The organism is Paenibacillus sp. JT22N1 (assembly GCF_059692155.1).
In genome coordinates, this window is the sequence record NZ_JCAUAW010000031.1 from 1 (window position 1) to 57671 (window position 57671).

Genomic DNA, 57671 nt, shown 5'->3' on the forward strand with positions numbered 1-57671 from the left:
ATTTCCCAGTATGTAAGACCCCTTGTAGACGACGAGGTTGATAGGTTCGAGGTGGAAGTGCAGCAATGTATGCAGCTGACGAATACTAATCGGTCGAGGGCTTAACCAAAATTCCTAAGTAATTCAAACCTTTACGTAAGTTTCGTATCTAGTTTTCAAGGCGCAAACCACGCTTTGACTGTTTGGTGATGATGGCGGAGGGGACCCACGCGTTCCCATCTCGAACACGACCGTTAAGCCCTCCAGCGTCGATGGTACTTGAACCGCAGGGTTCTGGGAGAGTAGAACGTTGCCAAGCACTTAAAAAACCTTACAAGGAGAAATCCTCGTAAGGTTTTTTTGTTTACACTTGCTCGGATTGATCAGAAAGTTTGTCCGGATCAAGCCATATACTAGGAATAAGAGTCTCCAAAGACTTCTATTACCACAAAAAGAACTAGAAATTCAAAAATAGCAGTCCCTAGAAGCTCTTATTCTGCTCAAAGCAACCCCAAATCAAGCCTCAACTTCCAAATAAGAGTCTCTAAGGGCTCCAATTTCCACAGAAAGTAACATAAATTCAAAAATAGCAGCCTCAAGAGGCTCTAATATTGCTCAACGCTTACCCACACTATGCGCCCATTGGCTTTAAATAAATTCAAGCCATCTCCCAACAATTCAAAGAATCTTTGTCATTTTTACAAAGATGAGAAAAGAATCGAATGAATCCTTTCAACTTATATTAAAATAAAGCTTAGTTTAATTTGTAGTTAATGGTGATACAGAGACAGGAGTGATACATAGTGGGGAATGCCTATGTTCAGATAGGTATGGCGATGTTTCGGACGGGGATATTGGGATATGGTGGCGGGCCGTCGATTGTGCCGTTGATACGGTACGAGGCGGTTACGCGGTTTCAATGGATGAAGGATGAGGAATTCATGGAGGTTCTGGCGATAGCTAATACACTTCCCGGACCGATAGCAACGAAACTAGCAGGGTATCTTGGGTATCGGCTCAAAGGGGGATGGGGAGCAACGATTGGTGTTTTAGCTCACATCGTTCCTACCTGTGTAGCAATGGTGGGGTTGTATTCGTTCATTAATTTCTTTAGTACTTCTCTAGTGATTAAAGGCATGATAGCGGCAGTAGTGCCTATTGTCGCGGTGATGTTAGGCGTGATGGCGTATGAGTTCGGGGAGAAGGCGATTAAAGGCTTGGGTTGGGCGGCAGGTCTCACATTTTTTGTTGTTTCATTCTTGCTGCTGCAGACTTTCACTGTGCATCCGGCTATCGTTATTTTTATGTTTTTACTATATGGAGCTTTCCATCATAAGCTAAAGGACAAGTGGAGCAAGAACAAGAAGCAGCTTGGCAAAGGTGAAGGCGTATGAGTGAGTGGTGGCATTTACTTGTTAGCTTCTTTTTAGCTAATGTGTTCGGATACGGAGGGGGGCCTTCGTCGATCCCGCTCATGTATCAAGAGATTGTTCCGAATCATGCTTGGATGACTAGCAGTGGATTCTCGAACATGTTAGCGCTGGGGAATGCACTGCCCGGACCGATTGCTACGAAAATTGCCGCATATGTCGGCTTTCAAATCGGTGGTTGGGTCGGTGTTCTAATTGCAGTGGCTGCAACGGTTGTTCCTTCCATTATTGCACTCATCATTTTGCTGAATATCCTGCAGAAATATAAGCAATCTCAGGTAATCAAAGGAATGACGCTACTTGTCCAGCCTGTTATCGCGATCATGATGGTGTTGGTCACGTGGAGCAGTATGGTGGAATCTACGAAAACGATAGGATACTTGCAGTTTATTGGTATTGCCGCAGTTGCTTTCTATCTCATTCAAAAGAGAAAGATTCACCCTGCGTTTGTGATTGTGGCTGGTTTCATTTATGGCGGTATATTTCTTTCCTGATGTAAAGAATATGATAGTAAGAGGAGCATTCTTCATAGAGGGGTGCTCCTTTTTGTTGTCCGCGTAACTTAACATAACATTATCGGGAGGGGGGAGCCTTTACACTTTGGGATCAAGCACAAATGAATCGTCATTTTTTGTTAGATGCCCAAATATGATGTAATGTTAATTGACGTGTAATTCACCTGAACAGTATAGTGGGGGAAGATAGATATGTACTAGGTTCGCGTAAGGTATAGCCTAAACGATACCCAAGTTATGGTTTCCAGGAACAGCAGATCCCAAAATGGGAGATGCTGTTTTGAATATATAGGGATGTGAAAAGGACGAGAAGGAGGGGGCTCATTGCATAAAATAGAGGGTTATTCAGTTGAGATGAACCAGATCGTCAAGCAGTTTGGTTCTGTTGTGGCTAATGATCATGTTGATTTCCGGGCAAAAGCGGGAGAGATTCATGCGTTGTTAGGTGAAAACGGCGCCGGTAAAAGCACAATGATGTGCATGCTTTCAGGTGTATATCGCCCAACAAGCGGAGAGATTCTCATCCACGGCGAGAAGGTGCGAATTCGTTCGCCGAAGGATGCGATGAATCTAGGGGTTGGCATGGTCTTTCAGAATTTCCGACTTGTTCAAACGTTAACTGCCGCGGAGAATATTGTTCTTGGGGAGTCGTCTTCGTTCTGGCGCGGTCCACGATGGCTCGCTAGAAAGTCCGAGGAGATCGAGGCGATTTCGAAGCATTTTGGGCTACCGTTCCCGGTGGACCGGCCCATTTGGCAGCTGTCGGTTGGGGAACAGCAGCGTGTTGAAATTGTGAAGACGCTCTATCGGGGAGCGGATTTAATTATTTTGGATGAACCTACCTCGGTGTTGACGCCAGGTGAGGTGGATCAGTTGTTTGAGACACTGAATCGCATGAAAAAAGAAGGCAAGACGGTCATTATGACGACACATAAACTCAAGGAGGTTATGTTTGCTTCGGATCGCATATCCGTCATGCGTAAAGGCGAGATGATCGCAACGATGGCGAAGTCAGAAACGAATGAGAGGGATCTGGCGCAGCTAATGGTCGGCAAGGAGAGGCTAGAAAGCCGCACGGTTGTTAGAGAGAAACCGCAAGGAAAGCCGATGCTTGTGGTGGGTGGTTTGGATGTGTATGCGGATCATGGACGCAAGGTGCTGGATGGGCTTCATTTTCAAGTGTATGAAGGCGAGATTGTTGGTGTTGCCGGGGTGTCTGGAAACGGGCAGAAGGAGCTTGCGGAGGTGTTAACAGGGCTTCGCGTATGGAAACAAGGCGATGTTCAATTTGACGGTATGGCATTGCATAACGGTTCGGTGCGCGCAGCCATTGAGCTAGGCATTGCTCATGTGCCGGAAAACCGCATGAAGAGCGGTCTAGCGGGCAGCTTGGGCGCCGTAGATAACCTGCTCTTCAAGACGTATCGTTCTCCAGAACGATCTCGATTCGGTTTACTGCGTACAGGAAGCAATCGAAGCTGGTCGCAGAAGCTTGTTGAGCTGTTCGATGTGAGGACATCGGGGATTGATGCACCTGTTCAGTATATGTCGGGGGGCAATCAGCAGAAGCTGCTTTTTGCCAGGGAAATTGATCAAGGTCCGAAGCTGATGGTAGCCGTGCATCCAACGCAGGGGCTAGATGTAGGCGCCACTGAGGGTGTGCACCAATTGCTAGAGGAATTGCGCAGCAAGGGGAGTTCAGTTCTCCTAATATCAGAGGATTTGGATGAGGTGCTGCAGCTAGCTGACCGAATACTGGTCATGTACGACGGACGTATCGTGGGCAATATTCCCCGAGAGGAAGCGAGTCGTGAATATATCGGTATGTTGATGGCGGGGTCTGAGGAGGATGCAGGGTGAGCGAACAACAAACGGCGGGAACCATCCCGATAGAAAAAAAGATGCCTAAGCGAGAAGCTAGTTTTCGTATGCCTTACCGTTTTGAAATTGATCCTGTAGGGCCAGCCAGTCCGTGGTGGGTGACGGTCGTATCTATCGTCTTGGCGCTTGTGGCCTGCGGTATTTTTATAGCTTTGAATGGCATGAATCCGATTATGGTCTATGCCAAAATGCTGAAAGGTGCCTTTGGTTCCTCCTTTGGCATTACGGAGACCCTTGTGAAGGCGATTCCGCTGCTGCTTTGCGGTCTTGGCGTGTCGATCGCTTACCGGATTTCGGTATGGAATATCGGTGCTGAGGGGCAGTTTCTGGCTGGCGCTATGGCGGCAACAGCGGTTACGGTTTATTTTCCACAGCTGCCAATGTACATTTCGATTCCATCTATGGTGGTGGCGAGCATCATAGCCGGTGGGCTCTGGGGATTGCTGACGGCGATTCCTAGGACATATTTTCAAGTTAACGAACTAATTACATCCTTAATGTTGAATTATGTGGCTCTTCTTGCCTTGAATTATGCGGTATTCGGTCCATGGAAAGATCCGAAAGGCTTTAACTTCCCAGGAACCCCGATGTTCACCGCGGCGCAGTCAATGCCTACTTTTGGAGCTACCCGACTTCATTTAGGGATCGTTTTTGCTATTATTGCCGTACTGCTCTATGCCTTTATGATCCGATATACGCGTTGGGGTTATGAGCTGCGTCTCCTTGGTGCGAATGCGGAAGCGGCGCGGAACGCAGGAATTCGCATTTCCAGACATGTTCTCGTTGTTATGATCATTAGTGGCGGGGTAGCTGGATTAGCGGGAATGAGCGAAGTTTCCGGTGTGGCACACCGACTTATGTATGGTATTTCGCCAGGGTATGGGTACACAGCCATTATTGTGGCTTGGCTTGCGAAGTTGAATCCGGCAGGTCTAGTGATATCATCGGTGCTGTTCGGAGGACTCATTGTGGGAGGATACAGTGTGCAGACGATCGGTCTTCCTTCATCGACCTCTTCTATGATTCAAGGGGCTATCCTATTTTTTCTCATTGCGGGCGGTATGGCTGGGAAAATCCGCATTCGCCGCAACCGGTGATAGGTGAGCTGATGGGTAAGCTTGGATTGAAATCATGCTGAAAGGGGAGGGAATGTCATGGATATCGTCACACAATTAATTGTTTCCGCTATCTCTTCCGGTACGCCGCTGCTGTTAGCTGTATTGGGTGGAATTCTTATCGAAAGATCAGGCATCACGCAACTGGGTGCAGAAGGACTTATGTTGACGGGAGCAGTGACTTCTTCTCTTGTCTTCATTCAAACCGGGAGCTTGGCGCTGACCCTTCTCTGTGTACTTTCAGTGGGGGCTATACTGGGTATGCTTCATGGATTTCTTTGTGTAACCCTGCACGCCAATCAGGTCGTAAGTGGTCTGGCTATGACGATATTCGGCGCAGGTCTTAGTGCATATCTGGGAAAGCGTGTTAGCGGCATCCCATTGCCCGGAGCGGTACCAAAGCTAGATTTGCCATGGCTGGAGAATGTCCCGTTTATGGGGAAGATTTTTGCGCACTTGGATCTTTTTACTTGGTTTAGTTTTGTGCTGGTTATTGTCATGCATCTATTCATCCATCGTACATCATGGGGGCTGCATCTCAGAGCGGTGGGGGATAACCCGGCAACAGCTGACGTTATGGGCATTCCTGTGATTGCCATTCGCTACGGCTGTATCATTATTGGTTCCATGTTGATCGGTATTGGGGGGGCTGATTTGCTGCTCGTATACACGCCAACTTGGAACGAAGGCATGACCTCTGGACGTGGTTGGATTGCGGTGGCGCTGATTATTTTCGCGAGATGGAATCCGGTTCGTGCTTTGGTATGTGCTTATTTCTTCGGTGTGTTGGATACGCTGGGGTTCCGTGTGCAGCTTATTGGCAGTCATATCCCTTCTTATTTTCTGAAAATGATTCCGTACATCGTGACCATTCTGGTTCTGATGTTCCTCGGTTGGCGTAATCGCAATAAGCCTTCAGGTGCACCGGAAGCACTAGGCGTTCCCTATATTCGGGAGCAAAGATTTTAAAAAGAATCTATGTCATTGGAGGAAGCAAGATGAGCGATTATGCTAACCACATTCCATATTTAAAAAGATGCGTAGAGTTATCTGTGCTGGCCAGAGAATCAGGTAATACGCCTTTCGGTGCGTTGCTGGTGGGGCCGACCGGGGAGATCCTGTTGGAGCATGGAAATGTTGAAATTACGCAATCGAACTGCACGGGACACGCGGAAACAATGTTGATGGAGGTTGCCTCGAAAAGATACAGTAAGAAAGAGCTGTGGGATTGTACGTTATATACATCTACCGAACCGTGTGCCATGTGCTCGGGCGCCATCTATTGGGGGAACGTGGGACGTGTCGTCTATGGCATTTCAGAAACACGATTAGCTGAGCTTACAGGAGATAATGAACAGAATCCGACGTTGGACTTACCCTGTCGGGTGGTATTTGCGAGAGGAAATAAGCTGATAGAAGTCATCGGCCCTATTCCTGAGGTAGAGGCGGAGGCTGTAGCGGCGCATGAGGGGTATTGGTCATAAAAATAGAGAGCCACTGGGGAAGCTTTTGGATTCCTAGTGGCTTTTTGCTTTTTCGCCGGGGATTGAGGGCAGCGTGCCTAATGTTGAACAAAGGAGGCTCTCTATTCAGTGATTATGCCTCCTCACAAGTGGCTGGAATAACTCCAAAATTCAATTTAAAAGTCGTTCAGCAACTTCTTGAGGGTAGATGGGCTGTAGTGGGTAACCAATGTTGTAATTTTTGCAACAATTTACACGCTCAAAGGCTGTTTTGCATGATGGAGTTGCATTTTGTACAACATTTTAAGCTCATTTGTTGCGAAATGGCCGTTTTAGGGCCCAATTGTTGTAATTTATGCAACATTGAGAGGAGAAAGGTGGGATTAAGGGCTGAATTGTTGCACTTTATGCAACAACGAGGGGAGAGAAGTGAGAACAAGGGGGTGTTAGGGGACAGAGGTGGGAACTAGGGTCCAGTGTTGTACATTATGCAGCATCGAAGGGAGTGGAGTGAGCGACATCGTTGGGAGAGTGGCGGGATCTAGGCGCAGTTGAATATATTGATTGATAAGTGACCTATCCGTTAGTTGATGCTGAGGCAAAAACATCCTTTGAGAACCCATGAGGTGCCGATTTTTTGCAATCATACAAAAAAAGTTGCCGATGTTATGAAAGTTTACAAACTTCTTTCATATAAATTGACCCATAGGGATGGCGCATTTACAATGAAACAAATCTTGAAAAAGAATGGTTGGAATTTTCAGATAAATAGAGGTGATGGGTAGTGAAGCTGACGCTGCATAAAGTGAATGAATTGAATCAGGAAGATTTCATTGATATGTTCGGCCATCTATTTGAGCACTCACCTTGGGTGGCAGAGCGGGCATGGAGCTCGCGGCCTTTTGCAACGGAGCAGGATTTGATCAGTGCTTTGGAACGAGAGGTTTGTCGTGCTGATCGGGTGGAGCAGCTAGCGCTGCTTCGAGCGCATCCAGACTTAGGGACGCGAGTACGGATGACAGATCATTCTGTGCATGAGCAGTCCGGGGCCGGTTTAAACCAACTAACAGCTGAAGAATATGAACAATTTCTAGCCTACAACAAGCAGTATACGGATGCCTTTGAGTTTCCTTTTATAATGGCGGTCAAAGGCCAGACCAAAGAGACCATTCGAGAAGCGATTCGCACTCGGATACATCGAGATAAGGAAGAAGAGCTTGGGAAAGCTTTGCAGGAGGTTTGTAAAATCGGGCGGTTTCGCCTAGAGGCTGTGTTAGTCAATGAATCGGAGGCGAAAGCGATGAAGCAAGCGAACGGATCAGAGAGAATCATGTACTACGGCAAAGGTGATGTATGGGTGTATCGTTCTTATGCGAAGCCGCTGACGAATCTGACGTTAATACCGGAGTCGGGCTTTACCGGACGTGATAATGTGCTGTTTGGGATGAACATTAAGGTGGCGGTTAGCGGAGAGAAGTTCTTTACTTCTTTCACAGAGGGAGACAACTCGATGGTTGTTGCCACAGATTCGATGAAGAATTTCATCCTGCGCAAAGCTGGAGAGTATGAAGGCGCTACTGCTGAAGGGTTTCTAGAGTTCGCCGGCCGCCACTTTCTAGAGACGTACCCACAGATGACTGGTGTGAAAATGACAGCAGATCAAGTATCTTTTGAAGTGCTGCCAGTTCCTAGTGCAAAAGGATTTGACGGTAGTGATCTTGTTTACCGTTATTCGCAAAATGAACATCCGACCGCGCTGGTTGAAGTCGTGCGCACAGATGAGGGGATTGCTGTCGTGGAACATGCAGGCGGTATCGCTGATTTGAAGCTGATTAAAGTAAAAGGAAGTTCCTTCGCGGGCTTCGTTCGAGATGAGTATACGACTCTTCCGGAATCTTTTGACCGTCCTTTATTTATTTTCTTAGATATTGCTTGGAGTTATGAAGAAGTGGCGGATGCTCTAGACTCTGACCTCGGACGTTATGTGGCTGCTGAGCAAATTCGTGATATTGCGCATACCGTATTCCATGAACAACATTCACCGTCGATTCAAAATCTTATTTATCGAATCGGGCAGCGCTCGCTCACTCGTTTTCCGCAATTAAAAGAAATTCGCTTTGAATCTAACAATCGCACGTGGGAAACGATTTTGGAGCAAGCTTCCGTTGGTGAAGGTAAGGTGTTTACAGAGCCTAGACCGCCGTATGGTTTCCAAGGTTTTTCCATGACAAAGAGTGACGTGGAGGGGCTATGAGCGCTGGTTTAACATCGCACGTACTGGATATTAGCAGTGGACGACCGGCTAGTGGAGTGCGGATTGAGTTGTTTCGTCTACAAGACGGGCGCTCAGATCTGCTTCGCTCGGAAGTAACGAATGCTGATGGTCGCCTTCAGGGGCCGATGCTTAGCGGGGAAGATTTTACATCAGGAATTTATGAGCTTGTCTTTCATATAGGAGATTATTTCAGAGGAATTGGCACTGAGCTTGCAGAGCCTGCTTTCCTGGATCAAGTACCGGTTCGGTTTGGCATATCGGCCAAAGATGCTCATTATCATGTGCCGCTGTTAATCGCGCCATGGGGTTATAACACATATCGAGGAAGTTAACGCTGGCAGGATGGCTGCAGCATGAAAGACTCCGAGGGAGGGATTCGTATGACTAACCAATTTGACCTCGTAATTCGGAAGGGTACCGTAGTCCTGAGAGAGGAAGTGTGCCAGTTAGACATCGGTATTCAAGGTGGCAAAATTGCTGCGCTAGGCGAAAACCTCGAATACTCGGAGGATACACCTGTCTATGATGCAGAGCATTTGCACATAATGCCGGGGATGGTTGATGCACATGTTCATTTCAATGAACCAGCACTCGGTCACTGGGAAGGGTTTGCTACTGGATCAGCAGCGCTAGCGGCTGGCGGATGCACGACCTATATCGACATGCCGCTGAATGGCGTACCTCCTACCGTTCGCTTAAGCGCACTTGAACGGAAGCTGGCAGCAGCTGATGGACATTCCTTGGTCGATTATGCGCTTTGGGGCGGTCTTGTTCCCGGCAATGTGGGCAATCTACAAGAACTGGCGGAAGCCGGTGTCATTGGATTTAAGGCGTTCATGTCCTGTCCTGGCGGAGAAGGGGAAGACATTTTCGCTGAGGTGGACGACCTGACCCTCTATGAAGGGATGAAAGAAATTGCCCGCTTGGGGCTAGTGCTGGCGCTTCATGCCGAAAGCGAGGAAATCGTATCCACGCTGGCAGCGCAGGCACTTGCGGAAGGCAGACGCGGGGCGCTTGATTTCGTCGCGACGAGACCAATTGCAGCGGAGCTGGAAGCGGTGAATCGCGCACTGTTCTACTCCGAGGAGACGGGCTGCAAGCTGCATTTCGTGCATATTAGCAGTGCGGAGGCTGTGCAGGCCATCACGGAGGCGAAGGCCAAAGGGCTGGACGTCACGGTAGAAACGTGTCCGCATTACTTAGTGCTAACTAGCGCCGATTTGGAGCGGCTAGGTCCTGTTGCCAAATGTGCGCCTCCGCTGCGCACATCGGAGGATCAAGCTCAGCTGTGGGCGGCGCTGGTAGATGGGAGGCTGGACATTCTCTCCTCGGATCACTCGCCTTGCCCTACGCACATGAAGCAAGGGGATTTCTTCGAGGCGTGGGGCGGGATATCCGGCGCGCAAAGCTCGCTGGAGCTTATGCTGGACGAAGGCTATCTACGCAGAGAGGTGCCGCTGCCTATGCTGTCTAGGATGCTGTCCCTTGAGCCAGCCAAGCGTTTTGGGCTGCATCCCCGCAAAGGTGAAATCGCTTTAGGTGCGGATGCTGATTTAGCTCTAGTGGATATGAAGCTGAGCTATTCTCTTCAGGAGAGTGATCTGCTTTACCGCCATAAACATAGCCCATATGTAGGGAAAGCGTTCGGATGTCGGGTGAAGGCGACCTTCTTACGAGGTACTAAGGTGTATGAGCTTGGTGAAGGGGTAATGGAGAAAGCAGACGGGATTTGGATGCGCCACGCAGCAGTGATCGGAGGTGAGGATGGTGGCTGAAATGACACCGAACTCGCTGGATTTGCTGTCACAATACACTGAGCAGATGCTCGAAGTACTGGAGTGGCTTTCTTCTTATGGCGCTGACCCAGAGGGGGGAGTCACTCGTTTGCTTTATACGGAGCCATGGCTTGAGGCGCAGCAGGCACTTACCCAGAAAATGCAGCAGTTGGGGCTAGAAGCTGGCTTCGATGCAGTTGGTAATGTTTTCGGAAAACTGCAAGGGAAGAACCTTGCTTTGAAGCCGGTTCTTACAGGTTCTCATGTAGACACGGTGAAAAACGGAGGTAAATACGATGGGGCATACGGCGTAGTGGCCTCCATGATGGCACTTGGTTATTTGCAGGCGGCTTATGGGATGCCGAAGAGAACACTAGAAGTGGCTTCATTTTGTGAGGAAGAGGGAAGTCGCTTCCCGTTGGCTTATTGGGGCTCTGGACATGTGACGGGTGTGAGGTCGCTGACTGGAGCTTCGGGGATTGTTGATACTGAAGGTGTGACTCTGCTTGGCGCGATGCAGCAAGCTGGATTCAATAGTGCAAATGTAGGTGAACACCCTGCGATACGCGAAGATATTGGAGCATATATTGAGATTCATATCGAACAAGGCTCTGTTCTGGAGTATAAGCAGAAACAGATTGGCATAGTAACAGCGATTGTTGGTCAAATAAGATTAAAAGTTAACGTAATGGGCACTTCAAATCATGCTGGGACGACTCCGATGACGATGCGAAAAGATGCTCTTGCAGGGGCTGCGGAAATGGTGGCTCTGACAGAGCGGATGGCGCTGGAGGAGGGTGAACCGCTTGTAGCTACCGTTGGTCGTTTGGAAGTGATGCGGGGAACATCGAACGTGGTGCCGGGGGAAGTTGAATTTACGCTGGATATTCGGCATACTGACGAGTGGAAGATGGATGCTTTTCGTGCGAGATTACTAGCTGAGTTTGAAGTAATCGCGAAGCGAAGAGATCTTCAAATAGATACGACGCTAAATTTACATGCTTCGCCTGTGGCTATGCATGAAGGGATTTCGGCAGAAATTGAAGCTGCCTGTGATACTCATGGGTTCGAGAGTATGCGGCTGCCTAGCGGGGCAGGGCATGATGCTCAGTTGTTCGGGCCGATATGTCCGACAGCGATGATCTTCGTTCCAAGTCGCGCTGGGATTAGCCACAGTCCTGATGAGTTTACGGAATCGGCAGATCTGGTTGCTGGGTTCCAAGCATTGATTCATGTGTTGTACCAATATGGCTATGGGGGGAAAGTATGAAATCTTATAAAGACTTGTCGCCCTCGCTGCGAACGATAATGACCCCTGGACCTGTGGAGGTCGACCCGCGGGTACTGCGGGCGATGTCTTATCCGATTCTGGGACAGTTCGATCCTGAATTCACTGAACTGATGAATGAGACGATGGAAATGCTTCGCGATGTATTTCAAACAAAAAATCAATGGGCTTTTCCAATAGATGGCACCTCGCGCTCGGGTATTGAGGCTGTTCTAGTGAGTGTGATTGAACCGGGGGACAAGGTGCTTGTTCCTATTTATGGCCGCTTCGGCAATCTGCTTGTGGAAATCTCGGAACGCTGCGGTGCAGAGGTTGTCCTGCTGGAGAGAGAATGGGGCACGGTGTTCGATCCAGAGGAAATCATCGCTGCCATACACCGGGAAAAACCGAGCATCGTTGCGATCGTCCACGGCGAAACATCCACGGGTTGTATCCAACCGTTTGATGGCATCGGAGCAGCCTGTCGTGAAGTGGATGCCCTGCTTGTTGTTGATGCCGTCGCTACGATTGGCGGAGTCCCAGTTAAGACAGACGAATGGCAGCTGGATGCTGTTATCGGCGGGACGCAAAAGTGTCTATCCGTTCCATCCGGGATGTCGCCAATCACGTATAACGAGCGAGTCGAAGCCAAGGTTATGCGGCGCAAAACCATTGAACGGGGACTGCGTGAGAAAGGCTCGGCGGTGTCAGCCGGGAAGCCAGTCGCGAGCAACTATTTCGACCTCGGCCAGCTTCAGGACTATTGGAGTCCGAAACGGCTCAATCATCATACGGAGGCAACCTCGATGTTGTACGCTTTGCGCGAAGGCTTGCGAATTGTCTTGCAGGAAGGCCTAGAAAATCGATACCGTCGTCATCAGCGACATGAGGCAGCGTTAGTTGCAGGCCTCCAGGCAATGGGCTTATCGCTATATGGGAATCCGGCATGTAAGCTGACGGTTGTGACCTGCATCCGTATTCCAGATGGAATCGCTGGTGAATCTGTGCGTTCGATGTTGCTAAATAGTTTCGGCATTGAAATCGCTAGTTCTTTCGGACCTCTGAAGGGTCAAATTTGGCGAATCGGCACGATGGGCTTTAGCTGCAATCAGAAAAACGTGCTCCACGTGCTTGGTGCACTGGAAGCCGTTCTCCTCTGGCACGGCGCCGATATTACAGTCGGCAAGGCTTTGCAAGCGGCGTTAACGTTATATGCTCGTAAAGAGGAGGAACTGCCATGTTGAACATCATGCCGCGAGCCGAGCGTGCCATGATTGCTACGCCTCATTACTTGGCTAGCAGTGTGGGAAGTGCCATTTTGCAGCAGGGAGGCAATGCGTTTGATAGCGCGATTGCAATCAGTGCGACACTTGGAGTCGTCTATCCACATATGACTGGGCTTGGCGGTGATGCCTTTTTTCTCATGCACGATGCTGCGACGGGTACATTTACAGGCTTTAATGGAAGCGGGAAGTCTGCTGCGCAGGCGACGCCTGATTTTTACAAGGATAAAGGGTTACATGCGATTCCCCAAAGAGGAATTCTAAGCGCGATTACCGTTCCGGGAATGGTCGATGCCTGGTGGCAAGTATGGGAGAAGTACGGAAAGCTGCCGTGGGAGAAGCTGCTCGATCCAGCGATTGCTTATGCGGAAAAGGGTTTTCCTATCTCGCGTAATTTGTTTTTTTGGATGCGCAAGGATGAGGCATTCATACGGGCTTCTGAGCAGCTGAGTGCCTTATATATGGCGAACGGCGAGCTTTTGAAGGAAGGGGATCGTCTTGTTCAGAAGGAGATGGCCCATACATTACGACAAGTTCAAAGAGAAGGTAGAGATGCCTTTTACAAAGGTTCTTTGATGCAGACTGTAGTAGACGGCATTCAGAGGGATGGTGGATTGCTGCAGGAAGATGATTTCCGGACTTATTCGGGAGAATGGGTGGAATTGCTTTCGACAACCTACCGTGGGTATGAGATTTATCAAATGCCGCCGAATTCACAAGGATTCACAGCGTTAATGATGATGAATATGCTGGAAAATATAGAGGTTAGTGCGGTTCCGAGGGCATCAGCGAATTTTTATCATATGATGTCCGAAGTAATCAAAAAGGCGTTCAAAGACCGTGATCTTTACTTGACGGATCCCCATTTTCGCGAGATTCCACTGGAGCGTCTGATTTCTAAAGCCTATGCTGCAGAGCTCTGGAATGAAATTCAAGCGGAACCTCTCAAGGTGAGTGAGCACCTGTCACCAGCGATCGGGCAGGATACGGCCTATGCGGCTGTTGTCGATGATGAAGGGAATTCGGTTTCGTTTATACAAAGCTTATATTTCGACTTCGGTGCTGCTTATGTGCCAGGCGATACGGGCATTATTATGCAAAATCGGGGCTCTTTTTTCTCACTGGATCCCGCATGCGCGAACGTCTTAGAGCCGAATAAAAGGTCGTTTCATACCTTAATGCCTGCCATGGTGAGCAAAGAGGGGAAGCCTTACATGCTTTTCGGCACACAGGGTGGAGAAGGTCAGCCGCAAACGCAGCTTTCCATACTGACAGGCGTGTTGGATTATAGTTTGTCCATTCAAGAAGCCATATCGCTACCGCGCTGGGTATACGGCCGTACGTGGGGGGAAGATGGCGATGCGCTGAAGCTCGAACATCGTCTGGATGGCGAGGTGTATGCACGTTTGAAAAGGTGGGGACATCGTGTTGAACCTGTGAACCCTTGGGATGGGATTATGGGGCAAGCGCAGGGCATTGTGATTGATGAGAAAGGCTTCATGAGCGGTGCTGCGGACCCTCGCGGTGACGGTTTAGCCATCGGTTGGTAGGACGATAAATCCATAAAGCGAGGTGCGATGAGTGATGGAGGCTTATGACATTTTGCAAGCGGTGGAGAGTAATGCGCAGGCGCGTGTATTAGCGACGGTTATTCATGTGGAAGGCCATGCTTATCGCAAGCAAGGGGCAGTAATGCTGCTGATGGCGGATGAAAGCACGCTTGGCAGTATTTCTCCTGGATGTTTGGAAGCGGATCTATCCGCATACGTACCTGCTGTATGGGAGTCGCAAAAACCGCAAATGGTGGAGTACGACATGAGACCGGCAGACGATTTCGGCTGGGGTGAAACGATTGGTTGCGGCGGGTTGATTCGTATCCTGTTGGAGCCTGTTGCCGGGGAGCTGCTTGTTAACCTGCTGGTGGTCAAAGCAAGCTTGGATCGCGGGGAGGCCGTGCAGCTGCTGCGTACATTCTCGGATGGGTATTCGAATATAACGTATACGTTGTGTAATCTCAATGATGATGTGTCTACAGACCGACACTCTGTGTATACCTCATTGTTTACGCCGAAGCCGAGGGTAATTGTGTTTGGGGCGAATCCAGATGCGATTCCGCTTGCCCAAATGGCGGTAAGTGTTGGGTTTCGAGTGGTCGTAGCGGACTGGCGGGAAGCTTACTGCAATGCGCAGCGTTTTCCGGAATCGGAGACGGTCGTGGCTTTTCCAGAGCAATTGGTGGAACAACTAAAGCTGAATCCGCAGGATTATGTCATTGTCATGAGTCACCAGTTTGAGAAGGATGCAGCATTCGTACGAGGAGCTATGGAGTCAAGCCTGCGTTACCTCGGTATCATGGGTTCAAGGGATCGAACGGAGAAGATGCTTGAAGGACTAGAGCGGCCGGATTGGCTGCATTATCCCGTTGGTTTAAACATTGGTTCAGAAGGCCCTGTTGAAAATGCAGTCAGCATAGTCGCTGAATTGATACGTATTAAGCGTGGTGTTCGCACGACTGGAGAGTGGGGCTCCTCTGTAGTCATGGGGCGAGATATCCAAAGCTGCCGCCCATGGTGAGCGCTGCGAAGAAAAAGATCATTGGCGTGTACTTGGCGGCAGGCAGCAGCAGACGGATGGGGACAGCGAAGCAGTCGTTAGAAATGGCTGAAGGTGTACGGCTTGGCGGTGTTGCTTTGCTGCAAGCTCTACATTCCGAACTGCATAGTGTGGTTGTTGTCGTGCGTGTTGGTGATCCCTTGGATTGGTTACCAGAAGAAGCTCACATGCATATATTATTAGGCAGATGCCGTATTGAGATATGTGCGGACGCCGAAAGCGGGATGGCGCACTCGCTGCGCACGGGGATCCAGGTGGCGGAAGAGATGAGCGCAGATGGCATCCTAGTCCTGTTGGCGGATCAGCCTTTCGTCGATGGTCAGATGCTATTTCGCCTTACGAATGCGTTTAATAAGGAAGCGGGTTACGATTATATCGCCAGCGGGGATAAGGGGATGCCGAAGCCTCCTGTTATTTTGGGGCGAGGGATGTGGCCAGCGGCGGCTGCTTTGGAAGGGGATGCCGGAGCGCGATCCTTGTTTCACTTGCCAGTGTACCGCGGCCAAATTGTGGAAGAGGAAAACCAGTTGAAATTTATGGATGTTGACACATTGGATCGTTATGAACAGGCTAAAAAAATATTTTCGCACCAATATATGTGAACTTAAATAACATAAAAAACGGAATGAGTGCATTATTACTAATAATGCGCTATTTTTTTATACAAAAACACAAAATCGCGTTAAGTTAGTTGACGCAGTTTTTGGATATTGTTTATAGTATATCTAATTTATATGCGGATGGCTTTTTGAAAAACGGTTGGGGTGTAAGGATTGATGCTGGTTATTCTGGATTTGGTGATTCGGGGGCTAGTTTGAGGGAATAAAGATTGGATAGCTGTAAGGATAAGCCCGAGGGGAACGACGATGCGTTATTTGCTCTGAAAATGCTGATTAGGGCGTTGTTTCCGAAATAGAGGCTTGTCGTTCCTCAAAAGCAGTTAGTTTCAATGAAAAGTGCTCAGTAACGGTGACGAAGTAAGTATTCTCGGAAAATAGTCTCGTTTACGAAGTAAGTTTCTAACGTAAAACGCAGTAACGCTTACGATGTAAGTTTTTCTAAAGAAAAACTCTTAGGAGGGTTGTACATGTCTGTTCCTTTGTACCAGCTGCCAGAGCAGCAGCCTTCAGTATGGCAGCCTACAAGCGTAGCGGAAGCCATGCGTATGAAGCATAAATGGGGAGATGACTCGGTACTCATTGCTGGGGGCACCTGGCTCCGCACTCGCTGGGAAAACGGTCTTTCACCGCTCCCACAGCATCTGATTAGCCTTGGTAAAATCTCATCTCTATCGGGATTAACGGTCGATTCTCTTGGAAACATTCATATAGGGCCAGCTCTTTGTTTAGCAGATTTGATGAAAAATAAGCTGGTTTTGCAAAGTTGCGGACTCCTAGTTCAAGCCTGTTCTGAGATCGCAGCGCCCTCTGTACGGAATTTAGCCTCAATCGGAGGTAACGTAATGTCACGAACGGGGGATCTCATTCCTGTATTGCTTGTCATGGATGCGCAAATCATTTGCTCGGATGGACAGAATGAACGTTCACTGGCGCTGACGGATTGGCTGGAAAGTCAGATTTCGTCCCAGAACGAGGTAATGACAGGGATCGTGGTGCCAACATCGGCTCAGTTGGAAGAGGAGAGTAAGTATGAGTTTTATCTAAAGGTGGGACGAAGAGAAGCGTTCACCCCATCGGTTGTAACGGTAGCTGGAAGGCTGTCTCTAGGAAAGGATGGAACCCTTACTAGTATTGCGTTAGCTGCGGGTGGAGGAAGCGCTGTTCCAGCAAGGTTTAAGGATTTGGAAGCTGCTTCCATTGGCCAACCATTATCCAAGGAGCTTCTGAAGTATCTGCATAAGGGAGTATTCGCGGAATTTGATGCTGTGGCTGATGATTATGCTGGGGTTACTTATCGCAAGCAGACAGCGGCCAATCTCATCGTTTCTGAGTGCTATAAAGCGTGGCAAAAAGGGGGCGGAGCGGATGCTCCTAGGTCGTGAAACGTATGCAAAAAAGTGGATTATCCGACCTGACGGTGAAGAGAAGGTAACCGGAAAGCTCCGATATCTCACGGATTTAACAGCACCCGGCATGCTGCATGGGAAGGTGCTTCGCAGTCGTTACCCTCATGCATGGATTCTTTCCATCGATACAAGCAAGGCGATAATGACACCGGGTGTGCGCGTCGTGGTAACGGCAGAGGATGTGCCTGGGATGAATTTATTCGGCATTGCCTTCCCGCATCAGCCTGTTTTCTGTCATGATCGCGTTCGCTACATTGGGGACGCTTTGGCGGCGGTAGCTGCGGATACGGAAGAGATCGCTGAATATGCACTTAGCTTAATCGAGGTTGTTTATGAGCCATTGCCTGTTGTAGATGATCCAGAAACGGCGCTAGACGCAGGTGCGATTAGGCTACATCCCGATGGCAACCTGCTTCATCGAACCAGCTTGAAGCATGGGGAGGCAGAAACAGCGTTCGAGGGGTGTGTACATATTGTTGAGGAGACGTACTTTACGCCTCGTCAAATGCACACCTATATGGAAACGGAGGGCGGCTTGTTTATCCCAGAGGATGATGGCCGATTGACGGTTTACTCGCCGACGCAGCATGGTTACAAGGATCGGATGCAGCTATCAAGGATTCTAGGGATGGCTGAGGAGCAGATTCGGGTAGTATCCAGTCCGATCGGCGGCTCGTTCGGCGGTAAGGATGAACTCAATGTGCAGCCCTTCGGTGCCCTAATGGCACTGAAGACGGGATCTCCGATTAAAATGCACAATTCGCGTCGTGAATCGGTCATATCTGGCATCAAACGGCATCCGATGCGGATTAAGATGAAGACCGGCGTGGATCAAGAGGGACGTTTTGTCGCACATCAAGTCAGCATTCTTGCGGATACAGGCGCCTATGCAACGTTGGGTTGTGAGGTATTGAATTTTGCTACGGAACATGCGATAGGACCTTATAACATTCCGAATGTAGATGTTCAAGGGACGAGTGTATATACGAATAACGGCGTATCCGGTGAGTTTCGGGGTTTTGGCGGAAATCAGGTGATTTTTGCCGTTGAGAGCCAAATCGAGCGGTTAGCCGAGAAGCTCGGAATGGACTCCTGGGAGCTGCGCAAGCTGAATTTGCGTGCTCCGGGAGACCCGGGGCCGATGGGGCAGAAGATTGTGCAAACCGAGGGCGCAAGCCAAGTGTGGAGCAAGGTGAAGGAGTCGCCGCTCTGGGCGAAGCGCGAGAAGCTGGAGCGGGAAGGCGAGGGAGTGAAGCAGCGAGATCAAACGGAGAGGCTGCAGGCTGAAGAGCGGGAAGGCAAGGGCGAAGATCAAGCCCCGTGGCTCCGCCTAGGCGTCGGCGCAGCAATGGTGATGCACGGTGCCGGGCTCGGCCTAGGCATCCCGGATCACTCCGGCGGACGCATCGAGCTTACGCCGGAGGGCAAGATCCAGGCCTCCTTCGGCTTCGAGGAGTTCGGGCAAGGGCTTTATGCAGCACTCACGTTGATGCTGCAAGACTTTTTCGGCTGCACCGCCGAAGACATCCGCATCGTCATCGGCGATACGGATCGCGTGCCGAGCAGCGGATCCAGCACCGCTTCGCGCGCCACCACGATGATGTGGCGCGCACTGCAGCGGCTGAAGCCGCCGTTCGTGCAGGCGCTGCTTCAGCAGGCGTCTGCACTCGCCGGCCACGCAGCCGAAGAGCTGGCAACCGGCGCAGGCGGAATTCATCGCAAGGGCAATGAATCGGGTAAGCCGGTTGTGACGTATGCGGAGTTGGCGGAGGCAGCAGCCAAGCCGATCATCGCGCATACGGAGTTCGACTACCCGACGACGCCGGAAGGGCTGGTCGGCGCTCATTATTTATACTCCTACGCATCCGTCATCGTGGAAGTGGAAGTGAACATGCTGACGGGGCGAGTAAAGGTGCTGCAAACCGATCACGTCATTGCAGCAGGTCCTGTCATTAATCCGATGGGGTTCCTCGGACAGATTGAGGGCGGCAGCGTGATGGCGCTGGGATACACGTTAACTGAGGATGCCGTCATGAAGGACAGCAATTACGTCCGGCATAATTTGGACACGTACTTGGTCCCAACCTTCAAGGATAGCCCTTATACCATTAGGGTAGAAGCGATCGAAGATTTGCCCGAGGGCGATACATTTGGCCCGCGAGGGGTTGGCGAAATCGGTTCGGTCGGTTTGGCCCCGGCCATTACCGCAGCGGTCCGGCAAGCAACAGGTATTTGGGTAAATCGACTTCCGATTTCACCGGAAAACATCGTGCAGTCCATCGACTGGTTAGAAGGGGTGGAGGCCATTGATTAATACAACTTATGTGCTTGAATGTTCCATTAACGGTAAGGCTGTCGCAGTACCGGTTCCTGCTTCCAAACGGATGTCGGATATCCTGCGCGATGATTTGCTTTTAACAGGAACCAAAATTTCTTGTGAGATTGGACGATGTGGTGCCTGCATGGTACTGCTTGATGGTAAACCCGTTAATTCTTGTCTGCTCATGGCTTATCAAGCGGCGGGTAAGGAAGTAACGACCATTGAGGGGATTTCGGCAGGGGAAGAGCTGCATCCCGTTCAGCAAGCGATGTTAGAGGAAGGAGGGCTGCAGTGCGGTTATTGTACCGCTGGTATGGTCGTCACGCTTACGGCTTTATGGGAAAAGAATCCTACCCCGACTAGGGCGGAGGCCGAAGAGGCACTGTGCGGCAATATATGCCGATGCACGGGCTATGAAGGCATTTTCAGAGCTGTAGAAAGATGTGGTTTGTCGATAAAAAGAGAGGGGTAGAAGCCATTATGACAAAAAAACTGATGTTCTCCTTAACAGCTATCTTACTTATGATCCTAACCGCTTGCTCTGGACAATCAACTACGACTAGCACCACGACCGCACCTAATGCATCCCCTGCTTCAACCCAAGCTGGCAACGCAACGCCGTCATCAGTGGAGAAAAAGCTGCCTAGAGTTGCCTTTGTCTATATCGGTGTTCCCGGTGATGGGGGCTGGACCTACGAGCATGATCAAGGCCGTTTAATGTTGGAAAAAGAGCTCGGCATCAAAGCGACAACGGTTGAAAATATTCCTGAAGGCCCTGATGCGGAGCGTGTTTTTGAAGAGTTAGCACAGAAGAACGATATTATTTTCGGAACGTCCTTTGGTTATATGGACCCGATGTACAATGTAGCTCAAAAGCACCCGAAGGTCACATTCCTCCACGCAACTGGTTATAAAACACTGCCTAACCTAGGGACATACATGGGGCGCGAATACCAAAGTGCTTATCTCGTTGGTATGGCGGCTGGCAAAATGACCAAGAACAATCACATGGGTTATGTCGGTGCATTCCCAATCCCAGAAGTTATTTATACCATTAATGCTTTTACCCTTGGCGCACAAAGCGTTAATCCGGACATTGATGTGTCTGTGGTCTGGAGCAATACTTGGTTCGATCCGGCGACAGAGAAGCAAGCTGCGATTTCTTTGCTGGATAAAGGCGTTGACGTTTTGGCTGCGTACCAAGATTCACCTGCAAGTATTCAAGCGGCAGCGGAACGCAAGGTTTGGGGGATCGGAAACGATTCGGATATGGGCCGATTTGCGCCGGAGACGTATATTTCTAACCCGAAATGGAACTGGGGACCTTACTATGTGCAGACAGTTAAAAGTGTCATGGATGGGACTTGGAAATCTAGCGCGTATTTCGGAAGCATGAAAGAAGGCATTACAGATATAGCTCCTCTAGGTAAAAATGTGCCAGCCGACGTTAAAGCCCTTGTTGAGAAGAAGAAGCAAGATATCTTGAACGGTACCTTCGAAGTATTCCAAGGACCTATCGTGGATCAAGATGGCAAGACACGTTTTGAACAGGGGAAAAAGATGACGGACGAAGAGATTTTGGGCACAACCTGGTTTGTTAAAGGCATTAAAGGAGTCATTCCTAAATAAGTAGGAGAGGACGTTAGGACGATGACGATACAAGATATTGCTTTGATTGACGAGTGGCATCCGGTGTTGTTGTCGTCAGATCTGCTAGAAAAACCTATACCTGTAATAGTGTTAGGTGAAAAAGTGGCTGTATTCCGTACTTCGCATGGTGTTCACGCCTTCAAGGACTTATGCATTCATCGGGGAGTACCATTATCACTGGGCAAAGTGAAGGGGGATGAACTCGTCTGTGCTTACCACGGTTGGTCCTACAACGGCTGCGGTACTTGTACGCGAATTCCGTCTCTGCCCGCTGATCGAGCGATTCCGTCTAAGGCGAAAGCGTTCGTCTACGCATGTGTAGAAGCGCACGGTTTCATCTGGGTGAGCTTAGGTACACCGGTTCATTCTCTTCCAAAAGTGAGTGCTTTTATCCCTGACGGCTTCAAAGAAGTCATTATGGGACCTTATACCCTGCAAGCTGCAGGACCTCGTATCATAGAGAACTTCCTCGACGTGTCCCACTTGATGTTTGTACATGAGGGTCTGCTAGGTGATAGTGAATTCGCTGAAATTGGGGATTATCAGGTTTACGAGGAGGGCGGTGTCCTTACTTCAGAGGAAATCGTCGTCTATCAACCCGATCCGGATGGAACGGGGCGCGGCGTACATAGCCGATACGTATACAAAGTGTTCGGTCCGCTCTGTGTTGCTTTTACCAAAAGAGATCGCGATACGGATCATATCTTCCGGTTGTTCTTGATGGTGCTGCCGGAAACGGAGCAGATGAGCAAAGCGTTCATGTTGAAGCAGAGGAACTATGCATATGAGGAACCTGACGAGGTTTTCGTTCAGTTCCAGGATCTGCTCATTGAGCAGGATCGTGAGATGGTCGAAAACCAGAAGCCAGAGCTGCTGCCGCTCGATCTTCAGGCGGAGCTGCATCTGAATACAGATCGCTTGAGCATCGCGTACCGCAAGCGGCTTCGGGAACTGGGCGTCACCTTCGGGACGGCTTAGGGGTTAAATTAAAACGCTGCGGCGCATGGGAGTAGTTCTTCTCCCCTGCGCCGCAGCGTTTTTTTGGATTATCTTTTTTTCCTATTATTCTTCATTAGCGTCATTCTTCTGGAATGGCGCAGCCAAGAATAATAGGTACGTAAGTCACGCAATTCCATGGTTTTAGACATAAATCCGAGGAAGGTGATGACAATCATTCTATGTAAGGGTTTGCCAGTTAGATCGGTTTCTTTCTCTACTTCAGTAAATTGCACGACCATTAGTAAATCATCGTCGATAACGTATACTTCTTCTTCCTTGCGGTAATACGGTGCTATTTTGCCACTCTTAAGCTTATCCCACAAGTACTTACATATATCCTCAAGCTTTGATGGTTCACCTTCCACACGAGAGATCCATCGACTATGGGCATGATGCGTGATAACGATATCGACGATCTTTTTATCAGCTAGTTCGATATAGAAGGGCTCATAGGTACTCCATCGGCTCATTATTTTATCTTTCATACCGTTGAACTCCTTTCTTCTCATCCATACAAAGAATCAAGTGTGGTTTTCCATATATATACTTATTATCATAAAGTTAACTTGTTTCGAGGGCATCACATAAATCATTTCACTGATTTCAACCTATTTTTCATTCTTGTGTAAAACATGCAAAAACATTTGCATGAAGACGAAAAAAAGGATTGCATGATTAGCGGGAGGCTAATTATACAATCCTTTTTTAATTTGGTAAAATAATACTAGAGTTTACCACCAATCACCTGCGAGTTTTACTAGATCTTTCTGCCTAGCCTCTGCTGGACGATTAAAGGTTCTAACCGCTGCGGCAGATTCTACTTTAGATAACGATAGCTCAGTTAAGAAAGGGCTTGCATCTTCGCGCAATTCGTTACGTTTTAACATGTGAACGGCTTGCTGCAATTTCGGGGTTAACTGGATGACCGGCATAGGATCACTTCTTTCTTATACGATTGGACTACACATGTATTATAGCAAATAAATGGAGGATGATGGTGGATGAGAAATAAATATGCAATAGGATTGTGTGTGTCAATTTTCATTGTATTGCAGATTTGGTGCTCGTTCATTACCTTTCATTTCCCTTATATCGGGATTTATGTCGAATTGACACCACAACAACAATGGGTGATCAAGGAGATGACTCCGGAAAGCGCGAGTGCAAAGCTAAACCTCAAGCTTGGGGATATCGTCAAGCAAGTGGATGGCAAGCTTCCTGATGAATCTCCGACCATTCAAAAATGGAAAGCGATAGAGAAAGCTCGCTCGTTACTGATTTCAAGAGACGGGCTTGAGTACGAAATAGTGGTAAACAGGAATAGCACTACCTTCTACGATATGGTTCCGTTAGTAGAGGAAGGTGTATGTCTGTTCATGGCTGTTTTGCTTTTTATGAAAATGCGCCGTTCTCCATCAGCCAAGCTGCTCGCAGCTGTTTTTCTAACCATGGCTATCATTTATATGAGTCTGGGTGCCTCTGTAAGGGGAGATGTTATTGGAAAGCTGTTGATCGCCAGCTTTATGATGGCTCTGCCGATTATCTTTTTGCATTTTTTGGTTATCTTTTTCAAGGAAAAAGGCAATATGGAATTGCCAACTCGAATTTTAAAATATTTGTATGCCGTCGTAATCATAGCATTTGCTATAAGAAGCCTATACTTTTATCCTCCGATGGCCAAGGTGTTTCGTTATGATGGCTCCGTAACCTTAGTCTTTTTCATTATTGGCTTTGTTTTCAATATGAGTGTTTTGACATTTCTGCATGCTAAAGTTCGAAAACAACAATCCTACGTGTCGAGCATTATTAAGAGTGTATGGTTGTCATTGTTGATCTCTTTTTTACCGGTCATCTGCTTCTCCTTAATTCCTCAATTAATTACGGGACAACAAATTTTAAATGGAAGGTATACAAGCGGGCTTATTTTGGTTTTCCCCATTTCATTTGCCTATTTGATTGCTTCCAATCAGTTGTATGATATTGGGCTTGTTATCAGGCGTTTTATGTTCGCTAGTTTAATGGCGATCATTCCCGTCAGCCTGTTTACAGGGGCCTACGTTTTCTTATTTGGCCAAGAAGTAGATGATAAACAAATTTTATTCATATTCATTGGTTCCATTATTCTTGTTTCGTCGGTTCTGTATGCAGCCGAGTATTGGACAACGCGGCTTGAACCGTTTTTGTTCCCAAGAAAATACGCCCTGCAATTTGCTTTGAAGAAAATTTCCAAAAACCTTGGGACCATTTCCAGTTTCCGTGAGTTGAAAGAGATTATCCTCGTGGATATTGTTGGTACACTTCAGGTGATGGGTGGAGCCATTGTGTTCCAGTATAAGAACGATACCGAGATCATTTACGAAGGGGAAATAGATACTTCAGAAGTTCAGCAGCTTGTCAACTTGTCATCCTTGCTCGATCATCCACTTTATACATGCATGGAGATGAATAGCCATGAAGAGTATACGAGTTATTTGATTATGACACGCAAAAAAACGAACACATTGCTTGCGAAGGAAGAGCGGCAGTGGCTGCAGCTAATTACAACCTATTTGGAAGTTAGCTTGGAAAATGTCCACTTGATCCGCAAGTTAACAGCCAGGTTGCACCAATTTGCTTCCCAGCTTCCTAGTGAAAACGCAGCGCAGGATATTCAATGGTTTCGTAAGGTGATGTTTGAACTTCAGGAAGAGGAACGAATTCGGATTGCTAGCGATCTTCATGATACAACGATGCAGGATCTTTTCTTTCTCAAAAGAAGAATATCCACGCTCGCAGATAAGTCAACGATGCATCAAGAAGATCAGGTACAATTGAAAAACATGAATAATTTTGTGGAAATGATTAATGCCAGCCTTCGCCAAAGCTGCTTTGAGTTAAATCCCCATTTGCTAAAAGAGGTCGGTCTGATTCAAACGCTGAAGATGTACTTGGAAAAGGAGTCATATACAACGCCATTTGAGCTTGAATTTCTAACAGGTCATGCTGCTGTCATCGAAACTAAAGATTTGCTTACGAAACGGCATATATTCCGAATCGTCCAAGAGCTGCTTAATAATGCAAAAAAACATTCGCAGGCTTCCAAAGTTAAGTTCCATATCATGGAAAGAGATTTTCGTTTCTGGTTAATTTATGAGGATAACGGAGTGGGATTTCATGACAGAGACGAAGTTCACCTGGAGATTGGCGCATCAGGCATGGGGATCGAACAAATGAGAAGCAGAGTCTTGCACGTGGGTGGACACTTTGAGCTCAACACACAAAAAGGAAACGGAACGAAGTTTATCATTACGATACCCATCGAGGAGGTGATTTCAGCATGATTGAAGTCGTTAAGACATTGGTTGTCGACGATCATCCTTTATTTGCACGTGCGACCAAATCTTTGTTAGAAGAGATCGATGGGATTGAAGTTATCGGCGTTGTCTCTAATGCCAAACAATGCTTGGAACAAGTGGAGCTGCATGAACCTGGTCTCGTATTTCTAGATTATCAACTTCCTGATCTATCTGGCACAGAAGTCGCTGCTCAGTTAAAGGACATTTATCCGAATATGCATATTGTTATTTTTACGGGAATCGATGTGACGGGTATCTTAAATAAATTAATCGAAATCAAAGTAAGCGGCGTTCTATCGAAGGAGTCGAGCGAACGAACAATTAAAAATATGGTGAATTGTATTTTGGATGGCCACACGATGCTGCCGTTATCATTCTTTCACCAGATGCAAATAAGTGGAGAATATACGAAGGATGACTGTGTGTTACAAGAGGAAGAAGTACTCATGATGAACATGTTGGTAAAGGGAGCGACTCACGATCAAATTGCGGAACGCATCTTTATGAGTAAGCGAACTGTCGATAATTATTTACGCAAGATTTACGACAAATGGGGCGCTAAATCAAGAACAGAAGCCCTAGAAAAGTTTATTAAAAGCAAATATTACACGCAAACTTAGGGGAGGAAATGATGCAGGACATCCAGCAGCATATGCATCGTGTTATTGATGACTATATTTATGTAGAAGATTTAAATACTCTGCTTAAATCTTTTATAGATGACAAAGAAAAGGAAAACTGTACATGGTCTAAGATCACGATTTGCACGCACATGATGTTAGGAGGAGACTCGCCGCACATTCATCGACTTGCTGCGGTGACGGAACTGGTCATTCTCACTTTGGACATTATGGATGATTTGCAGGATCAAGATCAAGGGAGTAAGCCATGGATGCAATGTCCACAAGCCATTACGTTGAATGCTGTTATGGCGCTGTTCATGGGAGTTATAGGTGAATTGGGGCACTTGCAGGTCAAAGATAAGATGCTAGTCGAGGTAAGTAAGATCATTTCGAGATCGATTAATGGCCAACAAAAAGATGTAACCAATACAATATCAACCATAGATGACTATCTGATGATGACGCAAGAGAAATCAGGTTCCTTATATCGGCTTGCCTGTTTCTTGGGCTATTCCTCTTTAGAATGCTCGGAAGAAACGATTGAACAGATTCATCAATTAGCTGACTGTATCGGCCTTATTCATCAAATTCAAAATGATATGAGAGATCTTATTCGGTTTGATGTGAAAAACGATTTGATTGGAAGGAAACGAACGCTTCCTGTGTTGTATTTACTTTCCATTGAAGATACGGCATTCAGCCAATTGAAGGCCTATTATGAGGGTGAAATTACCATAGATTTCCTTTTGGAAGAGAAAGAGGATTTTTTGCAAATGATTCATGATTCCGGATGTATGGAATATGCGCGAATTGTCCAATCTGTTTGCATTCAAAAGGCGGAAGAGATTTATGAGAATTTGCAAGCTATCTCTCCTTGGAAAGAAGGGTTTAAGCAAATGACGTACCAGGATTTTCTGGATGCGGACTAGGTGGTCAAACGCACGCTTTTCATGTATTTACTGATGGGGGAGTAGTGTGGACAATTGGTTCTTTGGCTTAAATGGTTTTGAAGGCTGTTAAGTTCCCCGCATGCGCGGTGGGACTTAATGGCCTTTTTTCAACTTCTTAGAAAAGAAAGTCTTATTGACAACTCTTCTCAATTAAAATAAAATAGATATTACATAATAATTATTCTAAATAAGTCATGTGCTATTTTATCACAATTTTACTTACGAAGGAGAATGCAGATGTCCCATAACCACTTAACAACGAACCAGGGTGCGCCTGTAGGCGATAACCAGAACTCACGGACAGCAGGCCAGAATGGCCCGACGCTTTTGGAGGATTACCACTTATTAGAGAAGATCGCTCATTTCGATCGGGAACGTATTCCGGAACGTGTGGTTCATGCGCGTGGAGCGGGAGCTTTTGGGACCTTTACGGTTGAAAATTCGATGAAACGATATACGAAAGCGGGCTTTCTAGCTGAAGCGGGTAAAGAAACGGCGGTATTCGTACGCTTTTCCACTGTTATTCATGGTCAAGGGTCACCTGAAACAGCACGGGATCCGCGTGGTTTCGCGGTTAAATTTTATACAGAAGAAGGCAATTACGATCTAGTCGGCAATAATCTGCCTGTTTTCTTTATCCGCGACGCAATGAAATTTCCTGATATGGTTCACTCTTTGAAGCCAGCGCCTGACACGAATGTTCAGACACCCGACCGCTATTGGGATTTCATGTCACTGACACCGGAATCGACGCATATGCTGACTTGGGTATTCTCGGACTATGGCACACCAGCGAATTACCGTGAAATGAATGGTTTCGGTGTTCATGCGTTTAAATGGATTAATTCCGTAGGGAATTATGTGTATGTGAAATATCACTGGAAACCGCATCAAGGCGTTCGCAATTTGAGCAAAGCCGAAGCATCAGCCATTCAGGGCGAGGATTTCAGCCATGCGACAAGAGATTTGTACGACCACATCGATCGCGGCGAATTCCCGAAATGGGATTTGCATGTGCAGCTGCTGCAGCCTGAGGATTTGGATTCTTATGATTTTGATCCGCTGGATCCAACAAAAGTGTGGCCAGAAGATCTGATACCTTTGCAAAAAGTAGGTACGATGACGTTAAACCGCAACGCACAGAACTTTTTTGCTGATGTGGAGCAAGCAGCTTTTGCGCCAAGTGTGTTGGTATCAGGGATCGAGCCTTCGGAAGATAAGCTGCTGCAAGGACGGCTTTTCTCCTACCCAGATACACAAAGACACCGACTCGGTGCCAACTACCTGCAAATTCCGGTGAACTGCCCTTATGCAACCGTGCAAAATAACCAGCGCGATGGCGCTATGCAAATGAAGCAGCAGCCTGGCAGTGTGAATTATGAGCCGACTCGTCATGCCGATGCACCGAAAGAAGCGCCTGAATTCCGCGACAGCAGCGCTCCGCTGGGCGGATCAGTTGTGAGACAAAAAATCGCGAAAACAAATGATTTCGCACAAGCCGGAGACACATTCCGCAGCTTCAGCGAGCAGGAGCAAGCGAATTTCATTTCGAATCTAGTAGGTGATCTCTCGTCTGTTCACGAGAAATCGAAGCTGCTGGCGATCTGTAATTTCTACAGAGCCGATAAAGGGCTTGGAGAAAGCTTGGCAGCAGGCTTGAACGTAGATATTTCAGGTTACTTACAACATTTGAACCGCTAATGGTCATCATAAATAAATAATATAAATGCCAATAAATCGAAGAGGAGGTTCCCATCATGGTACAACATGATCTGAATCAAGCGCTGCAGCTGATGCGCGCCAAAAACATACCTTTAACACCGCAGCGGTGTGCAATACTTACGTTTCTATATGAGCAGGGCAGTTACACAACGGTCAAAGATATTTGTGAAGCATTGATTGTTAAATATCCTCATATGAATGCGATGACGGTTAATAGCAGCTTGCATGTATTTAAACAGCTTGGTTTAGTTAATGAATTGCCTGTTATCGGTGCCTCCTTACGATATGAAGCGGCAATTTGTTCATAAATAATAGGTAAGGCGCTGCAGTATGAGTAGAGATAAGATTGTCTCTTCTCACGCTGCAGCGCCTTTTTCTAGTATAATCCCGATTGCTTTTTAGTGCTTTCGCGTCTGAGTTCGTTTACGGCATCCATAAGCTCTTTACTGAGATAGGATTGAGCTTCTTGATAGACAGGTTCAAGCGCCTGCTGCCATTCATCCCGTTCCTCATTGGTCAGGAGGTGAACGTTCATCTGCCCAATCCGCTGTAACTCGTTCCATTGTTTACGGTTGATCTCGATCGCATTTTGATTCGCCCAAATCGTTGTTTCCTGCATGGCATCATTGATCGTTTTTTGCTGTTCGGCGGATAGTTTCTCCCAAAATACTTTATTCATTAGCACGCCATAACCTAGATAAGCATGATTACTTATGGTTAGATATTTTTGGACTTGATACATCTTTTTAGAGTAGATGTTCGAAATCGTATTCTCCCCACCGTCTACCTGACCGGACTCCATACTGCGATAAACTTGGTTAAAGGGAATAGGGAATGTCTTCACATTCAGCTTACGAAATTGGGATTCAATGACTTTGCTTGGAAGAATCCGAAACTTCAAATCCCGAAAATCTTCCGGATGAGCAAGAGTACCGCGATTAGACGTCATTTGCTTAAAGCCATTGGCCCAAAAACCGAGACCAACGATGCCCTTTAGTTCTAATTTACGCATTAAAATGTTCCCGATCTTGCCTTGAAAAGCTTTTGCTACATCCTCATCGTTTTGAAAAACGAAGGGGAGATCCATGGCCATCCATTCAGGAACGACCTCGGATATATTAGAGAAACTCGGCGCAATCATTTGAATGCTGCCCTTCTGCAAAGCGGCGACTTCATCGGCTTCATTGTACAGAGTACTGTTCGGAAATAGTTCTACTTTGATGGTGTCGTTAGTCTTTTCTTTGACTAGTTGGGCGAACTTTTGAGCCGCTAATCCTTTGGGTGTATTCTCCGCTACACTAAAGCTGAATCGAATGACCGTTTGTCGGCCGAGTCCGATCTGCTCATCATCACCCGCGAGCGGCCCGTTATTAAATTGCCAGGAGAAACCGAATCCCAACGCAGTCAGGAGTCCGATTAAAAGAAACATAGTGATACCGACAAACGTTTTCATACGGACCCCCAGCTGTTTTATATCGTAAATTCAGTGTAACATAATGTAGGAGGATCTTAGAAATAAACGGAAAGCTAGAAAGTGAGTGATCAGGTTTTGAAGATCAAGGGTCTTCGCATGAATTGGAAAATTACGATCCTGTCGTTCGGTATCGTATTATTTGCGATATGTATCGGCGGTATCATTTTAATAGGCCGTGTGATTCACTTACAGGAACAAGAGCTTGGACAGAGACTGCTTGTAACTGCGCGCACGGTTACCCAATTGCCTTCTATCATCAGCGGGTTAACCGAACAGAACAAAAGGCAGGAAATTAATCCGATCACTGAACGTCTACGGATTATTAATGACGTTGATTATATTGTTGTTATGGACATGAACGGCATTCGTTGGTCACACCCGTCATCCTCCCGGATCGGGGAGCTTTCGCAGGGGGAGGACGAGCATGCTGCCTTTGCTGAGCATACGTATCTTTCCAGGGCAAAAGGAGAACAAGGGACAGCGCTTAGAGCCTTCGTACCTGTCATGAATGAGCAGCACGAACAGGTAGGAGTCGTACTGGCGGGGAAGCTGGTGCCGGGAATAACCGGTATCATTCTCGACATGCGGGGGCAAATTTATGTGACGGTATTTTTGTCTTTGCTCTTTGGTATTTTGGGTTCGTGGATGCTCTCTAGGCACATTAAGGAGCAGATGTTTCGTTTAGAGCCTGCTGAGATCGCGCAGCTGCTCGTTGAACGAACGGCTACTTTCAATGCGATGCATGAAGGCGTTATTGCCATAGACAGCCGTGAAAACATTACGGTTTTTAACGATAACGCCAAAAAAATGCTTCAAGTCGAAGGGGAAGTACTCGGACGCCATATTCGGGAAGTGCTGCCAGATACGAGACTTCCAGAAATATTACAGCTCAATCATGCTATTTACAACCAAGAGCTTCATGTTGGTCCAGCTCATATTTTGAGTAATCGGGTTCCTATTAAAGTAGGCCATCAAACGGTTGGCGCAGTAGCTATTTTTCGGGATCGCTCTGAGGTGACGAAAATCGCTGAAGAGTTGACCGGAGTAAGGGCATTTGTTGATGCGCTTCGTGTGCAGAATCATGAATATATGAACAAGCTGCACACCATCGGTGGTTTGATCCAACTTGATCATAAGCAGAAAGCGCTGGACTATTTGTTCGAAACTGTGGAAGCACAATCCGAGCTTAGCAGCTTTGTCTCGAGCAAAATCACTAATGAGAGCGCTGCTGGCTTACTTTTGGGGAAAATCAGCCGCGGCAGAGAGTTGGGCGTTGACGTTCGTTTGGACCGAGCAAGCAGGTTGATACGATTTCCAGATAATTTGGATCAGCACGACATTGTGGTCATCTTAGGGAATCTGATTGAGAATGCGTTTGATGCCCTGAAGCAGAAGGAAGGCAAGAAAGAGGTTTTTATCAGCATTGAACAGGATGATGACATATTATCAATTTTGGTTGAGGATAATGGAAAAGGCATGAGTGAGGAAACCAAACAACGGATGTTTGAGCGAGGCTTCTCCACAAATGTAGGCGAAAGCAGGGGCATTGGTTTGTATTTAATCCATAATATTGTGAATAAATGCGGGGCCGATTTAAAAGTGGAGTCCACGGTTGGTGTGGGGACGAGCTTTATTCTCACATTCCCCATGCACACAAGAGAGGAAGAAACTCATGTACAGAGTCGTACTGATTGAGGACGATCCGATGGTTCTTGAAGTGAATAGGCAATTTGTTGAGAGGGTTTCCGGCTTTGAAATTATAGGGACAGCGTCCAATGGCATAGATGGTATCGAGAGAGTTCGTGATTTGAAGCCAGACCTCGTTATTCTTGATATTTATATGCCGGGGCAAAATGGAACCGAATTGCTGCAGCAGATTCGAAATGAACAGTTGAATACAGATGCGATTGTAATTACGGCCGCTAATGACATTCCAACGATCCAGCGGATGCTTCATCAGGGAGCAGTGGACTATATTATGAAGCCTTTTAAGTTTGAGCGGGTCCGAGAGGCGCTGGAAAATTACCGAATGATGAAGAGTAGATTAGGTAAAGAATCTACACTATCACAAGTTGAATTGGATCAATTATTACACGGTAACAACGGGGGAGAACCGATTCCTGAATCACCTACGTTCAGTGTGCAAATGGATTTGCCTAAAGGTCTGCAAGCACTGACGATGAAACAAGTCATGCTGTTTCTGATGCAGCAGCACAAATCGTTATCCGCTGAAGAAGTAGCCGAGGGCGTAGGACTGGCAAGGGTTACGGCACGTAGGTATCTGGACTTTCTCGAGAAGAATAAGCAGGTGAAGTTAGACCTTGAATATGGCGGGATTGGGCGCCCGATTAATAGGTATGTATGGATGGCAGAGGATAGAAGATCATAAGTCAAAGTGAAGACCAAAAAGACCATAAGTACCAATATGGTCAAATTCTTCACGCCTTCTTTTGAAAGCGGTATCATGAAAACAGAAATAGATGATACAACAAAGTCTAATATCGCTTGAGGTGAAGAACGTGTCAATCCCATCGGGAGTTAATACAAGTATTATTTTGAGATTAGAATTGGATAAGAATACCGCGTCGTTCGGCAGTGTGGCTACAGCCATTAGTGATGCAGGTGGAGATATTATAGCCATTGACGTCGTTAGAACGGATAAAAACATCACGGTTCGGGATATCACGATCAATGTATACGATAACAAGCATACGGAATTGATTGCTGCAGCCATCCGCAAATTAGCGGGAGTGAAAATCGTTCATGTTTCGGATCAAACGTTTCTGCTTCATTTGGGCGGGAAAATTGAAATGAGTCCCAAGTATCCCATTAAAAATCGAGATGACCTCTCCAGGGTGTATACACCGGGTGTTGCCAAGGTGTGCATGGCGATCCACGAAAAGCCGTCGCTTGCCCATACGCTCACCATCAAACGCAACACGGTCGCGGTCATATCGGATGGAACTGCCGTACTTGGTCTAGGTAATATTGGACCTGAAGCAGCAATGCCTGTAATGGAAGGAAAGGCGATGTTATTTAAGCAGTTAGCTGGCGTCGATGCATTCCCAATATGTCTGGCTACACAGGATACAGATGAAATTGTAAATATTGTGAAAGCGCTATCGCCAACTTTTGGCGGAATCAATCTAGAAGATATATCTGCACCTAGATGCTTTGAGATTGAACAGCGGCTTATCGAGGAACTAGATATTCCCGTTTTTCATGATGACCAGCATGGTACAGCAGTGGTGCTTTTGGCGGGGTTGTTTAATGCCGTTAAGATCGTAGGCAAGAAACTTGAGGATTGCAAAGTCGTGCTTTGCGGCGTTGGAGCGGCAGGAACGGCTTGCACCAAAATGCTGATGGCTGCAGGAGTTCGAAATATCATCGGTGTCGATCGACAGGGTGCTATCACGCGTAATGGCGTTTACGATAATCCGTTTTGGCAGTGGTACGCGGAACATACGAATCCGAAGCAGATAGAAGGATCACTCACGGATGTTATTGAAGGGGCAGATATTTTTATTGGCGTATCGGGTCCAGGTGTACTTAAAAGAGAAGACGTCGCCAAGATGGCGGAAAATCCGATCGTCTTTGCGATGGCAAACCCGACGCCAGAAATTCTCCCAGAAGAGGCAGAGCCTTATGTGCGGGTTATGGCTACTGGCCGTTCGGACTACCCGAACCAAATCAACAATGTGCTGTGCTTCCCAGGATTGTTCCGGGGATTACTGGATTGCAGGGCATCCAGAGTGACTGAGAATATGAAGCTTGCAGCAGCCAAGGCGATTGCATCGGTTGTTCAAGAAGATGAGTTGAATGAGTATTACATTATTCCAAGTGTGTTTAATCAATCAGTCGCGGAACGAGTGCGAGATGCGGTTATAGAAGCAGCATATGAAGACGGGGTCGCAAGAAGACGCAAAGAGAAAGTCCAAGCCTAGCTTAGATAGAGATGAAGGAGGAGTTATGATGATAATGAAACTTAGAAAAAACCTAACACTGCAGGTACTGTTAGCGATTGTGCTCGGGATTGCGCTCGGTCAGTTTTTCCCTCACCAGGGGGAAAGCTTAAAAGTTCTTTCCGATGTGTTCGTGAAAATGATCAAGATGGTCATCGCTCCAATTGTTTTCTTTACCATTGTAATCGGGATCTCTGGTATGGGGGATATGAAAAAAGTAGGTCGAATCGGCGGCAAGGCGCTTCTGTACTTTGAAATTATTACTACGTTTGCAATGGTTATCGGGGTAGCTGTCATGTACATCATTCGCCCTGGCGCAGGAATGAGCACGGCTGGTGTGAAGGCCGCAGATGTTGCAAAGTATACGAAAGACGCGGCAGCAAGCAGTCACGGCTTTGTCGATTTCCTTACAAGTATCGTTCCGGATAATGTGATGGCTGCATTCTCCAAAGGTGATATGCTGCCGGTTCTATTCTTCTCTATCTTGTTTGGCCTCGCGATGGCTGGTCTTGGGGACAGAGTGAAACCCGTTACGAATTTCCTAGAGAAAATGAATGAAATTTTCTTCCGCATTGTAGGAATCATCATGAAATTCTCACCAATTGCTGCTTTTGGTGCGATGTCTTATACAATCGGCAAGTTCGGCGTTCATTCTTTGTTTTCTCTCGGCAAAATGATGGGGTCCGTCTATGTGACCATGGCGCTGTTCATCTTTATTGTGCTCGGATCCATTTGTAGAATGTATGGGTTTAGCTTAATTAAGCTCTTGAAATTCATTAAAGAAGAGCTGCTGCTTGTATTAGGAACATCATCATCCGAATCCGCATTGCCGCGCGTTATGGAAAAGCTGGAGAAGTTCGGCGCATCCAAGCCGGTCGTAGGTCTCGTTGTTCCCACTGGTTATTCGTTCAACCTTGACGGTACATCGATCTACTTATCTATGGCAGGGTTATTCATTGCACAAGCCTATGGTGTAGAACTAAATTGGATTCAGGTACTGACCTTCATGGGCGTACTGATGCTAACTTCGAAAGGTGCTGCGGGTATTACCGGATCTGGCTTCGTCACACTGGCGGCTACACTAGCCGCAATTCCGAACAATGTCATTCCCATTGAAGGCATGGCGCTTCTGATTGGGGTAGACCGGTTCATGTCCGAAGCGAGAGCAATTACGAACATCATTGGTAATAGCGTAGCGACAATTGTCATTGCGAAGAGTGAAAATCAGTTTAATCCAAATCCAGAGGAAACGGATATGTCTCTGCAAACGGGGTCTGTGAAAGAAGTTTCTGCTGTGTAGTGTGAATTGGCTAAAAGAGGGGTATTCCATTTATTGGAATGCCCTCTTTTTTATGCAAATAAGAATTGTGCCTCCTCATAACGAGTACAAGGGAGAGAGGCGGGATTTCGGCAGTAATTGTTGCACTTTTATACGAAAAAAAACGTAAGAGCACATTATTTTCATTCTTGGGGGGGCGTCGTAGCGTCATGATTGTTTTTACAACATACTTCAACTAAGGAGCACATCTCCATCTCATGGCCCAACCAGACAAGCTGCATCCACAGTTCTTCTATCCGTTTCCTAAATTCAACCCGCAACTGGCATCATTAGATTTTAGCGGAACGTAGAAGCCTTATTTTGCGCAAAACCGCGTATTTCACGTTTTCGCGGAACGAGGAGCCTCTATTTCCCGCTTTCGAGGTGTTAAAATCGGAAAACCGCCAAAATAGCGCCCCCACGTTCCGCGTACCGATCCGGAATCGGCATAATCACCGAAATAGAGGCTCCTCGTTCCCTACGATCCGCAGATAAGCAGCTTATATGTCCGAAGTCACTCCACAGAGCTGAATTCGACCAGCTGTTTATCAGTATTTGAATAGAATACTATTTTACCTGCCTCGCACCGAACTTTTCTGCTATACACTCCGATAACGGAGCACATCATATGGTTACTGCGGGTCAAACATTAATGTTCACCCACCAGTGAACCTATTCTTGATTATCTACCTGCCCTCACACTCAACTTTTATACGAAAAAAAACGTAAGAACACATTATTTTCATTCTTGGGGGTGGCGTCGTAGGCGTCATGATTGTTTTTACAACATTATTCAACCGCAAATAGGGATTCATGCATCCAGTAACCTCAACCCAGCATAGATGACGATTGACCCGAATTAAGACACCTTCAAGTGGAGAAAGAACGGGTGAATGAATCGACGGTCGCTGTTGTACAAGAATTTGGCCTTTCAAACAATCTCACCCATTGGAGGTGTAAGCCGTTATTTAGTGCGTTGAGCTTTAAATAAAGGGTCTTGTCGAAAAATATTAGCATAATAAACGTCTGCTTATCGAGAGTATTTATTGCTAACAAATCGGGTCTCAGGAGATGATGAGAATCTCATCTGAGGTCGCAAACCGTTTAAAAGATAGAAAATGCACCAAAAAGCGAACTATCCAAAAGAATTAGACGAAAATTGTTCGTTTTTTGAAATTGACATCGCACGTTAGTTGGTAGTAAACTAGGGAAGCGGGAAATGAAGCCGCACTAATTGAAAATGTCGAATCAACTCGTATAAAATCAGGGATAAGGCCTGAAAGTTTCTACCCAAAAACCATGAATTTTTGGACTACGAGGAAGCGAATGAGGGAAACCATAGGAAGACGATGGTCTTTTTGCATTCGGTTCTTTTGCTGTCCAGCGGATAGAATCATGTATTCTAGCTCTGGGCGTTTTTTGGGTTTAAGGGCATGATAGTATAGTAATTATTTAAAATGAAAGTTTTAAAAGTTAGCTTTCAGAACCGAGAAGGTTGGACGAAAGGTGGAGAAGGAGGAACGGAGCGTAGCTGGCTACGTGAGTACCGGACTTCCCAGGTTTCGTTCAAGATTCGATGTCGAGATACATCATCGCATAATCTTCGTTATCAAAGTTGATTTTTAAAATTACAATATGAGAGTAGGTTTATGATGACGGTACGTGTTGGTGTCATAATGGGAAGCCAGTCGGATTGGGAAACGATGAAGCACGCATGCGACATGCTGGAAGAGCTGGGAGTGCCTTATGAGAAAAAGGTGGTTTCTGCGCATAGAACGCCGGACCTTATGTTCGAATATGCAGCTTCGGCGGCAGGCCGCGGCATTCAAGTGATTATTGCCGGAGCAGGAGGGGCGGCGCATCTACCAGGGATGGTAGCAGCCAAAACGGAGCTTCCGGTTATTGGTGTTCCAGTCAAAACGTCCACGCTGAACGGACTTGATTCCTTGCTCTCGATCGTACAAATGCCAGGCGGCATTCCCGTCGCGACGGTGGCAATCGGACATGCGGGCGCAACGAATGCTGGCCTCTTGGCAGCGCAAATTCTGGGCGCATTCGAGCCGGAGCTGCAAGCGAAGGTCAGAGCGCGTCGCGAGCGAATTGCTCAGACCGTGATTGAAAGCAGTGACCTGTTATGAGTGAAGCATCAAACTTAAGCGATAAGGTCATCAAGCCAGGCGGCACCATCGGCATCTTGGGCGGTGGGCAGCTAGGCCGAATGCTGGCCTTGGCCGGACGCAACATGGGGTATCGCTTCGTGACGCTCGACCCTACGGATGATGCGCCTTGCGGTCAAGTCGCGGATGAGCAAATTCAGGCGGACTTTGACGATGTTGAAGCAGCGAGGAAGCTCGCAGCCCTATCGGACGTCATCACCTACGAATTCGAGAACGTCGATGCACATGTAACCAACATATTAATGAATGAGTCCTATGTTCCTCAAGGGAGTGAGCTTTTATACACGACCCAGCATCGTCTGCGTGAAAAGAGAGCGATTGAAGCAGCGGGCGTACCTGTGGCTCCATATGCTGAAATCAAGAGCGCTGCGGAACTAAAAGAAGCGGTAATACGTTTCGGGACACCGTGCGTGCTCAAAACAGCAACCGGCGGCTACGATGGCAAAGGGCAATGGGTTCTTCGCTCGCTGGACGAGGTGGAGGAAGCTTACGAAACGCTCAGCCGCGCCAAAACAGAGCTGGTTCTCGAACAATTCATTCATTTTGACAAAGAATTATCCGTGATTGCGGCAAGAAGTCCACGCGGCGAGGTAAAGGCTTTTCCCGCTGCTGAAAATATACATGTACATAACATCCTGCATCAATCGATCGTTCCCGCGCGAATCCCTGCTCAGGTGCAAAAGGAAGCTGAAGAGCTTGCTGTACGCATCGCAGAATCGCTTGGTGTGATTGGTTTGATCGCAGTGGAGTTATTCCTGACGAAGGATGGACAGCTTTACGTTAATGAGCTTGCGCCACGCCCGCACAATTCAGGTCATTACACGATGGAAGCCTGCCGGACTTCACAGTTCGAGCAGCATGTTCGCGCGATTTGCAACCTGCCGCTTGGTTCTACCGAGCTGTTGTCCCCGGTTGTGATGGTCAATTTGCTTGGTGAGCATGTTGAACCGCTGCAAGAACTGATCGACCGACCCGATTTCCTGGAACACAGTGAATTAGGCGTTTCCGCGAAGGTTCATCTATATGGCAAGAAAGAAGCGAAAGAAAAACGTAAGATGGGACACATCAATCTCCTTACAAGCGACGTAGCGAAAGCACTGACTTGGATAGAACAGACAAGCATTTGGGAAAGTAAGTAAAAGAACTCATTGGAGGAACGGCTAACATGATTGAACGTTATACACGCCCAGAAATGGCACGCATTTGGACAGAGGAAAATAAATTCCAAGCTTGGCTTGAAGTCGAGATTCTTTCTTGCGAAGCATGGTCAGAGCTCGGAGTTATTCCTAAGGAAGATGTGAAAGTACTGCGCGAGAACGCAAGCTTCAACATTGACCGCATTTATGAAATCGAGCAAGAGACGCGTCATGACGTAATCGCCTTTACTAGAGCAGTTTCCGAAACGCTGGGACCTGAGCGCAAATGGGTTCACTACGGTTTGACTTCGACTGACGTTGTCGATACGGCACTTGGCTACTTACTGAGACAAGCTAACGAGATTTTGGACAAAGACATTCAGAATTTCATCGAAATCCTTCGCAATAAAGCGATCGAACATAAAGATACAGCAATGATGGGCAGAACGCATGGTGTGCATGCAGAGCCGACGACGTTTGGTTTGAAAATGGCCCTTTGGTACGAGGAAATGAAGCGTAACCTGGAGCGTTTCCGTTTTGCAGCTGATGGCGTACAATTCGGTAAAATCTCAGGTGCAGTAGGCACCTACGCGAACATTGATCCGTTCGTTGAAGAGTATGTGTGCAGCAAGCTGGGCACGAAAGCAGCTCCGATCTCTACACAAACCTTACAGCGCGACCGTCATGCTGAGTACATGGCGACGCTGGCGCTAGTTGCTACGTCTCTTGATAAATTCGCGACTGAAATTCGTGCACTTCAGAAGAGTGAGTTCCGCGAGGTTGAAGAGCCGTTTGCAAAAGGTCAAAAAGGTTCCTCCGCAATGCCGCATAAGCGTAACCCAATTGGTTGCGAGAGCATTTCCGGTCTGTCCCGTGTGATTCGCGGGCACATGGTTTCCGCTTACGAGAACGTAACGCTTTGGCATGAGCGCGACATTTCGCACTCCTCCGTTGAGCGTATTATTCTGCCGGATGCGACGCAGCTGCTTAACTACATGCTGAACCGTCTAGGCAACATCATCAAGAACTTGACTGTGTTCCCTGAAAATATGAAACGCAACATGCGCAGCACCTATGACGTTCCTTTCTCTGGCCGCGTTATGACGAAGCTGATTGACAAAGGCTTTGCTCGTGAGCAAGCGTACGATACGGTTCAGCCAAGAGCGATGCAAGCATGGGAAGAGCAGCGTTCATTCCGCGAAATCGTGGAGAATGCTTCCGTGATTACTGAAGTGTTAAGCCCAGAAGAGATCGCAGATTGCTTCGATCCAAGCTGGCATTTGAAACATGTAGATACGATCTTTAACCGTTTAGGTTTGAAATAAAGCAGGGCATTTTAGCAGGAAAGGATGTGTGGTTCGTGGCTAACAATATCTTGGAGTCAGCTGTTGAAATGATTAACGCTCCCCTGGTTCATAAGGGTAAAGTACGTGAACTGTATGATCTGGGCGAACATTTCCTTATCGTGGTGACGGATCGGATTTCGGCTTTTGATTACATGTTGAAGCCTGGTATTCCTGATAAGGGGTACGTTCTGAACGCGCTAAGTAAATACTGGTTCGGCGTGACGAGCGGTTACATGAGCAATCACATTGTGCACACGGACGTGGAAAAGCTCCATGCGATTATTCCGAGTGCGGAAGATAGAGAGCTTCTAAGGGAACGTACTATTGTAGCGAAAAAAGCGGAGCGCATCTCTATCGAATGCGTGGTTCGCGGTTACATCACAGGCAACGGCTGGAGACAGTACGAGAAAACCGGCGAGATCAATGGTCGCAAACTGCCTGAAGGCCTGCGTAAAAACGAGCGCTTGCAAGATCCTATTTTCACACCTGCGGCTAAAAATGATGTCGGTCATGACGAAGACATTTCCGTGGAACAAATGATTGATTTAGTCGGCGAAGAGCTGACATATGCGCTGCAAGAGCGAAGCATCATGCTTTACACGCTGGCTCATTCGATTTGTGAGCAAAAGGGCATTATTTTAGCTGATACGAAGTTTGAATTCGGCTTTTATGCGGGTGAACTTATTATTATTGATGAAATTTTCACGCCGGATTCCTCGCGTTACTGGTCCCAAGATAAATACGCCCTGGATATCGAGATTGATTCGATGGACAAAGAGCCCGTTCGCACTTATTTAGCGGGATCGGGCTGGGATAAAAATAGTGAGCCGGATGAGCTGCCAGCTTCCGTTGTAGAAGAAACTTCGAACCGTTATAAAGAAATTTTACACCGTTTGGTGGATTAAATTAACTCTAAGGAGAGATTAGAAATGAAAGCAACGGTCTACGTAACGATCAAGCAGAACGTACTGGATGTTCAAGGAACTGCGGTGCAAGGAGCGCTTCATTCCATGGGTTTTGACGAAGTTGGCAAGGTGCGCATCGGGAAATACTTGGAGTTAGAACTGGATACAACGGATAAAGCAGAAGCAGAAGCGCGCGTAAAAGCAATGTGCGAGAAGCTGCTTGCGAACACGGTTATCGAAGACTACCGCTACGAGTTGGCGTAACATACCAGAAGAAGGAGGAAAACGTCATGAATTTTGCGGTTCTTGTATTTCCGGGATCGAACTGCGACATCGATATGTACAAAGCAATCGAAGATACCATTGGTCAGCCGGTTGAGTATGTTTGGCATACAGATGGCGACTTGTCCAAATACGACTGCATCCTCGTGCCGGGTGGATTCTCTTATGGGGATTACCTGCGTTGCGGAGCGATTGCACAATTTACGAACGTAATGAAAGCTGTGGTTAAGGCTGCGGAAGAAGGCAAGTACATTCTAGGTATTTGTAACGGATTCCAAGTGTTAACGGAAGCAAGATTACTGCCAGGCGCTTTGCTGCGCAACAACGGAATGAAATTCCGCTGCCACCAAACGATCCTTAAAGTGGAGAACAACACGACGGCTTTCACGCGTGATTACGCGGAGGGCGAGTTGATTGAAATTCCAATTGCTCACGGCGAAGGTAATTACTATTGTGACGAAGCTACACTAAAAGAATTACAAGAAAACAATCAAATCGTATTTCGTTATGAAGCGGGCAACAACCCGAACGGATCACTTGATGATATCGCTGGAATTAGCAATAAAGCAGGTAATGTCGTTGGTATGATGCCTCATCCGGAGCGTGCCGTTCATGAGATTCTTGGCTCCGCAGATGGTAAGAAAATGTTCACATCAATTCTAAGCGCTTGGAGGGAGAAACATGACGCAGCAGCTATCCGTTAATGAACCAACAGCCGAGCAAATCGCGGAGCAGAAAATTTACAAGCAAATGGGCGTAACGGACGAAGAGTTTGCCAAAATTTGCGGCTTCCTTGGACGCAATCCGAACTATGTAGAAATCGGTGTATTCAGCGTTATGTGGTCCGAGCATTGTTCTTATAAAAATTCCAAACCTGTTCTTCGCAAATTCCCAGTTACAGGACCTCGCGTTCTGATGGGACCTGGTGAAGGCGCAGGGATTGTAGATATCGGAGACAACCAAGCGGTTGTTTTCAAAATAGAAAGTCATAACCACCCTTCAGCGATCGAGCCTTATCAAGGCGCGGCGACAGGTGTGGGCGGTATTATTCGTGATATTTTCTCAATGGGCGCGCGCCCTGTAGCGCTTCTGAATTCCTTGCGTTTCGGCAAGCTGGAAAACGACCGCGTGAAGTACTTGTTCGAGCACGTTGTATCCGGAATCGCTGGATACGGGAACTGTATCGGGATTCCGACAGTCGGCGGCGAAGTGATGTTCGACGAGAGCTACGAGGGGAACCCGCTCGTTAATGCGATGTGTGTGGGTCTTATCGACCACAACATGATTCAACGCGGTGTTGCCAAAGGTGTTGGCAACCCAGTGTTCTACGTTGGTCCAGCGACTGGCCGCGACGGTATTCATGGTGCGACGTTCGCATCCGAGGAGCTTACGGCTGAGTCCGAAGCGAAGCGCCCAGCGGTACAAGTGGGCGATCCGTTCATGGAGAAGCTCGTGCTGGAAGCGTGCTTAGAGTTAATCAATTCCGGCATCGTACTCGGAATTCAAGATATGGGCGCTGCGGGGCTTACTTGCTCCAGCGCAGAGATGGCTAGTAAAGCGGGCAACGGCATGGAGCTTTACCTCGATGAAGTTCCGCAGCGCGAAGAAGGTATGACAGCGTATGAAATGATGCTGTCTGAGTCTCAAGAGCGTATGCTTTTCGTTGTTGAGCCGAAGCATGAGGCGCAAGCTAAGGGCATTTTCGAGCGCTGGGGTCTCCACTGCGCCAAAGTCGGCAAGGTAACCGATGACGGTTACCTGAAATTGATCCACCACGGTGAAGTCGTGGGGAACATGCCTGTCGGCGCACTCGTCGACGAGTGCCCGGTGTACAATAAGCCGAGCAAGGTGCCGGCTTATTACGAAGCTAGCGCATCGATCGACACGACTCGTTACCCTGAGGTAACGAAATTGACGGATGCGCTGAAATCAGTGCTCGCGTCTCCGACGGTAGCGAGCAAAGAGTGGGTGTACAACCAGTATGACCACATGGTTCGTACAGATACGGCAGTACGTCCGGGTTCGGACGCAGCGGTTGTGACCATTCGCGGTACCCGTAAGGGCCTCGCAATGACAACCGACTGCAACGGACGCTATGTGTACTTGGATCCGGAAGTAGGCGGACGGATCGCGGTTTCCGAAGCAGCGCGTAACGTTGTTTGCTCCGGTGCCGAGCCGCTCGCGGTTACGGATAACCTGAACTTCGGCAGCCCAGATAAGCCAGAGATTTTCTGGCAGCTGGAGAAATCCACAGATGGTATGGCAGAAGCTTGCCGCTTCTTGGATACACCGGTTATCGGCGGTAACGTCTCGCTTTACAACGAGAACGCCAAAGGTGCGATCTACCCAACTCCGGTTATCGGGATGGTTGGTCTTGTTCATGACATCGACCACATCACGACGCAAAGCTTCAAAAAAGAAGGCGACATCATCATCCTGCTCGGCGAGACGAAAGCAGAGCTCGGCGGCAGCGAATTCCAATATGTCATTCACGGTGTAACCGAAGGCCGTCCTCCAGAATTGGACTTGGCTACAGAGAAACGCCTGCAAAATGCTGTACTAAAAGCAATTCAAGAAGGTCTTGTTGCTTCTGCGCATGACTTATCCGAAGGCGGCTTGGCCGTTGCTTTGGCTGAAAGCTGTATCGGCGGTAAATTGGGTGCAGCTGTTAATGTGGCGTCTGACCTTCGTCCTGACTTCACGCTATTCAGTGAAACACAATCCCGTATTTTGCTGAGTGCTTCCCCTGATAAAGCGGACGCTTTGAAACACTGGATTGCTTCACAAGGCGTACCTTATCAAGAAATTGGAACAGTAACAGGTTCAGATCTGACCGTTAAAATCAATAACGAACAGCGTCTCCAGTCTCCGGTAAACGAGCTGGCGAAAGTCTGGAAGGATGCGATTCCATGTCTAATGGCATAAAACAATCCGAGGCCCTAAAGCTTCCTGCTGCTCCAGTTGTCCAAGTGGGCGACGGGCAGCATGAGCTTTGGACAGGAGAGTATTTCAACGAAGGTGTAGGCGGCCATGGCGGATTGTTTGATAAGCTGAATGAGGAGTGCGGGGTGTTTGGGGTGTATGGTCATCCCGACGCTTCCTCTCTGTGCTATTACGGGCTGCATGCCCTGCAGCACCGCGGACAGGAAAGCGCTGGTATCTGTACAGTAGAAGATGGAAAGTTTAACTATTATCGCGGGATGGGACTTGCTAAAGAGGTGTTCACTAACGAGAATTTGTCGCCTCTGACAGGTTCCACAGCGATTGCGCATGTGCGTTATTCCACAGCAGGCGAGAGCAAGCTGGCGAATGCGCAGCCTCTAGTTTTCAAATATCGGGAGGGCGACCTTGCGATTGCGACAAACGGTAACCTCGATAATGCCAACATTATCAAGCGCGAGCTTGAGAAGAAGGGTTCGATCTTCCAAACGACGAGCGACACCGAGGTTATGGCGCATTTGATTGCCCGTTCGGAGCACGACGATATTGTGGATGCGGTTAAAGATGCGATGAATCAAGTTATCGGCGGCTTTGCCTTCCTGATCGTCACCAAGGATAAATTGATCGCTGCTCTCGATCCGAACGGACTTCGTCCCTTCATGATCGGCCGTCTGGGAGATGCGTACTTGTTCGCTTCCGAGTCCTGCGCCTTCGACGCGGTGGGAGCTACGTATTTCCGTGATGTGCAGCCGGGGGAAATCATCGTGATTGACCGCGACGGCTTCCGCTCGGAGCGTTTCACGGAAAGCGGCCGACGCGCGATTTGTGCGATGGAGTATATCTACTTTGCTCGTCCAGATAGTGACATTGATACGGTGAATATTCACTCCGCGCGTAAGCGGATGGGTAAGAAACTGGCGATGGAAGCTTTCGTTGACGCTGATATTGTAACAGGGGTGCCGGATTCGAGTATTTCGGCTGCAATTGGTTATGCGGAACAAACGGGTATCCCTTATGAGTTGGGTCTGATCAAGAACCGCTACACAGGCCGGACGTTCATTATTCCAAGCCAAGAGCTTCGTGAGCAAGGTGTTAAAATGAAGTTGAGCGCTGTTCGCAAAGTCGTCGAAGGCAAGCGTGTTGTCATGATTGATGACTCCATCGTGCGCGGGACAACGTCACTCCGCATCGTCAATTTACTTAGAGAAGCTGGGGCAACAGAAGTGCACGTGCGTATCTCTTCGCCGCCTTTTATGAACCCATGCTACTACGGGATTGATACACCGGATCGTAAAGAGCTGATCGCTGCGATGAATTCTATCGAAGAGATTCGTAAAGCGATCAACGCGGATTCCTTGCATTTTCTGACCAAAGAAGGTCTGTTAGATTCGATCGGTCAAGGCTCTGCAGGGGCGGAGAGCGGCTACTGTACGGCATGTTTCGATAACACCTATCCAACAGAAATTGTGGATGTTACTAAGGTTGGTTGTGCTTGCGATTAATTGGTTAATAGATAGGGAAATGCAATAAGTTGGAATAGACACAACGGGGGGCTCGCTTAGGCGGTCGACCTCCCGATACATATACAAACTAAGGAGTGGAAGCGAAGTGTCGGATGCTTACAAAAAGGCTGGAGTCGATATCGCGGCAGGGAACGAAGCAGTAGAACGGATGAAAAAGCACGTCAAACGGACTTTCCGTCCTGAAGTGTTAACTGACCTCGGTGGCTTCGGCGGGCTGTTCAGCTTGAACAAAGACAAATACGAGGAGCCTGTTCTCGTATCTGGTACGGACGGCGTGGGCACGAAGCTGAAGATCGCTTTTGCAATGGATAAGCATGATACGATTGGGATTGATGCTGTCGCGATGTGCGTGAATGATATTATCGTTCAAGGCGCGGAGCCACTTTTTTTCCTCGACTATCTCGCTTGTGACAAAGTAATTCCAGAGAAAATTGAAGCTATTGTTAAAGGGATCGCTGACGGTTGTGCGCAGTCTGGCTGCTCACTCATCGGTGGCGAAACGGCGGAAATGCCGGGCATGTATGCGTCAGGGGAGTATGACATTGCCGGGTTTACGGTTGGAATCGTCGACAAGAAAAAGATCATCGATGGTACAACGATCCGTCCTGGAGACGTGGTTCTAGGTCTGGCATCGAGCGGTGTGCACAGTAACGGGTTCTCTCTTGTGCGCAAGCTTTTGCTGGAAGATGGCGGTTATACGCTTCAAGGACATGTGGATGAGCTGGGCGATAAGCTTGGTAACGTGCTGCTTGAACCAACGAAGCTTTATGTGAAGCCAGTTCTTGCGATGCTTGAAGATGTTGCGATCAAAGGGATGGCACACATTACAGGCGGCGGTTTCATCGAAAATATTCCGCGCGTTCTGCCTGATGGCGTGAACGTCGAAATCCAATATGGATCGTGGCCGATCCTGCCGATTTTTGAATTGATGCAGCGTGAGGGCGGCATTTCGAACAACGATATGTTCCGCACGTTCAACATGGGCATCGGGATGGTTGTTATCGTTGACGCGGACGATGCGGAGAAAGCTATTGCCGCAGCAGAAGCACAAGGCGAGAAAGCTTACCGTTTAGGCGTTGTTACAGAAGGCGAGCGTGTAGTGACGTTCCAAGGAGCTGAGGTTTAATGCAGCCTTACCGAATTGCGATTTTTGCTTCGGGCAGCGGCTCGAATTTCCAGGCCATCGTAGATCAGGTACAGAAGGGGAAGCTTGATGTCAGCATCGAGCTTCTTGTCTGTGACCGCCCGCAAGCGTATGTAGTGGAGCGTGCTATAGAGGCGAAGGTGCCTGTATTCACGTTTGTTCCGAAGGAATATGAGAGCCGTGAGGCTTACGAGGCTCTTATCCTTAAGGAGCTGCACGATCGTCAGGTTGATCTGATCGTAATGGCCGGCTACATGCGGATTATTACGAATGTGCTTGTTGAGCCGTATTTCGGACGCATGATCAACATTCATCCTTCGCTGCTGCCGTCGTTTCCCGGCGTGCGTGCGATCGAGCAAGCCGTCGAGTACGGCGTGAAGCAAACCGGCGTGACCGTTCACTTCGTGGACGGCGGGCTGGACTCCGGGCCGATCATCGCCCAGCGCGCTGTGGAGATCCACGAGCACGAGACTGCGGACTCGCTGGCCGAGCGCATCCATGCGGCTGAGCATGTGCTGCTTCCGCAGGTGATTCGCTGGCTGCGCGAGGATCGCGTGAGCATAGATGGCCGCAGGGTTAGCGTGCGGGCGTAGGTTGGCGCCGTAACTCCTAAGATTAAGGTTCCTTGTGGATAACTCGGCGGTGCGCGCTGCTGTTTGATATCACTTAAAGTAGCTGTTTTACGCCAATTGCGTGAGCTTGATCGAAGTTAAGGCTGTTTTTCATCGCTAAGTTGGGATGAGCGGGAGAAGTTACAAATATTATTTTCTGGGAGGAAGCATAGTGGCAATCAAAAGAGCACTAATCAGCGTTTTCGATAAGACGGGAATTGTTGAATTCGCGAGCGAGCTGTCGAAGCTGGGCGTTGAGATCATTTCTACGGGTGGTACGCTTAGTTTGTTGAAGGATAAAGGGGTGCCGGTTATCGGTATTTCCGAGGTTACAGGGTTTCCGGAGATCATGGATGGCCGCGTCAAAACGCTGCATCCGAATGTTCACGGCGGACTACTGGCCGTTCGTGACAACGTGGAGCACCAAGAGAGCATGAAGAAGCTCGGTTTGGAGTATATTGATCTGGTTGTCGTGAATTTGTATCCTTTTGCTGAAACGATTGCTAAGCCTGATGTGACTTACGAAGATGCGATTGAGAACATCGATATCGGTGGGCCGACGATGCTTCGTTCCGCAGCTAAGAACCATGCGTTCGTTTCCGTTATCGTTGACACGACTGACTATGCAAAAGTGTTGGAAGAAGTTCAAGAGACTGGTGACACAACGCTGGAAACGCGCAAACGTCTAGCTGCCAAAGTGTTCCGTCACACAGGAGCTTACGATGCTTTGATTGGTGACTACTTGACTGGCCTGCAAGGCGAGCCTTACCCAGAGCGTTATACAGTGACTTATGAGAAAATGCAGGAACTTCGTTACGGAGAGAACCCGCATCAAAGCGCGGCTTTCTATCGTAAGCCGAATGCGGCTGCTGGCAACATTACAACAGCTGAACAATTACATGGTAAAGAATTATCGTACAATAATATTAACGACGCTAATACTGCGCTTCAGATTGTTAAAGAATTCAGTGAACCTGCGGTTGTAGCCGTTAAGCACATGAATCCTTGCGGCGTAGGTATCGGTACAAACGTACTAGAAGCTTACACAAAAGCGTACAATGCAGACCCAACGTCCATCTTCGGTGGTATCGTGGCTGCGAACCGCGCGGTGGATGAGGCAACAGCTCAATTACTGCATGAGATTTTCCTGGAAATCGTTATTGCGCCTGATTTTACACCGGAAGCGCTTGATATCCTTTCTAAAAAGAAAAACATTCGCCTACTCAAAGTAAGCGGCTTAGATACAGTAGCTGGCCGTAAAGCAGAGCCAGTGATTACAACGGTTGAAGGTGGCATGCTCGTACAAGCTAGCGATGCCTACCAGCTGACCGAAGCTGATCTGAAGGTCGTTTCTGAGCGTCAACCGACGGCTGAAGAGATGAAACAATTGCTTTTCGCATGGAAAGTAGTTAAGCACGTTAAATCTAACGCAATCGTACTCGTTGCAGACGACATGACGGTTGGCGTGGGCGCTGGTCAAATGAACCGCGTTGGCGCAGCCAAAATTGCCATTGAGCAAGCTGGCGACAAGGCGAAAGGCTCCGTTCTTTCTTCCGATGCATTCTTCCCAATGGGCGACACGCTTGAAATGGCAGCAAAAGCGGGAATCACAGCGGTGATTCAACCGGGCGGCTCCATTAAAGACGAAGAATCCATCCGCGTAGCGAACGAAAATGGCATTGCCATGGTCATGACAGGCGTTCGTCACTTTAAACACTAAAACAATTGAGAATGCTCACGATCATTAACCGGACCGTGGGCATTCCCCATGAGAGGGGTTTCCTAGATGCGTGTATTAGTTATTGGACGAGGCGGGCGCGAGCACGCGATTGTATGGGCACTCAGCAAAAGCCCGAAGATCAGCAAATTGTTCTGCGCACCGGGGAACGGCGGGATTGCTGGCTTAGCGGAATGTGTGCCGATTACGGAACTGCAATTCGACGAGATCAGTACATTTGCGAAGGAGCAGGCGATTGACCTCGTGATGGTAGCACCTGACGATCCATTAGCAGCTGGTTTGGTTGACCACTTGGAGTCCAAAGGCATCGAGGCTTTCGGACCTCGCGCGAATGCGGCGATTATCGAAGGCAGCAAAGTATTCATGAAGGAACTGCTCAAAAAGTACAGCATCCCGACAGCGACTTACGAGTCTTTCGACGCTTATGAGCCAGCGCTTGCTTACTTACGCAGTCAATCGGCTCCAATTGTGATTAAAGCAGATGGCTTGGCCGCGGGTAAAGGTGTTACCGTTGCACAAACGATGGAGGAAGCGGAAGCAGCGCTTCGCGATATTATGGTGGATCAAGTTTTTGGTAAATCCGCTGGCGCAAGCGTCGTGATCGAGGAATTCCTAACCGGACAAGAGATGTCGTTGCTAGCATTTGTTGATGGGTCCACGGTTCGCCTCATGGTGCCTTCGCAGGATCATAAGCCTGTTTTTGATAACGATAAAGGGCCAAATACGGGCGGAATGGGCACGTACTCCCCGCTGCCGCATATCCCTGAGTCGATCGTACAGGAAGCACTTGTGAACATCGTTCAACCTACAGCTGATGCGATGGTAAAAGAAGGCCGTCCCTTCAAGGGCGTGCTTTATGCCGGTTTGATTTTGACCCCGAATGGCGTGAAAACCATTGAGTTTAACGCTCGTTTCGGTGATCCAGAGACGCAGGTTATTTTGCCTCGCCTCAAAACCGATCTGCTCGATATTTTCCTAGCTATCAACAACGGAACGTTGGCTGACCAGCCGATCGAGTGGAGCGAGGAAGCGGCAGTTTGTGTAATTGTAGCTTCACCAGGCTACCCAGGTCCTTACCCGAAAGGGCTGCCGATTACTGGACTGGATCAAGTACAAGACTCGCTAGTGTTCCACGCGGGGACAGCTATCGAGGATGGCCAAATTGTCACCAATGGCGGACGCGTTCTTGGAATCACAGGCCTTGGCAAAGATATCATTGAAGCTCGTCAGAAAGCTTATGCGGATGCGGATCGGATTCATTTTGACGGGAAGCATTACCGTACGGATATTGCAATGAAAGCTTTGAAATAGCTGAAAAACTTATAAAGCACAGCCTTTTGTTCATCAAAGGGTTGTGCTTTTTCATTTTTCTTAGTCCGTTTGTAAAAAAAATGCAATTAATTGACCGTTGTAAGCGTTTTATATGTTAGGTATACTAGGCAATGTTAGATAAGAAGTAAAGTGAGGCTGAATCATGACAATACTTAAAATTGCGGGGCTGCATCCGAAGCCGCATTCGTTGAAATATCGTCTAATCCTGATCCTGTTTATCAGCTCACTCGCACCATTAATTATCATTGGGAGCATTTCCTATTTCTCCATGTATGCGATTTTACAAAATAAAGCAGAGGGCGGGGTCCAAAGCAATTTGCATCAAGTAAGACTATTGCTTGAAGATACGCTCGGTCAGCTAAATCACACTTCTCAACAGCTCGCCTTTGACGGGAGGGTCGGCAAAAGCCTAGAGAACTATTTATCAGCTGATTTATATGAAAAGAAAAGATTGAATGACGAGATCAGAAGCGAGTTAGGCTTGATTCATTTTACGAACCCGACCCTTGGATTAATGTTTTATTACTTTGAGAAAGACAAGCAGGTATTATTTGAGAATTTTAACGTTCGTGAAGATTATGACCTTAAGCAGCTGCCTGTCCTTATCAAATTCGATAAACTTACTTATATGGGACCACATCTTTCTTTAAACCCGATCGACGGCAATGAAGTGCTGTCCATACTGCGCAAAGTCGAGCTGCCGGATCGTGACGATGTATATGTTTATATTGAAACTAATTTTAAATTGGCCGAAAGCATACTCAAAGACAACGATCAATTCGGCGGCAACTTGGTACATCTTATCGTCGATAATCATGGCCAAATTGTTTATAGTGAGAATTCAACTGATTTTCCTGTGGGCATGCTGCATAATGTCAATAACCAATCGAATAAAGACATTTCGAGCAAATATATGATGTTTGAGGAGACCAGCAATCAATCTTGGAAGGTATTGGCCGCTGTCCCCAAATCGGTATACAACCTCGAAGTAAATAGGTGGATAAAGCAGTTCGCCTTTTTTGCCATCTTAACGCTTATAGCAAGTTTCTTCATTGCCTGGCTGATTTGGCGAACGGTATATCGTCCACTCAAGCTGCTAAGTACGGATATTCGCAATGTAAAAAGTAACAACGAGGTTTTCCCGAGAAGACAATCTCAGATCTTGGAGTTTGCCGTTATTTATAAAGAGTTTGCAGAAATGAGAAGCCGCATCTTCGAATTAATCGGCGAGGTGGAGCAGAAGGAACAAGGCAAAGCATTTCTCGAAGTCGAGAAATTAATGACGCAAATCAATCCTCATTTCATTCACAATACGCTCGATACCATTCGTTGGCTGGCTCGTGCCAATGGGCAGAAGGATATTGACCGCTTGGTTTCCACGTTGAATAAAGTGCTCTATTATAATCTCGGAAAAGGCGGACCTGCCCGAATTAAAGATGAGATTGAGGCTTTAAAAAATTATGTTGAGCTGCAGGGCATCCGTTATAACTTTCAATTTGATGTGAAAATCCATGCCGCTTCCGAGGCGCTTGAGCTGCCGGTTCCACGATTCATTCTACAGCCGCTTGTTGAAAATGCGTTATATCACGGCTTGGAGGATAAAGGCATTATCGAAGTCAGTGTCATAGAAGACGGTGAATCGCATGTCATTATTGAAGTTAGAGACAATGGAGATGGGATGACTGAGGAAGAAATTGATCAATTAATGAGCGAGAATACGTTAGAGAAAAAGAAGGTAGGTATGGGAATCGGGCTGCAATATGTAAACCGTATGATGAAGTTCCAATTCGGAGAAGCCGCGAGTTTTCATATTAAAAGCACGATCGGTTCAGGGACGACGATTATACTTCGTCTTCCAATAGGAGGAATAGTTGGATGATAAAAGTTATGGTTGTGGACGATGATCACTTGGTGCGTAAAGGCTTCATCGCGATGATGCCTTGGCGTGAGCATAACCTAGAGGTCGTAGGTGAAGCCGGTAATGGTAAAAAAGCTTTGGAGTTTCTGGAGAATAATCAGGTGGACTTGCTCATTACTGATTTAGCGATGCCTGTCATGTCAGGTATAGATTTGATGAGGTGTGTGAAAGAACGTTATCGGGATATTAGTATGGTCGTATTGACGTTTCATCAAGATTTTGAACTAATTCAGGAAGCGCTCCGCCTAGGGGCGCTGGATTATATGACCAAGGTCGAGCTTGAACATGAGCAGATGGACGAAATATTAAGAAGAATTGTAGGTAAAATGCAGGAGCAGAATGTACGAACAAGGGAAACGAAAGTGGAGATCCAGGACACTCCTACGTTTGCCGAAGAGGATGAAGGACCGTATTCGCCGGAAGTGAAAGCGAGTATTTGGAAGGCAGTAGACATTATACATCAAGAGTTTCAAAATGAGCTTCTTCTACCGGACATCGCAAAAAGGGTAAACATGAGTCGGAGCTATTTCAGCCGCTGTTTTCGGGATATTGCCGGGAAAACGTTTAACGATTATATCCGGGAAGTGCGGGTGAATCACGCGAAAGTACTGCTTTGTCAAAAAGGGAAAACGATTAGTTGGATCGCCACACAGTCTGGGTATCCAAATGAAAAGTATTTTGGCAAAGTGTTCCGTGAGTTGACGGGGATGCTGCCCGGTGAGTTTCGCAAGAGCCAGAGTTAAATTCGGGCTTTCACAAAATGATGATAGTAACACAAATCGTCTCCAAAGAAGTGCACTTTTGTCTCCTGAACGTTCCCAGTATGCCAAATTAGGAGACGATTTGCTCCTAAACGTAAGACATTAACTGACCCGAATGTCTTTCATTTTCTTTAAAATGTAAGTGAAGGGTTATTAATGAGGAGGGGCAATATGAAAAAGAAAACAACGCTAATTTCTATGATTGCATTGGTTGTTCTGATGACGGCATGTTCAAGCAATAACGTAGGGACCAGCAAGGATGGCGGCGGGCAAGCAGCAAGTCCGAACGTTAAGGTGGACCCGTTTAAGATGCCGAATCCGATTGAAGTGACCACCTTCAAAAGCTTAAGCCCAGGCGCAAAATTACCTGCTGGTGATACAGTAGAAAGCAACCAGTACATGAAATATATCTCACAAAAAACAAATATCAACTTTAAAATTTTATGGTATGCGGCTTCACAGGACTATGAGCAAAAGATGAAACTGGCCATCGCGAGCAACGATCTACCTGACGTTATGCTTGTAAACGAGCAAATCTTTCTTTCCCTCGCCGAAGCCGGACAGATTGAGGATTTAAGCAAAGTGTATGAGAAATATGCTTCCCCATTAGCTAAGGAATTGTATGCATCAACGAACAACAAAGCGATTGAGAAAGCAACCTATAAAGGTAAATTGATGGGTATTCCGAATATTAGCGTACAAGCGGATGCTGCAAGTATGGCGTGGGTACGCAAGGACTGGATGGATAAATTGGGACTTCAGCCGCCTAAGTCGATTGACGATGTCGCTGCAATCGCCAAAGCTTTCGTAGAGAAAGATCCAGACGGTAGTGGCAAAGCGGATACAATTGGAATCGCCGGTTTCGAGAAAGCATTAACGGTAAGCGGTAAAGCGCAACGTGGTGACTTCAAAGGTATTTTCCAAGCGTTCGGCGCTTATCCTTCCAACTGGATCAAGGATAGCTCCGGCAAAGTCGTTTACGCTTCGATACTTCCTGAAACGAAACAAGCACTCGGCAAGCTGCGTGACATGTATGCGGCAGGTGCAATTGATAAGGAATTTGCTTTGCGCAAAGATCCGAACGAGAATATCGTATCCGGTAAAGCGGGTATGTTCTTCGGACCCTGGTGGTCCGGCGGGTTGGCTGCTGATGCTATGAAGCTCAATCCGAAGGCTGATTTCGTACCTTATTTGATCCCTGATACCAAAGGGACTGTGAACACGATGATGGTGCCGGTAAGTACACAGTTTATTGTTGTGAAGAAAGGGATGAAGAATCCTGAAGCGGCTATGATTTACGCGAACACGTTTATCAATGCTCAGCGTAAAGTAGATCCAGACGCTCTGAACTTAGACTTTACGGTAAGCGCAGAATACTGGCCGATTGGAAATTCCACCTACGATTATGCGGATGCTGTGGAGCGAAAATCCGATACTTTGAAAAAGGCTATGGGCGGACAGATCAAGCCTGAAGAGCTGAATCCGGAAATGAAAGAATTGCTTGCAAAGGCAACTCGCGACAAAGCTAATCCGAAAGCAGATCTGAAAGATTGGTCAGGATATTTCGGTTACACCGTTCCAGCAGATTTGCTGAAAGTGAACATGAATAAGGTGTACAGCGAATTTACAGCGAATACGAAAACGATGGAAAGAAAATGGGTTAATCTACAAAAATTAGAGAATGAAACTTTCTTCGGCATCGTAATGGGCGAGAAGCCCCTTGATTCGTTTGATAAGTTCGTTACGGATTGGAAAGCGCAGGGCGGCGACGAAATAACGAAAGAAGTAACGGATGAAATCAGCAAGTCCAAAAAGTAACGTGTAATGAAAAGAGCGCATCACCTAACCGAATGGTGGTGCGCTCTTTCTACCATCAAAATGGATAAGTTTGAACAGAGGTGTATCACTTATGAACATAAAATCGTTTTATAAGCACTACCATTTGATGCTCCTGCCGGGTATCGTGCTTCTCATTATTTTTCATCTAATACCGATGTTTGGAATCGCGATTGCGTTCCAAGATTTCAAAATCGGATTGGGAATATGGGACTCCCCCTGGATCGGCTTCGAAAATTTTACGTACATGTTTCAACTGAGAGACAGTAAAGTTATTTTCTTTAATACGGTATTTATTGCCGTGTGTAAAATTATCGCGCATCTCATCATTCCGCTTACATTTGCCATTTTGCTCAATGAGATTAGATTCAGGATATTCAAAAGATGGGTGCAGACGGTTGTGTACCTGCCTCATTTTATTTCATGGGTTATCTTGGCTGGTGTTGTGATGGATATGCTGTCGTTAGACGGCATTATCAACCATATGTTGAAAGCGTTAGGTTTCGAGCCGATTATGTTTATGGCCAAAAACAGCTTGTTTCCAGGCATAGTCGTTAGTACAGACATTTGGAAAGAGTTCGGATTTGCTGCCATTATTTACTTAGCTGCACTAGCTGGCATTAACCCTTCCCTCTATGAAGCGGCCGAAATGGACGGAGCTAATAGATTGAAACAGTTGTATTATATTACGCTGCCGAGCTTGGTTCCTACTGTCGTTTTGCTGGCTACTTTAAGCATAGGCAATATTTTGAATGCAGGTTTTGATCAAATTTTCAATTTGTATAATCCTCTTGTCTACGAGTCAGGAGATATTATCGATACTTATGTGTACCGGGTAGGACTTGTACAGGCTCAATATGGCTTAGCTACAGCCGTCGGTTTGTTGAAATCAGCGATCGGTTTCATTCTCATCTTTATTTCGTACAGAGTTGCCTATACGTACGCGAATTACAGAATTTTCTAATGAAGCAGGTGAATGCCAGTGGTACGTAATAAGACGATTTCGGCTCGTATAACCGAAGCAGCTCTAATCTTAGTGATGCTAGTCATCTCAGCCATGTCGCTTGCGCCTGTTGTGCACGTGTTCTCCGTCTCGTTTAGCGACAACGCGGCAGCGGCTGGGGGATTCGTTAAGTTTTGGCCTGTTGGCTTTTCTTTGGAATCGTATCGTAAAATTTTGGAAGAACCGCATTTTTTCAATGCGTTCTTAGTTTCCGTCAAACGGGTTTTGCTGGGCGGGGGAATCAATTTCGTATTGACCGTTATGATGGCGTACCCGTTGTCGAGAAGCAGCAAGGAATTCCCATACCGGAACGTTTATATGTGGTTCATGCTGTTTACGATGCTGTTCAGTGGCGGGATTATTCCGTTATATTTGACCGTCAAATCATTAGGGATGTTTAACTCCATCTGGGCTCTTGTACTGCCGGGTGCGGTGCCGGTTTTTAACGTTATTTTGTTAATGAACTTCTTCCGGAACTTGCCAAAGGAGCTGAGCGACGCGGGTTACATGGACGGTGCGGGACCTTGGTATATGATGGTCAAAGTCTATCTGCCGCTTTCGCTGCCAGCAATGGCTACAGTCACTTTATTCAGTATTGTCGGTCACTGGAATTCGTTCTTTGACGGTATGATCTTTATGCGCAGTGCGGAAAATTATCCGCTGCAAACGTATATTCAGCAGCTCGTTGTCAACCAGAACGTGTTGGAACTTGATTCGACTAAGCTGGAGTTACTGATGAAAGTATCGGATAAGACACTCAACGCTGCCAAAATCGTTGTTTCGATGGTGCCGATTCTGATCGTTTATCCGTTTCTGCAAAAGTATTTTATACATGGAATCATGCTCGGTTCTGTAAAAGAATAGACAAAGAAGAGGTGCATATACGATGGAGTGGAAGGTCATGACTTTCAATTTGCGATACAATGAGCCGAAGGATGGGGACAACGCATGGCCCCATCGTGTGAGGCGCGTTTCCCATACAATCCAAGAGCACGACCCTATTCTAGTTGGCACGCAGGAAGGCTATTACGACATGCTGACCGA

General features: G+C 47.4%; 49 protein-coding genes, 2 rRNA genes and 1 riboswitch (1 of these 52 running past the window's edge). Of the genes, 48 read left to right on the forward strand and 3 right to left on the reverse strand.

Annotated elements, in window-relative coordinates; translation table 11 throughout:
* From AC58UU_RS35505 to AC58UU_RS35605, 21 genes are all read left to right on the forward strand, one after another.
* Positions 1 to 109: ribosomal RNA gene (locus AC58UU_RS35505) — 23S ribosomal RNA — on the forward strand; the annotation flags it as partial.
* A 72-nt stretch (positions 110 to 181) separates the two neighbouring features.
* Positions 182 to 298 (forward strand): 5S ribosomal RNA (gene rrf / locus AC58UU_RS35510).
* A gap of 484 nt (positions 299 to 782) precedes the next feature.
* Positions 783 to 1373, forward strand: a complete 591-nt coding sequence (chrB, locus tag AC58UU_RS35515) for a chromate efflux transporter ChrB (RefSeq protein WP_497322207.1) — start codon at positions 783 to 785, stop codon at positions 1371 to 1373.
* Positions 1370 to 1903: a chromate efflux transporter ChrA gene (gene chrA / locus AC58UU_RS35520; RefSeq protein WP_497322209.1), complete on the forward strand. Its 534-nt coding sequence runs from the start codon at positions 1370 to 1372 to the stop codon at positions 1901 to 1903. The genes chrB and chrA overlap by 4 nt, the downstream gene beginning before the upstream one ends.
* A gap of 375 nt (positions 1904 to 2278) precedes the next feature.
* Entirely contained in the window at positions 2279 to 3784 is a 1506-nt protein-coding gene (locus tag AC58UU_RS35525) for an ABC transporter ATP-binding protein (RefSeq protein WP_497322261.1), read from the forward strand.
* Positions 3785 to 3825: 41 nt separating this feature from the next.
* Positions 3826 to 4902, forward strand: a complete 1077-nt coding sequence (locus AC58UU_RS35530) for an ABC transporter permease (protein WP_497322263.1) — start codon at positions 3826 to 3828, stop codon at positions 4900 to 4902.
* Positions 4903 to 4959: 57 nt separating this feature from the next.
* On the forward strand, positions 4960 to 5889 hold the full coding sequence (locus tag AC58UU_RS35535) for an ABC transporter permease (RefSeq protein ID WP_497322210.1): 930 nt from the start codon (positions 4960 to 4962) through the stop codon (positions 5887 to 5889).
* A gap of 29 nt (positions 5890 to 5918) precedes the next feature.
* Complete coding sequence (locus tag AC58UU_RS35540; protein WP_497322211.1) at positions 5919 to 6404, forward strand: nucleoside deaminase; 486 nt, start codon at positions 5919 to 5921, stop codon at positions 6402 to 6404.
* 763 nt (positions 6405 to 7167) lie between these two features.
* Positions 7168 to 8637: a factor-independent urate hydroxylase gene (gene pucL / locus AC58UU_RS35545; RefSeq protein ID WP_497322212.1), complete on the forward strand. Its 1470-nt coding sequence runs from the start codon at positions 7168 to 7170 to the stop codon at positions 8635 to 8637.
* Positions 8634 to 8990 carry a hydroxyisourate hydrolase gene (uraH, locus tag AC58UU_RS35550; protein ID WP_497322213.1) on the forward strand — a complete coding sequence of 119 codons (357 nt, stop codon included), beginning with the start codon at positions 8634 to 8636 and terminating at the stop codon, positions 8988 to 8990. The genes pucL and uraH overlap by 4 nt, the downstream gene beginning before the upstream one ends.
* Before the next feature lie 48 nt (positions 8991 to 9038).
* Complete coding sequence (locus tag AC58UU_RS35555) at positions 9039 to 10433, forward strand: allantoinase (RefSeq protein ID WP_497322214.1); 1395 nt, start codon at positions 9039 to 9041, stop codon at positions 10431 to 10433.
* A complete protein-coding gene (locus AC58UU_RS35560) occupies positions 10423 to 11703 on the forward strand; it encodes a Zn-dependent hydrolase (RefSeq protein WP_497322215.1) in 1281 nt (426 codons plus the stop codon). The genes AC58UU_RS35555 and AC58UU_RS35560 overlap by 11 nt, the downstream gene beginning before the upstream one ends.
* Positions 11700 to 12944 (forward strand): pyridoxal-phosphate-dependent aminotransferase family protein, encoded by a 1245-nt coding sequence (locus AC58UU_RS35565; RefSeq protein WP_497322216.1) that lies wholly within the window; start codon positions 11700 to 11702, stop codon positions 12942 to 12944. The genes AC58UU_RS35560 and AC58UU_RS35565 overlap by 4 nt, the downstream gene beginning before the upstream one ends.
* Entirely contained in the window at positions 12938 to 14533 is a 1596-nt protein-coding gene (gene ggt / locus AC58UU_RS35570; RefSeq protein ID WP_497322217.1) for a gamma-glutamyltransferase, read from the forward strand. The genes AC58UU_RS35565 and ggt overlap by 7 nt, the downstream gene beginning before the upstream one ends.
* Before the next feature lie 34 nt (positions 14534 to 14567).
* A complete protein-coding gene (locus AC58UU_RS35575; protein ID WP_497322218.1) occupies positions 14568 to 15557 on the forward strand; it encodes an XdhC family protein in 990 nt (329 codons plus the stop codon).
* Positions 15551 to 16198, forward strand: coding sequence for a nucleotidyltransferase family protein (locus tag AC58UU_RS35580; protein ID WP_497322219.1), 648 nt, complete (start codon positions 15551 to 15553; stop codon positions 16196 to 16198). Before AC58UU_RS35575 ends, AC58UU_RS35580 begins: the two co-directional genes overlap by 7 nt.
* Before the next feature lie 485 nt (positions 16199 to 16683).
* Positions 16684 to 17598: an FAD binding domain-containing protein gene (locus AC58UU_RS35585; RefSeq protein WP_497322221.1), complete on the forward strand. Its 915-nt coding sequence runs from the start codon at positions 16684 to 16686 to the stop codon at positions 17596 to 17598.
* Complete coding sequence (gene pucD / locus AC58UU_RS35590; RefSeq protein WP_497322222.1) at positions 17582 to 19936, forward strand: xanthine dehydrogenase subunit D; 2355 nt, start codon at positions 17582 to 17584, stop codon at positions 19934 to 19936. The genes AC58UU_RS35585 and pucD overlap by 17 nt, the downstream gene beginning before the upstream one ends.
* On the forward strand, positions 19929 to 20414 hold the full coding sequence (locus AC58UU_RS35595; RefSeq protein WP_497322223.1) for a (2Fe-2S)-binding protein: 486 nt from the start codon (positions 19929 to 19931) through the stop codon (positions 20412 to 20414). Before pucD ends, AC58UU_RS35595 begins: the two co-directional genes overlap by 8 nt.
* Positions 20415 to 20422: 8 nt before the next feature.
* Complete coding sequence (locus AC58UU_RS35600) at positions 20423 to 21571, forward strand: BMP family ABC transporter substrate-binding protein (protein ID WP_497322224.1); 1149 nt, start codon at positions 20423 to 20425, stop codon at positions 21569 to 21571.
* A gap of 21 nt (positions 21572 to 21592) precedes the next feature.
* Complete coding sequence (locus AC58UU_RS35605; RefSeq protein WP_497322225.1) at positions 21593 to 22570, forward strand: Rieske 2Fe-2S domain-containing protein; 978 nt, start codon at positions 21593 to 21595, stop codon at positions 22568 to 22570.
* A 68-nt stretch (positions 22571 to 22638) separates the two neighbouring features.
* Here the strand turns inward: AC58UU_RS35605 and AC58UU_RS35610 are convergent, their stop codons facing one another.
* Both AC58UU_RS35610 and AC58UU_RS35615 read right to left on the reverse strand, forming a co-directional pair.
* On the reverse strand, positions 22639 to 23076 hold the full coding sequence (locus AC58UU_RS35610; protein WP_497322226.1) for a hypothetical protein: 438 nt from the start codon (positions 23074 to 23076) through the stop codon (positions 22639 to 22641).
* 246 nt (positions 23077 to 23322) lie between these two features.
* Positions 23323 to 23523, reverse strand: a complete 201-nt coding sequence (locus tag AC58UU_RS35615; protein ID WP_171687688.1) for a hypothetical protein — start codon at positions 23521 to 23523, stop codon at positions 23323 to 23325.
* Positions 23524 to 23592: 69 nt separating this feature from the next.
* Between AC58UU_RS35615 and AC58UU_RS35620 the strand changes: the two genes are divergently transcribed.
* The 5 genes from AC58UU_RS35620 to AC58UU_RS35640 all read left to right on the forward strand — a co-directional run bounded on the left by AC58UU_RS35620 (position 23593) and on the right by AC58UU_RS35640 (position 29529).
* Positions 23593 to 25911 (forward strand): ATP-binding protein, encoded by a 2319-nt coding sequence (locus AC58UU_RS35620; protein ID WP_497322227.1) that lies wholly within the window; start codon positions 23593 to 23595, stop codon positions 25909 to 25911.
* Entirely contained in the window at positions 25908 to 26546 is a 639-nt protein-coding gene (locus tag AC58UU_RS35625) for a response regulator transcription factor (RefSeq protein ID WP_497322229.1), read from the forward strand. Before AC58UU_RS35620 ends, AC58UU_RS35625 begins: the two co-directional genes overlap by 4 nt.
* 8 nt (positions 26547 to 26554) lie before the next feature.
* Complete coding sequence (locus AC58UU_RS35630; RefSeq protein WP_497322230.1) at positions 26555 to 27478, forward strand: polyprenyl synthetase family protein; 924 nt, start codon at positions 26555 to 26557, stop codon at positions 27476 to 27478.
* A 258-nt stretch (positions 27479 to 27736) separates the two neighbouring features.
* Positions 27737 to 29200: a catalase gene (locus AC58UU_RS35635; protein ID WP_497322231.1), complete on the forward strand. Its 1464-nt coding sequence runs from the start codon at positions 27737 to 27739 to the stop codon at positions 29198 to 29200.
* 56 nt (positions 29201 to 29256) lie between these two features.
* Positions 29257 to 29529: a Fur family transcriptional regulator gene (locus tag AC58UU_RS35640; protein ID WP_497322232.1), complete on the forward strand. Its 273-nt coding sequence runs from the start codon at positions 29257 to 29259 to the stop codon at positions 29527 to 29529.
* A gap of 68 nt (positions 29530 to 29597) precedes the next feature.
* Here AC58UU_RS35640 and AC58UU_RS35645 read toward each other — a convergent pair whose 3' ends face one another.
* Positions 29598 to 30674 carry a DctP family TRAP transporter solute-binding subunit gene (locus AC58UU_RS35645; protein WP_497322233.1) on the reverse strand — a complete coding sequence of 359 codons (1077 nt, stop codon included), beginning with the start codon at positions 30672 to 30674 and terminating at the stop codon, positions 29598 to 29600.
* A 117-nt stretch (positions 30675 to 30791) separates the two neighbouring features.
* Between AC58UU_RS35645 and AC58UU_RS35650 the strand changes: the two genes are divergently transcribed.
* From AC58UU_RS35650 to AC58UU_RS35755, 22 genes are all read left to right on the forward strand, one after another.
* Positions 30792 to 32390, forward strand: coding sequence for an ATP-binding protein (locus AC58UU_RS35650; RefSeq protein ID WP_497322234.1), 1599 nt, complete (start codon positions 30792 to 30794; stop codon positions 32388 to 32390).
* Entirely contained in the window at positions 32368 to 33084 is a 717-nt protein-coding gene (locus AC58UU_RS35655) for a response regulator (protein ID WP_497322236.1), read from the forward strand. Before AC58UU_RS35650 ends, AC58UU_RS35655 begins: the two co-directional genes overlap by 23 nt.
* Before the next feature lie 130 nt (positions 33085 to 33214).
* On the forward strand, positions 33215 to 34639 hold the full coding sequence (locus tag AC58UU_RS35660; protein ID WP_497322264.1) for an NAD-dependent malic enzyme: 1425 nt from the start codon (positions 33215 to 33217) through the stop codon (positions 34637 to 34639).
* 34 nt (positions 34640 to 34673) lie between these two features.
* The gene (locus AC58UU_RS35665; RefSeq protein WP_497322237.1) at positions 34674 to 35957 is read left to right on the forward strand and encodes a dicarboxylate/amino acid:cation symporter; all 1284 of its coding nucleotides are present in this window, start codon (positions 34674 to 34676) and stop codon (positions 35955 to 35957) included.
* 1251 nt (positions 35958 to 37208) lie between these two features.
* Positions 37209 to 37310: riboswitch (purine riboswitch) on the forward strand.
* 317 nt (positions 37311 to 37627) lie between these two features.
* Positions 37628 to 38113 carry a 5-(carboxyamino)imidazole ribonucleotide mutase gene (gene purE, locus AC58UU_RS35670; protein ID WP_029198283.1) on the forward strand — a complete coding sequence of 162 codons (486 nt, stop codon included), beginning with the start codon at positions 37628 to 37630 and terminating at the stop codon, positions 38111 to 38113.
* On the forward strand, positions 38110 to 39291 hold the full coding sequence (gene purK / locus AC58UU_RS35675) for a 5-(carboxyamino)imidazole ribonucleotide synthase (RefSeq protein ID WP_497322238.1): 1182 nt from the start codon (positions 38110 to 38112) through the stop codon (positions 39289 to 39291). Before purE ends, purK begins: the two co-directional genes overlap by 4 nt.
* Before the next feature lie 26 nt (positions 39292 to 39317).
* Positions 39318 to 40613 (forward strand): adenylosuccinate lyase, encoded by a 1296-nt coding sequence (gene purB, locus AC58UU_RS35680; RefSeq protein WP_497322239.1) that lies wholly within the window; start codon positions 39318 to 39320, stop codon positions 40611 to 40613.
* A 68-nt stretch (positions 40614 to 40681) separates the two neighbouring features.
* Positions 40682 to 41539: a phosphoribosylaminoimidazolesuccinocarboxamide synthase gene (locus AC58UU_RS35685; protein ID WP_497322265.1), complete on the forward strand. Its 858-nt coding sequence runs from the start codon at positions 40682 to 40684 to the stop codon at positions 41537 to 41539.
* A 24-nt stretch (positions 41540 to 41563) separates the two neighbouring features.
* Positions 41564 to 41803 carry a phosphoribosylformylglycinamidine synthase subunit PurS gene (gene purS / locus AC58UU_RS35690; protein ID WP_029198287.1) on the forward strand — a complete coding sequence of 80 codons (240 nt, stop codon included), beginning with the start codon at positions 41564 to 41566 and terminating at the stop codon, positions 41801 to 41803.
* A 26-nt stretch (positions 41804 to 41829) separates the two neighbouring features.
* Entirely contained in the window at positions 41830 to 42525 is a 696-nt protein-coding gene (purQ, locus tag AC58UU_RS35695; RefSeq protein WP_047676351.1) for a phosphoribosylformylglycinamidine synthase subunit PurQ, read from the forward strand.
* A complete protein-coding gene (gene purL / locus AC58UU_RS35700; RefSeq protein ID WP_497322240.1) occupies positions 42503 to 44746 on the forward strand; it encodes a phosphoribosylformylglycinamidine synthase subunit PurL in 2244 nt (747 codons plus the stop codon). Before purQ ends, purL begins: the two co-directional genes overlap by 23 nt.
* On the forward strand, positions 44731 to 46263 hold the full coding sequence (purF, locus tag AC58UU_RS35705) for an amidophosphoribosyltransferase (RefSeq protein ID WP_497322241.1): 1533 nt from the start codon (positions 44731 to 44733) through the stop codon (positions 46261 to 46263). The genes purL and purF overlap by 16 nt, the downstream gene beginning before the upstream one ends.
* Positions 46264 to 46369: 106 nt before the next feature.
* Positions 46370 to 47410 (forward strand): phosphoribosylformylglycinamidine cyclo-ligase, encoded by a 1041-nt coding sequence (gene purM, locus AC58UU_RS35710; protein ID WP_497322242.1) that lies wholly within the window; start codon positions 46370 to 46372, stop codon positions 47408 to 47410.
* On the forward strand, positions 47410 to 48021 hold the full coding sequence (gene purN, locus AC58UU_RS35715; protein WP_497322243.1) for a phosphoribosylglycinamide formyltransferase: 612 nt from the start codon (positions 47410 to 47412) through the stop codon (positions 48019 to 48021). Before purM ends, purN begins: the two co-directional genes overlap by 1 nt.
* 190 nt (positions 48022 to 48211) lie before the next feature.
* On the forward strand, positions 48212 to 49759 hold the full coding sequence (gene purH, locus AC58UU_RS35720) for a bifunctional phosphoribosylaminoimidazolecarboxamide formyltransferase/IMP cyclohydrolase (protein ID WP_029198293.1): 1548 nt from the start codon (positions 48212 to 48214) through the stop codon (positions 49757 to 49759).
* 66 nt (positions 49760 to 49825) lie between these two features.
* Entirely contained in the window at positions 49826 to 51088 is a 1263-nt protein-coding gene (gene purD, locus AC58UU_RS35725) for a phosphoribosylamine--glycine ligase (protein WP_497322244.1), read from the forward strand.
* Positions 51089 to 51251: 163 nt separating this feature from the next.
* Positions 51252 to 52988 carry a sensor histidine kinase gene (locus AC58UU_RS35730; protein WP_497322245.1) on the forward strand — a complete coding sequence of 579 codons (1737 nt, stop codon included), beginning with the start codon at positions 51252 to 51254 and terminating at the stop codon, positions 52986 to 52988.
* The gene (locus AC58UU_RS35735; protein WP_497322246.1) at positions 52985 to 53770 is read left to right on the forward strand and encodes a response regulator transcription factor; all 786 of its coding nucleotides are present in this window, start codon (positions 52985 to 52987) and stop codon (positions 53768 to 53770) included. The genes AC58UU_RS35730 and AC58UU_RS35735 overlap by 4 nt, the downstream gene beginning before the upstream one ends.
* 189 nt (positions 53771 to 53959) lie before the next feature.
* Positions 53960 to 55606, forward strand: a complete 1647-nt coding sequence (locus tag AC58UU_RS35740; protein WP_497322248.1) for an extracellular solute-binding protein — start codon at positions 53960 to 53962, stop codon at positions 55604 to 55606.
* A 91-nt stretch (positions 55607 to 55697) separates the two neighbouring features.
* Positions 55698 to 56588, forward strand: a complete 891-nt coding sequence (locus AC58UU_RS35745) for an ABC transporter permease (protein ID WP_497322249.1) — start codon at positions 55698 to 55700, stop codon at positions 56586 to 56588.
* 18 nt (positions 56589 to 56606) lie between these two features.
* Complete coding sequence (locus AC58UU_RS35750) at positions 56607 to 57491, forward strand: carbohydrate ABC transporter permease (protein WP_171645433.1); 885 nt, start codon at positions 56607 to 56609, stop codon at positions 57489 to 57491.
* A 22-nt stretch (positions 57492 to 57513) separates the two neighbouring features.
* A protein-coding gene (locus tag AC58UU_RS35755) for an endonuclease/exonuclease/phosphatase family protein (RefSeq protein ID WP_497322250.1) crosses the window boundary here: on the forward strand, positions 57514 to 57671 show its 5' portion. 637 nt of this gene lie beyond the right edge of the window; only the first 158 of its 795 coding nucleotides appear in the window; it begins with the start codon at positions 57514 to 57516; its stop codon lies beyond the right edge, outside the window.

Coding starts and splice junctions, on each gene's coding strand:
- purQ (WP_047676351.1), top strand. CDS start 41,830: ATGAATTTTGCGGTTCTTGTATTTCCGGGATCGAACTGCGACATCGAT.
- ggt (WP_497322217.1), top strand. CDS start 12,938: ATGTTGAACATCATGCCGCGAGCCGAGCGTGCCATGATTGCTACGCCT.
- AC58UU_RS35530 (WP_497322263.1), top strand. CDS start 3,826: ATGCCTAAGCGAGAAGCTAGTTTTCGTATGCCTTACCGTTTTGAAATT.
- purD (WP_497322244.1), top strand. CDS start 49,826: ATGCGTGTATTAGTTATTGGACGAGGCGGGCGCGAGCACGCGATTGTA.
- AC58UU_RS35650 (WP_497322234.1), top strand. CDS start 30,792: ATGAATTGGAAAATTACGATCCTGTCGTTCGGTATCGTATTATTTGCG.
- purS (WP_029198287.1), top strand. CDS start 41,564: ATGAAAGCAACGGTCTACGTAACGATCAAGCAGAACGTACTGGATGTT.
- AC58UU_RS35745 (WP_497322249.1), top strand. CDS start 55,698: ATGAACATAAAATCGTTTTATAAGCACTACCATTTGATGCTCCTGCCG.
- purK (WP_497322238.1), top strand. CDS start 38,110: ATGAGTGAAGCATCAAACTTAAGCGATAAGGTCATCAAGCCAGGCGGC.
- AC58UU_RS35585 (WP_497322221.1), top strand. CDS start 16,684: ATGTCTGTTCCTTTGTACCAGCTGCCAGAGCAGCAGCCTTCAGTATGG.
- AC58UU_RS35540 (WP_497322211.1), top strand. CDS start 5,919: ATGAGCGATTATGCTAACCACATTCCATATTTAAAAAGATGCGTAGAG.
- chrA (WP_497322209.1), top strand. CDS start 1,370: ATGAGTGAGTGGTGGCATTTACTTGTTAGCTTCTTTTTAGCTAATGTG.
- AC58UU_RS35625 (WP_497322229.1), top strand. CDS start 25,908: ATGATTGAAGTCGTTAAGACATTGGTTGTCGACGATCATCCTTTATTT.
- AC58UU_RS35630 (WP_497322230.1), top strand. CDS start 26,555: ATGATGCAGGACATCCAGCAGCATATGCATCGTGTTATTGATGACTAT.
- uraH (WP_497322213.1), top strand. CDS start 8,634: ATGAGCGCTGGTTTAACATCGCACGTACTGGATATTAGCAGTGGACGA.
- AC58UU_RS35640 (WP_497322232.1), top strand. CDS start 29,257: ATGGTACAACATGATCTGAATCAAGCGCTGCAGCTGATGCGCGCCAAA.
- AC58UU_RS35730 (WP_497322245.1), top strand. CDS start 51,252: ATGACAATACTTAAAATTGCGGGGCTGCATCCGAAGCCGCATTCGTTG.
- AC58UU_RS35740 (WP_497322248.1), top strand. CDS start 53,960: ATGAAAAAGAAAACAACGCTAATTTCTATGATTGCATTGGTTGTTCTG.
- AC58UU_RS35600 (WP_497322224.1), top strand. CDS start 20,423: ATGACAAAAAAACTGATGTTCTCCTTAACAGCTATCTTACTTATGATC.
- AC58UU_RS35555 (WP_497322214.1), top strand. CDS start 9,039: ATGACTAACCAATTTGACCTCGTAATTCGGAAGGGTACCGTAGTCCTG.
- AC58UU_RS35615 (WP_171687688.1), bottom strand. CDS start 23,523: ATGCCGGTCATCCAGTTAACCCCGAAATTGCAGCAAGCCGTTCACATG.
- AC58UU_RS35610 (WP_497322226.1), bottom strand. CDS start 23,076: ATGAAAGATAAAATAATGAGCCGATGGAGTACCTATGAGCCCTTCTAT.
- AC58UU_RS35575 (WP_497322218.1), top strand. CDS start 14,568: ATGGAGGCTTATGACATTTTGCAAGCGGTGGAGAGTAATGCGCAGGCG.
- AC58UU_RS35685 (WP_497322265.1), top strand. CDS start 40,682: ATGATTAACGCTCCCCTGGTTCATAAGGGTAAAGTACGTGAACTGTAT.
- AC58UU_RS35535 (WP_497322210.1), top strand. CDS start 4,960: ATGGATATCGTCACACAATTAATTGTTTCCGCTATCTCTTCCGGTACG.
- AC58UU_RS35645 (WP_497322233.1), bottom strand. CDS start 30,674: ATGAAAACGTTTGTCGGTATCACTATGTTTCTTTTAATCGGACTCCTG.
- AC58UU_RS35635 (WP_497322231.1), top strand. CDS start 27,737: ATGTCCCATAACCACTTAACAACGAACCAGGGTGCGCCTGTAGGCGAT.
- AC58UU_RS35655 (WP_497322236.1), top strand. CDS start 32,368: ATGTACAGAGTCGTACTGATTGAGGACGATCCGATGGTTCTTGAAGTG.
- purN (WP_497322243.1), top strand. CDS start 47,410: ATGCAGCCTTACCGAATTGCGATTTTTGCTTCGGGCAGCGGCTCGAAT.
- purE (WP_029198283.1), top strand. CDS start 37,628: ATGACGGTACGTGTTGGTGTCATAATGGGAAGCCAGTCGGATTGGGAA.
- AC58UU_RS35605 (WP_497322225.1), top strand. CDS start 21,593: ATGACGATACAAGATATTGCTTTGATTGACGAGTGGCATCCGGTGTTG.
- AC58UU_RS35665 (WP_497322237.1), top strand. CDS start 34,674: ATGAAACTTAGAAAAAACCTAACACTGCAGGTACTGTTAGCGATTGTG.
- AC58UU_RS35580 (WP_497322219.1), top strand. CDS start 15,551: ATGGTGAGCGCTGCGAAGAAAAAGATCATTGGCGTGTACTTGGCGGCA.
- AC58UU_RS35735 (WP_497322246.1), top strand. CDS start 52,985: ATGATAAAAGTTATGGTTGTGGACGATGATCACTTGGTGCGTAAAGGC.
- purB (WP_497322239.1), top strand. CDS start 39,318: ATGATTGAACGTTATACACGCCCAGAAATGGCACGCATTTGGACAGAG.
- AC58UU_RS35565 (WP_497322216.1), top strand. CDS start 11,700: ATGAAATCTTATAAAGACTTGTCGCCCTCGCTGCGAACGATAATGACC.
- purF (WP_497322241.1), top strand. CDS start 44,731: ATGTCTAATGGCATAAAACAATCCGAGGCCCTAAAGCTTCCTGCTGCT.
- AC58UU_RS35620 (WP_497322227.1), top strand. CDS start 23,593: ATGAGAAATAAATATGCAATAGGATTGTGTGTGTCAATTTTCATTGTA.
- AC58UU_RS35525 (WP_497322261.1), top strand. CDS start 2,279: ATGAACCAGATCGTCAAGCAGTTTGGTTCTGTTGTGGCTAATGATCAT.
- pucD (WP_497322222.1), top strand. CDS start 17,582: ATGCTCCTAGGTCGTGAAACGTATGCAAAAAAGTGGATTATCCGACCT.
- AC58UU_RS35560 (WP_497322215.1), top strand. CDS start 10,423: ATGGTGGCTGAAATGACACCGAACTCGCTGGATTTGCTGTCACAATAC.
- purL (WP_497322240.1), top strand. CDS start 42,503: ATGACGCAGCAGCTATCCGTTAATGAACCAACAGCCGAGCAAATCGCG.